The sequence below is a fragment of the Nocardia sp. NPDC004415 genome (genome assembly GCF_053602435.1).
Genome location: NZ_JBSGDP010000025.1, coordinates 1 through 57671 on the forward strand (window position 1 = coordinate 1; position 57671 = coordinate 57671).

At 70.6% G+C, this 57671-nt stretch carries 24 protein-coding genes and 1 tRNA gene (1 of these 25 running past the window's edge); 15 read left to right on the top strand and 10 right to left on the bottom strand.

The window, feature by feature from the left end:
* Positions 1–21 precede the first annotated feature (21 nt).
* Positions 22–1104, bottom strand: a complete 1083-nt coding sequence (locus tag ACWEMY_RS14400; protein WP_452390394.1) for a hypothetical protein — start codon at positions 1102–1104, stop codon at positions 22–24.
* A gap of 83 nt (positions 1105–1187) precedes the next feature.
* On the opposite strand from ACWEMY_RS14400, the gene ACWEMY_RS14405 reads away from it, so the two are divergent.
* Positions 1188–2099: a DUF5677 domain-containing protein gene (locus ACWEMY_RS14405; RefSeq protein WP_452390395.1), complete on the top strand. Its 912-nt coding sequence runs from the start codon at positions 1188–1190 to the stop codon at positions 2097–2099.
* Between the two features lie 53 nt (positions 2100–2152).
* Here the strand turns inward: ACWEMY_RS14405 and ACWEMY_RS14410 are convergent, their stop codons facing one another.
* The 3 genes from ACWEMY_RS14410 to ACWEMY_RS14420 form a co-directional block, all read right to left on the bottom strand.
* Positions 2153–2830, bottom strand: a complete 678-nt coding sequence (locus ACWEMY_RS14410; protein WP_452390396.1) for a phosphotransferase — start codon at positions 2828–2830, stop codon at positions 2153–2155.
* A 310-nt stretch (positions 2831–3140) separates the two neighbouring features.
* The gene (locus ACWEMY_RS14415) at positions 3141–3362 is read right to left on the bottom strand and encodes a hypothetical protein (protein ID WP_452390397.1); all 222 of its coding nucleotides are present in this window, start codon (positions 3360–3362) and stop codon (positions 3141–3143) included.
* Between the two features lie 304 nt (positions 3363–3666).
* A tRNA-Arg gene (locus tag ACWEMY_RS14420) sits at positions 3667–3742 on the bottom strand.
* A gap of 286 nt (positions 3743–4028) precedes the next feature.
* Between ACWEMY_RS14420 and ACWEMY_RS14425 the strand changes: the two genes are divergently transcribed.
* Entirely contained in the window at positions 4029–4583 is a 555-nt protein-coding gene (locus ACWEMY_RS14425; protein ID WP_452390398.1) for a hypothetical protein, read from the top strand.
* A gap of 10 nt (positions 4584–4593) precedes the next feature.
* Here the strand turns inward: ACWEMY_RS14425 and ACWEMY_RS14430 are convergent, their stop codons facing one another.
* A complete protein-coding gene (locus ACWEMY_RS14430; protein ID WP_375934050.1) occupies positions 4594–5367 on the bottom strand; it encodes a DUF1542 domain-containing protein in 774 nt (257 codons plus the stop codon).
* 98 nt (positions 5368–5465) lie between these two features.
* Positions 5466–6605, bottom strand: a complete 1140-nt coding sequence (locus ACWEMY_RS14435; RefSeq protein ID WP_452390399.1) for an acyl-CoA dehydrogenase family protein — start codon at positions 6603–6605, stop codon at positions 5466–5468.
* 72 nt (positions 6606–6677) lie between these two features.
* Between ACWEMY_RS14435 and ACWEMY_RS14440 the strand changes: the two genes are divergently transcribed.
* The 3 genes from ACWEMY_RS14440 to ACWEMY_RS14450 all read left to right on the top strand — a co-directional run bounded on the left by ACWEMY_RS14440 (position 6678) and on the right by ACWEMY_RS14450 (position 9459).
* Positions 6678–7277, top strand: coding sequence for a TetR family transcriptional regulator (locus ACWEMY_RS14440; RefSeq protein ID WP_452390400.1), 600 nt, complete (start codon positions 6678–6680; stop codon positions 7275–7277).
* A 50-nt stretch (positions 7278–7327) separates the two neighbouring features.
* Positions 7328–7708, top strand: coding sequence for an ArsR/SmtB family transcription factor (locus tag ACWEMY_RS14445; RefSeq protein WP_375934065.1), 381 nt, complete (start codon positions 7328–7330; stop codon positions 7706–7708).
* Between the two features lie 113 nt (positions 7709–7821).
* Complete coding sequence (locus tag ACWEMY_RS14450) at positions 7822–9459, top strand: long-chain fatty acid--CoA ligase (protein ID WP_452390401.1); 1638 nt, start codon at positions 7822–7824, stop codon at positions 9457–9459.
* A 118-nt stretch (positions 9460–9577) separates the two neighbouring features.
* On the opposite strand, the gene ACWEMY_RS14455 is transcribed toward ACWEMY_RS14450, so the two are convergent.
* Positions 9578–9970 carry an SCO5389 family protein gene (locus ACWEMY_RS14455; protein ID WP_278264599.1) on the bottom strand — a complete coding sequence of 131 codons (393 nt, stop codon included), beginning with the start codon at positions 9968–9970 and terminating at the stop codon, positions 9578–9580.
* Positions 9971–10044: 74 nt separating this feature from the next.
* The gene (locus tag ACWEMY_RS14460) at positions 10045–11076 is read right to left on the bottom strand and encodes a nitronate monooxygenase (RefSeq protein ID WP_452390402.1); all 1032 of its coding nucleotides are present in this window, start codon (positions 11074–11076) and stop codon (positions 10045–10047) included.
* Positions 11077–11377: 301 nt separating this feature from the next.
* Between ACWEMY_RS14460 and ACWEMY_RS14465 the strand changes: the two genes are divergently transcribed.
* The 7 genes from ACWEMY_RS14465 (at position 11378) to ACWEMY_RS14495 (ending at position 52644) form a co-directional block, all read left to right on the top strand.
* Positions 11378–12199: a M23 family metallopeptidase gene (locus ACWEMY_RS14465; protein ID WP_375934074.1), complete on the top strand. Its 822-nt coding sequence runs from the start codon at positions 11378–11380 to the stop codon at positions 12197–12199.
* Positions 12200–12439: 240 nt separating this feature from the next.
* Positions 12440–19768, top strand: coding sequence for an amino acid adenylation domain-containing protein (locus ACWEMY_RS14470; RefSeq protein WP_452390403.1), 7329 nt, complete (start codon positions 12440–12442; stop codon positions 19766–19768).
* A 75-nt stretch (positions 19769–19843) separates the two neighbouring features.
* Entirely contained in the window at positions 19844–25648 is a 5805-nt protein-coding gene (locus tag ACWEMY_RS14475; protein WP_452390404.1) for an amino acid adenylation domain-containing protein, read from the top strand.
* Positions 25649–25808: 160 nt separating this feature from the next.
* Entirely contained in the window at positions 25809–33227 is a 7419-nt protein-coding gene (locus tag ACWEMY_RS14480; RefSeq protein ID WP_452390405.1) for an amino acid adenylation domain-containing protein, read from the top strand.
* Between the two features lie 58 nt (positions 33228–33285).
* A complete protein-coding gene (locus tag ACWEMY_RS14485; protein ID WP_452390406.1) occupies positions 33286–50043 on the top strand; it encodes an amino acid adenylation domain-containing protein in 16758 nt (5585 codons plus the stop codon).
* A 171-nt stretch (positions 50044–50214) separates the two neighbouring features.
* Entirely contained in the window at positions 50215–51237 is a 1023-nt protein-coding gene (locus ACWEMY_RS14490; RefSeq protein ID WP_452390419.1) for an alpha/beta hydrolase, read from the top strand.
* 171 nt (positions 51238–51408) lie between these two features.
* Positions 51409–52644 carry a TetR/AcrR family transcriptional regulator gene (locus ACWEMY_RS14495; protein WP_452390407.1) on the top strand — a complete coding sequence of 412 codons (1236 nt, stop codon included), beginning with the start codon at positions 51409–51411 and terminating at the stop codon, positions 52642–52644.
* Positions 52645–52653: 9 nt separating this feature from the next.
* Here the strand turns inward: ACWEMY_RS14495 and ACWEMY_RS14500 are convergent, their stop codons facing one another.
* The gene (locus ACWEMY_RS14500) at positions 52654–54165 is read right to left on the bottom strand and encodes an aldehyde dehydrogenase family protein (RefSeq protein WP_375934092.1); all 1512 of its coding nucleotides are present in this window, start codon (positions 54163–54165) and stop codon (positions 52654–52656) included.
* Positions 54166–54467: 302 nt separating this feature from the next.
* Between ACWEMY_RS14500 and ACWEMY_RS14505 the strand changes: the two genes are divergently transcribed.
* Genes ACWEMY_RS14505 through ACWEMY_RS14515 form a run of 3 tightly spaced genes read left to right on the top strand, consistent with a single transcriptional unit; the run spans position 54468 to position 57102 of the window.
* Positions 54468–55472 carry an ATP-binding cassette domain-containing protein gene (locus tag ACWEMY_RS14505; protein ID WP_375934095.1) on the top strand — a complete coding sequence of 335 codons (1005 nt, stop codon included), beginning with the start codon at positions 54468–54470 and terminating at the stop codon, positions 55470–55472.
* Entirely contained in the window at positions 55469–56278 is an 810-nt protein-coding gene (locus ACWEMY_RS14510; protein WP_375934098.1) for an ABC transporter permease, read from the top strand. The genes ACWEMY_RS14505 and ACWEMY_RS14510 overlap by 4 nt, the downstream gene beginning before the upstream one ends.
* Positions 56275–57102 carry an ABC transporter permease gene (locus ACWEMY_RS14515; protein WP_375934101.1) on the top strand — a complete coding sequence of 276 codons (828 nt, stop codon included), beginning with the start codon at positions 56275–56277 and terminating at the stop codon, positions 57100–57102. The genes ACWEMY_RS14510 and ACWEMY_RS14515 overlap by 4 nt, the downstream gene beginning before the upstream one ends.
* Before the next feature lie 55 nt (positions 57103–57157).
* Here ACWEMY_RS14515 and ACWEMY_RS14520 read toward each other — a convergent pair whose 3' ends face one another.
* Positions 57158–57671 carry the 3' portion of a lycopene cyclase family protein gene (locus tag ACWEMY_RS14520; RefSeq protein ID WP_452390408.1) on the bottom strand. The gene runs 665 nt beyond the window's last position, so only the last 514 of its 1179 coding nucleotides appear in the window; the start codon falls outside the window, past its right edge; the stop codon is at positions 57158–57160.

A 57671-nucleotide genomic window follows, 5' to 3' on the forward strand; every position in this document is an offset into this window, starting at 1 on the left:
GGAACGTCGCACCGACATCCACTACGGATTCCTGAATCTTGGTGCGGCACTGATCTGTTGGCGACGACTCAGCAACCGAACCCGATAGGGGCTCTTAGCTTTCCAGTCGTCTCTTCCCGGTTCGGGTTCTGTAACGTCGCCTCCTAGCAGCTCAAGCACTGCCTTTACTTCCAGTTCAAGTGCGCGACCTGTACCGAGAAAAAGCTGATCCTTCGATTGTCCCTGCTCCTCCTTTTGTTGGAGCGTCGACAACTTCGCACGGGCCGTCTCAACACGCTTTTGCTGCTTTACGACGGCATCGCGAAGCGCGACCTGATCCTTTGTGGAGTACTTACCTGCCCAAACTGGACGAGTCTCGACAGCTGTGGCTTTTATCTTTTCTATTGCTTCAAGCAAGTCTTCCTGGATTTCAACAGACTCGTCCTTCCAAAGCGCTCTTCCGGTTTCTTCATCCCTACCGTCTTTCAACTGAAATACGGGCAATAGAAGAAGTAGCCCAGCGTCTTCGGTCTTCAAAACAGAACTGACTGCGTGGCTGGTACCAGTCACAGTCGCGACCGGACGTCCAGGCGGGTTTGACATAAACGCTTCATACTTGAGGAATCTTTTGTACTTCCGCAAGAACGATGGGATCGCGCCTTCGCCGTTGATAGTGAGCCGACTGCCAGCAGCAAGTGTGAGCTGCGGATCGCGGACGGGAAGTGCATTCCAAATATCTTCTTTGACAACCAGGCTCGTTACTTTTTGGTTGCGCCCTGTTCCCGAATAAGTCTTTTTGCCGGTCGCGGCATAGCACTCCTGCGGAGGTCGCACAATGACAACCAGTGTCCGACCCATCTTAAGAAACTCGGCGAATTCCGATCTGCGACGTGAGATGTCCGCTTTGAGGCCGACTGACTTATGATCAGATATTCGCGGAAGATTTTGGAAGTGCGCTACGCCACCGTAGCCTGAATCACGGTAAGAGCGTAGCGTCTCCGCAGGATCCCAGATCACGACATCATAGTCGAAGACGGTGACGTCGCTGCCAAATGATGCGCGCATGCAGTCGTCACTGTCGTCGTCACCGTAGACAGGATCGTAGTCAAGGGATAGCAGTCGCATGGCTCGCCAGTGTACGGCACTACAGCAGACTGTCGAACAATATAAGCTTTACTTCGCTCATGGACTCTGCCATGATTCGGGCCATGACCGACAGGGGAGAACTGGATTTGAGCAATGTAGTCGACTATCAGGTCGATTTCACTGCACTTGAATCGGCCAGTTCAGAAACCATATTCATGCGAGAGTCATTCGAGCTTCTGAAAGAAGCCGCGCAACTCCTTACCCTGGCCGCCGCAACGCTCGACGCTGATCAGCCGGAGGGATTCGACCGCGATGAGGCCATCCTCGTTGGCCATCTCGTACGCATGGTTAAGCTGATGCGATCAGTAATTCGCGGAGTTGCCGATGATCACGGGGGCGACCAGACTATGCAGCTGACGAGACAATTTCTCGACTCAGCGTCAATACTGAAGTACTTGCTCGCCGATGCAACTGATCTGACCAGACGCGAATCCTACGTGCTCGATAGTCTCATAGCAGAAAAAGAATTCCTGAAAAACGTGCGGCAGCAAATTGATGAGCGCGGTGGCGATAAGCTCAACATCGAAGAGAGAATCGAGCGATCGATCCATCTAACCTTCGACACCGCCGGGGTGCGCGAGGATGCAATTCCATCTCGCAAGCAGATCCGATGGCCCAATGCTGAGAACCGCATCCGATTGCTAGGCCCGACTGCATATTCGGCGTACCGTGCTGGTTCAGGCAGTATTCACGGCTCATGGCACGATCTGGAACGAAATCATCTTGAGGTCATAGATGGGAAGTTTCAGCTAGACTTTAATCCTGCACCAGACCGTCCACAACCGCTGTTCACGATGGCACTGATAGCTGCCATGATTGCGCAGGAGTACTTAGACAAATGCATCCCCACGGCAGGCGAAGCATTTAGCGATCGTCTTGAGTCGTATGTGACTAAGCTGGGCCGAGCTAACGATCTTCATGAAGAATACTTGACGCAGAGGTTTGCTGATGAACCTGGGAGCGATCCTGAATAGCCTGATTGTCTCGACATTCGCGAGCATAGGCCAATGCCGATATATTCGTCCAGTTACGTTGCCGCCCGCCAAAGCCGCGTATCGCTTGAATCCCGCAACGTAGCGATACGAAGCTCCAGCTGTGCTGCCGCCGCTGGTTCACGGGCAGCCCGTCGGATGAAGCCGGTCAACGTGTGCAGGTCGCGCATATCTTGCAGCACTGTGAACCCCGACCACTCCCGTGCATCCCAGCCGTAGGCGTCAGCGAACTCATCAAGTTCAGATTTTTCAACGCCATAGCGAACTCCCTGGAAGGTGTTGATGAGATCGAGTTCCCGTGGCGCCGAGGATATTTCGTCCCAATCGCCGAGGCGTACCTGATCACCATTCCAGAGCGTATTACCTGTGTAAGCGTCGCCATGAACCATACCGACGCCCAAGTGCGAGTCGAGCTGTTCGTACTGCGCGATCAGGGATTCGGACCGTTCGACAAGCCAGGCCCGATCCGCTTCGCGCAGGGCACCAGGTAGTGCCAGTGCCCGGCGCAGACCAGCGAGCGGCAGGTAGGACGGCAGGGCAAAGGGCGGAGCTGGCAATTGATGCAGCTGACGAAGCAGTGCCCCCAGCGCGCGAGCGGGCGGCTCCTCCCGATCATCCTGCGGGTAGTAGACCCAGAAATTGATCCCGTGACGTGGCAACGGGTTCAGGATGTGCTGACCTCGCACGCGGTTGGCGAGAAGCAGCGCGAGCACCCGCACTACCTGAAGTCGTCGGTGTTCTGGAGGCTGCGGCAATCGTCTGATCGTCACCATCGCCAAGAATCGCTACGGCACGGTGTACCCGTACTTCGTATGTGTCGGCCGACACCAGAAGTACACCACCTGTCAGCGCCAGGCTGTCCTGATCTCGCGTGTCGAGGAGTTTGTCGAGGCTGAGTACCGTGCCATCCAGCTCGCACCCGAACTCCGGGAACCGGTTGAATCGGTGATCCGGGATGAGCGGGCCTCGATCCGTACAGCGGCTGAACTGCAACAACGCGAAATGGCCACACAGAAGCAGCAGCTACTCGATCAACGCGCCCGACTGCTCCAAGCCCACTACGCCGGGGCATTGCCGCTGGATCTCCTCAAGGAGGAGCAAGATCGAATCGCCCGGCAGTTGTCGGAAGTGGAGAGCCGTCTGGAAACCAGCACGACGCACCTTGAAGATGTTGGACGAAATGTGCGCGTCGCGCTTGACTACGCCGTCAACTGCTACGGCGCGTATGTCGGAGCCACCGATCATGTGCGACGACTGTTCAACCAGGCGTTCTTCACCAAGATCTATGTCGAGCAGGACGATGTACGCGTGGAGCTAGCGGAGCCGTTCAAGTCGCTGCTGGAAACCGTCGCGATGGGGAGCGGCGAACCAGCGTTGGCTCAGAACACGTCCGACGGTGTCAGCGTCGAAGATGATCGGCGAGTGACGCCGGACGGGGTTGAACTGATGGAGGCTATCCGGCGGGAGGTTCCGATACCGTTTGCCCAGGCCAGCGCCCTAGAAACCACAAAACCCACGGCTTACGCCGTAGGTTTGAATGAAACAATTTTGGTGCCCTCGGCAGGATTCGAACCTGCGACACCCGCTTTAGGAGAGCGGTGCTCTATCCCCTGAGCTACGAAGGCGGGGGTCCCGGGGGGACGAGAGGGGAGTCTACCGGGTGGGGGTGGGGTGGTTACAACCTTGGTGGTGGGGCGACACGCCGGATGTGAAATGGGTGTGGGGTGGGGTACTCGGGGGATGGTGATCTAGCGTCGGTTTGTTTCCGCCCCGTGGGGCGATGGTGGGCATGCTGAGTGTTCTTCTTCCGAGGAGTACGTGGTCATGGCTGGTCGGGCGGGTTTTCGGGGTGTGCTGGTCGCGGTCGCGGCGTGTGGGGTGCTGGGTGGGTGTGCGGTCGAAGGGGGGTTGGTGGGGACGGCGGTGACGCGGGAGGCCGATCCGGCGGTGGTGGCTCGGGCGGCCGAGATCGAGGGGGCGGGGCCCGCGGTGCAGGCGGAGATGGTGGCGTTCTATCGGTCGGTGTGTGTGGTGCAGACGCGGTATCGCGCTGATCTGCAGGCGGCCGAGGCGGGTGGTGGGCAGTTGACGCCGGTGCGGTATCGGGACGCGGCGGCGGCCATGCTGACGGCGCGGGCCACGGCTGCCGACACCGCGCGTCGTGGGGTCGCGGAGTTGCCCATTCCGGAGCTGTTCCCGGAGGAATGGCGGTCGGCGCAGGCCGAATTGATCCTGCTGTTCGACGGGTTGCACCTGGCCGACCGGTCCAGAGCCACTGAGATGGCCGCGGTCGACCCGGACGATCCGGAGCATTTGAAAACCGCCGCTCGCGATTTGATCGCGGCGTCCGCGGAGCAGATCGCGAATCAGAATCCGCGCGTGCGGCTCGTCGCCGACCGCCTGCCCGCCTCCGATCAGGTGCGGCGGGAGACCGCGGAACTGGCCGAATGTCAGACCAGGAGCTGACCGGGCGCGCTCAGGCGAATCCGCCGTCGAAGCCCCCATCGAATCCGGTGTCGGTGCTGCCACCCCAGCTGGGGTCGTCGAAACCGCTCGGGTCGTCGAATCCGGTGGGGTCGACGCCCGGGTCGCCCTGGTCGAGCGCGGCTTCCCCGGCCCCGTCCTCGAAGGCCTGCGCGTCGTAACCGACCCCGGGCATTCCGGCGAACAGTGAGGTGAACAGCAGGGCCGAGCCCGCGCCCCAGGCGCCCGCGATCAGCGCGGGCCGCCACCAGGGCTCGGAGTACCAGCCTGCGGGGACGGGACGACCGGCGACGCGACCGCCCGGGTAGTAGTTCGGAGTGCCGGGGGAGGCGGCGGGTGAGGCGGCGATGCGGCGGCCGTCGTGTTCGATGACGCGGGGTTTGTCGACGCGGCCCGCGATGTCCTGGCCGGGCAGCGGGGGGATGGGCGGGCCGGGGTCCATGTTCATGGCGGTGCGGGCGGCGGCGATGTAGTAGAGGCCCTCGACGGCGGACTGTTTGGCCAGCACGGCCTGGGCGGCGGAGGTGGCGCGGTCGATCTGGCCGCCCGCGGCGTTGTAGCGCTCGGAGGCGTCGGCCAGGGCCTGACGGGCGGCTTCGTTGCGCGGGGTGAGCTGGTAGACCTGCCCGCCGAGGCGCTCGATGGTCACCCTGGCGTCGGCCTGGGCCTCCTCGAGTTCCCTCGCCGTGCGCCGGTTCTGCTCGGCGCGCAGATACAGCAGCAGACCCACACAGACGATCACGATCACGACCAGCCACCACAGCATCGCGCACCTCTTTCCGTCGAGGTCTCGAGATGCCATCGAGTTTACTGGCTGGTTGCCCGATCGCGCCGACCCGTGTTGATCAGCGCGTGGCGGGATAGCTAACCGGCGAGGTGGCGGGCGATCACCAGGCGCTGGATCTGATTGGTGCCTTCGAAGATCTGCATGACCTTCGCCTCGCGCATGTAGCGCTCCACGGGGAAGTCCTGGGTGTAGCCGTAGCCGCCGAAGACCTGCACGGCGTCGGTGGTCACCTTCATCGCCGCGTCGGTGGCGACCAGCTTGGCGACGCTGGCCTGGCGTGAGTACGGCAGTCCGGCGTCGCGGCGACGGGCCGCGTCGAGGTAGGTGGCGCGGGCGGTGTCGACGGCGGCGGCCATGTCGGCCAGGACGAAACCGAGGCCCTGGTGATCAATGATCTTGCGGCCGAACGCTTCTCGCTCCTTGGCGTAGGCGACGGCCTCGTCGAGGGCGCGCTGGGCCACGCCGGTGGCGACGGCGGCGATGCCGAGGCGGCCCGCGTCCAGGGCGCTGAAGGCGATCGAAAGACCCTGTCCCTCCGCGCCGATGCGGCGTTCGGTGGGGAGGAAGGCGTCGTCGTAGGCGGCGGTGGTGGTGGGGATGCCGCGCAGGCCCATCTTCTCCTCCGGCTTGCCGAAGCTCAGGCCCGCGGTGTCGGCGGGGACCAGGAAGCAGGAGATGCCGCGCGAGCCCTCGCCGGTGCGGGCGAACAGGGTGTAGAAGTCGGCGCGCCCGCCGTTGGTGATCCACGCCTTGGTTCCGGTGACGCGGTAGCCGCCGTCGACGGGGGTGGCGCGGCAGCGCAGGGCGGCCGCGTCGGACCCGGCGTGGGCCTCGGAAAGGCTGTAGGCGCCGACGGTTTCGCCGGAGAGCATGCCGGCCAGCCACTGCTGTTTCTGCTCGTCGGTGCCGTAGGTGAACAGGGGGTGGCAGCTCAGGCCGTGCACGCTCACCGCGACGGCGACGGCCGCCCAGCGGCTCGCCAGCTCCTCGAGTACCTGGAGGTAGACCTCGTAGGGCTGCGCGCCGCCGCCGAACTCCTCCGGATACGGCAGGCTCAGCAACCCGGCCGCGCCGAGCGCCGGGAACACACCTTCGGGGAAGACGCCGGTCTTCTCGCTCTCCGCGACCCGAGGTTCGAGGACCTTGTCGGCGATGTCGCGGGTCAGCTCGATCAGCTCGCGCGCTTCGTCGGTGGGCAGCATCCGGTCTACAGCCATGCTCGTCACAGTACGTGTCACACGGAATTGCGTGCAAGGCAGCACGGAATTTCCGGGCCGTATACTGGTCTGATGCCCGCGCTGCCACCGAACAAGCATCAGGAGAAGAGTCTGCGCACGCGGACGCTGCTGCTCGACGCCGCGATCGAGAGCCTGGCCGAGGTCGGCTACGCGGGCGCCTCGATCGCCGACATCACCGCCCGCGCCGGGGTGACCCGCGGTGCCCAGCTGCACCAGTTCCACACGCGGGCCCAGCTTTTCGCGCAGACCATCGGCCATCTCACCGACCGGCAGCGGGAAGCCATGCAGCGCAAGGCCAAAGCGCTCGCCGGGGAGAGCTCCGCCGGTGCGGTGCTGGTGCAGCTGGTCACCGCCACTTTCGCGGGACAACTGGGCCGCGCCGCGGTCGAGCTCTACGTCGGTATCGCCAACGACGCCGCGCTGCGCCGCGAGATGCTGCGCGTCCAGCACGATCTCACGGTCGAACTCCTCGACCGCTGCGCCGGACTGATCGCCCCCGACATCGCCCGTGAACGCCTGGAGAGCACCTTCTGGCTCACCATCAACCTCGTGCGCGGCGCGACCCTCGACGAGATGGTCGGCCGCGACCGGGCGCGCCGCAAGCAGGTGCTCGCCGACTGGACCACCTTGGCCGAGACCGCCCTGCGCTGATCAGCCGAGCGGCTGGACGAGGCGGGTCGACGGTTCTCTACTATCTGCGCATGACCGCAGACAAGCGCCCGCCGCTGGACGAGGACCAGGTCGGCCTGGTCGTCGAGGTGTTCCGGATGCTGGCCGACGCGACGCGGGTGCAGGTGTTGTGGGCGCTGGCCGATGAGGAACTGTCGGTGACCGAGCTGGCCACCAGGGTGGGGAAGGCCGGGCCCTCGGTGTCGCAGCATCTGGCGAAGTTGCGGATGGCGCGGCTGGTGCGGACCCGGCGGGAGGGGACCACGATCTACTACAGCCTCGACAACGACCATGTGCGCAGGCTGGTGGTCGACGCGGTGCACAACGCCGAGCACGCGGGTCCGGGCGTCCCGGCGCATCATCGCGGGCCCGGAGCCCAGCCGCCGCACGACCCGCCGCCGACTTCGCGGTGACCCTACAGACCTGCAGGAATGTTGCCGGAGGAAACAATCTCCCGACGCATACTTTTCGGTAGCATCCGGTGTGACGTGGCTCATGCCACGGCAGGGACCGAAGGAGCACCACAATGCTGAGCACCATGCAGAACGACCAGCTGTCGCTGGCCACACTGCTGAAGTACGCCGCCACTTTCCAGGGCGATTCGATCGTGTCCACCTGGACCGGCGACGGCGTGCGGACCATGACCTACCGCGAGCTGGGCGCCGATTCGGCGCGCCTGGCCAATGCGCTGCGTGGGCTCGGCATCGGCGAGGGCGACCGCGTCGGCACCTTCATGTGGAACAACAACGAGCACATGACCGCCTACATCGCGGTGCCCGCCATGGGCGCGGTGCTGCACGCGCTCAACATCCGGCTGTTCCCCGAGCAGCTGGTGTTCGTGGCCAATCACGCCGAGGACCAGGTGGTGCTCGTCGACGGCACGCTGCTGCCGCTGTTCGCGCAGTACCTGCCGAACCTGAAGACCGTGAAGCACGTGATCGTCGTCAACGGCGACGCCGCCGCGCTCACCGCGCCCGAGGGTGTGCGGGTGCACGCCTACCGCGAGCTGCTCGACGCCCAGTCCGCCGAGTTCGACTTCCCGGTGATCGACGAGCGCTCGGCCGCCGCCATGTGTTACACCTCGGGCACCACCGGTGACCCGAAGGGCGTCGTCTACTCGCACCGCTCCAACTGGCTGCACGCCATGCAGGTGAACTCGCCCAACGGCATGGGCTTCCAGGGTTCCGACTACGTGCTGGCCATCGTGCCGCTGTTCCACGCCAACGCGTGGGGCCTGCCGTACGCGGCGCTGATGTCGGGTGCCAACATCCTGATGCCGGACCGCTTCCTGCAGCCCGCGCCGCTGCTGGAGATGATGGCCGCCGAGAAGCCGACCTTCGCCGCCGCCGTGCCGACCATCTGGGGTGGCGTGCTGGCCGCGCTGGCCGCCCAGCCGCAGGACATCTCGCACCTGCGCACCGCCGTGGTCGGTGGTTCGGCGGTGCCGCCGTCGATGATGCGCGCGTTCGAGGAGAAGCACGGCGTGCGCATCCTGCACGCCTGGGGCATGACCGAGACCTCCCCGCTGGGCAGCGTCGCGCACGCGCCCGCCGGCGCCGAGGGCGAGGAGGCGTGGGCCTACCGCTACACGCAGGGTCGTTTCCCGGCCAATGTCGAGGCCCGCCTGGTCGGTGACGACGGCAAGGTCGTGCCCAACGACGGCGAATCGCTCGGCGAGCTCGAGGTGCGCGGTGCCTGGATCACCGGCTCCTACTACTCGCCCACCGGCGCCGAGATCGACCCGGACAAGTTCGACGACGGCTGGCTGCGCACCGGTGACGTCGGCAAGATCAGCCCCAACGGCTACCTCACCCTGGTCGACCGCTCCAAGGACGTGATCAAGTCCGGCGGTGAGTGGATCTCCTCGGTGGATCTGGAGAACGCGGTGATGGGCCATCCGTCCGTCGCCGAGGCCGCCGTGATCGGCGTGCCCGACGAGAAGTGGGACGAGCGCCCGCTGGTGGCCATCGTGCGGGCCGAGGGTTCGGCCACCGAGGCCGCCGAACTGCGCGACTTCCTGGCCGACAAGTTCGCCAAGTGGCAGCTGCCCGAGCGCTGGACCTTCATCGCGGAGGTGCCCAAGACCAGCGTCGGCAAGTTCGACAAGAAGCGGCTGCGGGCCCAGTACGCCGAGGGCGAACTGGACGTGGTGACCCTGGGCTGAGTCCCGGAGTAGGACCGACAGCGGGCGTGGAATTCGCTTCCACGCCCGCTGTCGTCGTATTCGGTTGTCGGATTCTGTTGTGCGATGCAGTTGTCGATATTCAGTTGTCGACCGAAAGTCAGCAGTTGCGCAGTTCGGGGCTCTGGTTGAGGAGCTGGGCGCGGGGGCTGATGTAGCGGGTGTAGGTCTCCCCGCCCACCGACGACAGCGGGAACGCCGCGACGCGGTGGCAGTTCTGGAAGGCCAGCTTCACGCCGAAGTGCCGCTCGAGCCCGCCGCGGATGGCGTCGGAGGCCAGGGCGCGCAACAGCTGACCGCGGGCGACCTCGTCCGGCGGGGGCACCACGTTGTCGGCGAATTCCGCGTCACCGTCCCGCAGTTCGCCGGCGACCCGGCTCACCACTTCCCAGGCGTAGGGCAGTGATGTGCGGACGCATTCGACGAATTCCGCGTCGTCGATATCGCCCTGTTCGGCGCGTTCGAGCAAGGCGGCGGGTACATCGAGGGACATGGCGCTCTCCTCCTGCTTGGGGCGGGGTGTGCCTGTCCGAGTCTAAACGAAATTCGTTGTCAATAACCCTGGATTCATTCCGAAAGTGCTTTTCGGAGAGCGCTTTTCGCGTCGGCGGCGAGGTCGCTGACCAGTTCGCTTGCCGATTGCCCGGTGCTGAGCGAATGGGCTTGGCCCGCCCACAGGTTCACCTCGTCGGGGTTGCCCGCGGCCCTGGCGGCGGCCCGCAGCGGGGCTGTGGCGTAGTGGATTTCGGGGTAGGCGGCGGGCGCGTCGGCGGAGTGCTCGACGAGGAAGCGGTTGCGGATTCCGCGGGCGCGGCGTCCGGTGAAGGCGCGGGTCAGCATGGTGGGTTCGGCCGAGCCGATCGCGGCCCGGTGTACCGCGTTGGTGCCCGCCTCGGCGCAGCGCAGCAGGGCGGTGCCGATCTGGGCCGCCCGCGCCCCCGCGGCGAGCACGGCGGCCACGCCCGCGCCGGTGGCGATGCCGCCCGCGGCGACGAGCGGGCGGTCGGTGACGGCGGTGAGCAGTTGCAGCAGGGGCAGCAGGGCGAGCGGGTCGACGGGGTCGTCGGCCGGGACATCGTGGAAGCCGGCCCGGTGGCCGCCCGCCTCGGCGCCCTGGGCGATCAGGGCGTCGGCGCCCGCGTCGACGGCGATCAGCGCCTCCGCGGGGGAGGTGACGGTTACCCAGACCTCGGTGCCGACGGCGTGCAGGCGGTCGACCTCCTCGGCGCCGGGACAGCCGAAGGTGGTCGAGACCACCGCGACCGGGTCGGCCACCAGCAGGTCGAGCTTCTCGGCCCAGGCGTCGGTGTCGTGGGTCGGGCTGCCCAGGGGGAACCGCGCGCCGAGTTCGGCGAGGTAGCCGGCGTAGTCGGCGGGTTCGGTGACCGGGCCGGGCGCGAAGAGGTTGACGCCGAACGGCGCGGCGGTGGCGGCACGGGTGGCCGCGATCTGCTCGGCCAGCGCCTGCGCGGTGAGGTAGCCGGCGGCGACCTGGCCGAAGCCGCCCGCGGCCGAGACCGCGGCGGTCAGCTCCGCGGTGGTGGGGCCGCCCGCCATGGGCGCGGCGACGATGGGGACACGCAAGCTCTCGAGCACCATGGGTCAGAGTCTGCTCGCCCCGGCGCGTGTCCAGCCCCCTGGCGCCCGGTGTGAGCCGCCGGACACGACTTCGGTCACTGTGCGATACGTCATCTACCTGCGTCTATTCCCCGGAAGGTTGCGGAATGATCACGGCCGAGTAGAGTTCCCGTCACAACGGATGCCGAACCGTTACAGACAGTTCGGCACCGGGTACCTCTTCGGAGGCTCCCGGACCGGCCCCGCCGGTGACGTTTTCCTTGTAGTCGGACGCTAGGACGAAACGTTGTCGCAGCACCGGGTTGGCCCCGAATCGATCTCCGTGCAGGCTCTGCTGGGTGACGGAGCGGCCGGGCGCCCCAGCAGGCACCGTGCCGAGCCCTCGCGGACCGACCGGGTGCGCGTGGCCGCCAGCGCCGCGGTCGCCACCGGCGCCCTGGTCGGCATCGCCGCCCAGATCGCCCCCACCATCGCCTACGCCGCCCCGCTGCTGCCCAGCCACGACGACGTGCAGGATTCCGTCGTCCCAGAGTCGGCCCGCCAGGACGTGAACCTGGTCGCCGCGCAGGAAGTCTCCGCGCACACCGAGGCCCCCACTCAGGTCGACGCCGTCGCCGCCCCGATCGCCGCCCCCGTGGCCGCGCCGTTCGGCATCGGCAACCTGCCGCCCGAGATCGCGGGCCCGCTCAGCCAGGTCGAGGACATCCTCCAGGGCATCCAGCACCAGGTCGCGCCGTCGCAGAGCGTGCGCCCGGTCGCGGGCCCGATCAGCTCCGGCTACGGCTCCCGCTGGGGCGCCATGCACTACGGCCTCGACTTCGCCGACCAGATCGGCGCGCCCATCCACTCCGTGTCCAACGGCACCGTCATCGAGGCGGGCCCGGCCTCGGGCTTCGGCCTGTGGGTGCGGGTGCTCCAGGACGACGGCACCACCGCGGTCTACGGCCACGTCAACGAGATGCTGGTCAGCGAGGGTCAGCGGGTCAACGCGGGCGATGTCATCGCGACCGTCGGCAACCGCGGCCAGTCCACCGGCCCGCACCTGCACCTGGAGATCTGGGACCAGGGCGGCGCCAAGATGGACCCGATGCCCTACCTCGCCTCCAAGGGTGTGCCGCTGGAGTGGGGTCCCTCCTCGCACTGAGTGAGCGTTTCGAGCGCGGATGACCCGCGTGGGCACAGTGGCGGTGGTTGGTATGACCCCCGTCACTTTGCTGTTGATCCGGCAACACCGTCCGGGGTCGGGCCGATACTCCTCAGGGCCCCGAGTGCTGGGGGCACCGGCGCGACCGGCAGGGCGATGTGACCGGTCGATATGATGGCTCGATCTGCACGGTGCGGTGTCGCCGCGCGTCCAGGCTCGATGAGAGGTGAATGAACCCGAATGGAAACTGCCCGTCGTTCTGCCCGCGGTAACCGCCGTCGCCGGTCGAGCAGTCCGACATTCGGGCAGTTGCTGACGGCAGCCGTCGAATCGGCCGCCGAGGCCGTCGCCCTGCGGTTCAACCCCACCGGTGAGCCCGCCGACCAGCGCGAACTCACCTACCGCGAACTCGACGAGCAGTCCTCCCAGCTCGCCCGCGAGCTGATCGGCCGCGGTGTCGGCCCCGGTGACATCGTCGCCGTCGCGATCACCCGCTCGGTGGAGTCGGTGCTGAGCGTGTGGGCGGTCGCCAAGACCGGCGCGGCCTACGTGCCGATCGACCCCGCCTACCCGGCCGATCGCATCGCCCACATCGTCACCGATTCGCGGGCCGTGCTCGGCCTCACCACCGCCGCGCATCGCGACAGCCTCGGTGACAGCACCGCCTGGCTCGAACTCGACGACCCCACCCTCGCCGCCGCCGTCGCGGCCCGCCCCGCGCACGCCATCTCCTACAGCGACCGGGTCCGCACCCTCGACGAGCGCCACCCCGCCTACCTCATCTACACCTCCGGCTCCACCGGCCTGCCCAAGGGCGTCGCGGTGACCCAGGCCGGACTGGCGACCATGGCCGCGATCGGCAGGCAGTACCGCATCGAGGCCGGCGCGCGGGTGACGCATCTGAGTTCGCCCAGCTTCGACTTCTCGCTGATGGAGATGCTGTTCACCTTCAGCGCGGGGGCGACCCTCGTGGTGGTGCCGCCGACGGTGTTCGGTGGTGTCGAGCTGGCCGATCTGGTTCGCCGCGAACAGGTTTCGCATCTGCTGATCACGCCGGGCGCGCTGGAGTCGGTGGACGTGAACGCGGTGGAGACCGTGCGCGTGGTCGTCACCGGTGGCGACAAGCTCGGCCCGGAACTGGTGGATCGCTGGGCGGCACAGGGTCGTTCGGTGTTCAACGCCTACGGGCCGACCGAGGCCACGGTCATGGTCACCACCGGCGAGATGGTCGCCGGAGAGCCGGTGACGCTGGGTTCGGTGATCTCCGGCGTGGCCGCGTTCGTGCTCGACGCGCGACTGCGGCCGGTGCCCGCCGGGGTGGTCGGCGAGCTGTATCTGGCGGGACCCGCACTGGCACAGGGATATCTGGACCGCCCGGGGCTCACGGCGGAGCGTTTCGTCGCCAATCCGTTCGGTGCCGACGCGGGCGCGCCCGGTGGCCGCCTCTACCGCACCGGTGACCTGGTGCGCCGCAACACCTCCGGTGATTTCGAATACCTGGGTCGCTCGGACTTCCAGGTCAAGATCCGTGGCCTGCGTATCGAATTGGGCGAGATCGACAACGCGCTCACCACCCACCCCGACGTGGATTTCGCCGCCACCCTGGGCCGCACGCTGGCCAGCGGCGCGACCTCGCTGGTGTCCTACGTGCTGCCCCGCGCGGGCGCCGCGGTGACCCCGGCCGAGCTCACCACCCACCTGGCCGGGCTGCTGCCCGCGTACATGGTGCCCGCGGCGGTCATGCTGCTCGACGAGATCCCGCTGACCCCGGTCGGCAAGCTGGACCGCAAAGCCCTGCCGGAGCCCACTTTCACCGCGCGCGCCTACCGCGCGCCCAGCACCCCGGTCGAGGAGATCGTGGCGCGGGTGTTCGCGGACCTGCTGGTCCCCGACGACAGCGAACAGGTCGGCGCGGACGACGATTTCTTCGAGCTGGGCGGCAACTCGCTGCTGGCCGCGCAGGCGGTGGCCCGCATCGGTACCGCGCTCGAGACCCGGGTGCCGGTCCAGCTGGTGTTCGAGGCCTCGACGGTCGCGACGCTGGCGGCCAGGGTCGAATCGCATATCGGGGTGGGCACCGGTCATCCGCTGACGGCGCAGGTGCGCCCGGAACAGATCCCGCTGTCCTACGCGCAGCAGCGGATGTGGTTCCTCAACCGGTTCGATCCGGCCAGTGGCGCCAACAACATTCCGCTGCCGGTGCGCCTGTCGGGCGTGCTCGACCTGGCCGCCATGCGTGCCGCGGTCACCGATCTCGTCGCCCGTCACGAGGTGCTGCGCACCATCTATCCGGTATATGGCGTCGCGACCGAGGGCCCTGCGTGGTCACGCTCCGCTACCGCCTCCGGGCCCGCCGACCGCAACGCGGTGGTCGACGGTGACGCCGTGCAGCTGGTGCTGCCGGTGCGCGACCCGCGCGCGGTCCCGCAGCTCGAAGTGGTCGACGCGACCGCCGACCAGCTGCCCGCGCTGATCGGCGCGCAGGCCGTGGCCGGTTTCGACGTGACGCAGGCACCGCCGGTGCGGCTGCGCCTGTTCCGCCTCGGTGCCCAGGAACACGTGCTGCTGTGCGTGGTCCACCACATCGCCGCCGACGGTTTCTCGATGGCGCCGCTGACCCGCGACCTCATCTCCGCCTACTCCGACCGCCTGCGTGGGCTCGCCCCCCGCTGGCACGACCTGCCGGTGCAGTACGCCGACTTCACCCTGTGGCAGCGCGAGACCCTGGGCGCCGAATCCGACCCGGATTCGCTGCTGGCCCAGCAGATCTCGTTCTGGCGTGACGAACTGGCCGGGCTGCCGGAACAATTGGACCTGCCCGCCGACCGGCCGCGCCCCGCCGCCATGACCAACCGCGGCGCGAGCTACGACTTCCGTATCCCCGCCGACGTGCACGCCGCGCTGGATCGCCTCTCGCGCGAACACAATTCGACGCTGTTCATGGTTGTCCACACCGCGCTGGCCGTGCTGCTGTCGCGGCTGTCGGGCACCACCGACATCGCCGTGGGCACGCCGGTGGCCGGGCGCGGTGAGGCCGTGCTCGACGACGTGATCGGCATGTTCGTCAACACGCTGGTGCTGCGCACCGAGGTCGACCCGGCCCGCAGCTTCGACGAGCTGCTCGGCACGGTCCGCACCACCGATGTGGCGGCCTTCGGCCACGCCGATGTGCCGTTCGAGCGCCTGGTCGAACTGCTCGATCCGGCCCGGTCCATGGCGCGGCACCCGCTGTTCCAGGTGATGCTCACCTTCCAGAACCTGGCCAATACCGAACTGCAGCTGCCCGGCCTCACCGTCGCCGGGGTCGATCTGGCCACGCCGTTCGCGAAGTTCGATCTGGAACTGACCATGGTGCCGCTGGAGACCGCCGGGGTCGCCGACGGCGTCTCGGCCGCGTTCACCTACGCCACCGACCTGTTCGACGAGGCCACCGTCGCCGGTTTCGCCGACCGGCTGGTGCGCCTGCTCACCCAGGTCGTCGCCGATCCGGCCCGCCCGGTCGGCGCGATCGAGCTGCTCGGGCCCGCCGAGCGCGAACGAATCCTGGTGCGCTGGAACGACACCGCGCACGAACTGCCCTCGGCGCTGCTGCTCGACGGCTACCGCGCGGCCGTGAGCGCGCACCCCGATGCCGTCGCGATCGCCTACGAGGACACCGAACTCACCTACCGCGAGTTCGACGAGCGGGTGAACCGGCTGGCCCGGCTGCTGGTGGGGCGCGGGGTCGGCGCGGAATCGCTGGTCGGCCTGGCCGTGCGGCGCTCGCTGGACCTGGTGGTCGGCATGTACGCCATCGTCACCGCCGGTGGCGCGTACGTACCGCTGGACCCGGACCACCCGGCCGAGCGCATCGCCCACATCCTCGACACCGCGCAGCCGGTGTGCGTGCTCACCACCACCGCCGACGCTGTCGAGGTGCCCGCCGGTACACCGGTGATCACCATGGATACCGCCGCTCTGGAAGACTTCTCCGCCGCGCCGCTGACCGCCGCCGAGCTGCTGCGCCCGGTGCTGCCGCGGCACCCGGCCTATGTCATCTTCACCTCGGGCTCGACCGGCCGTCCCAAGGGCGTCGCGGTCTCGCACGCGGCCATCGACAACCAGACCGCCTGGATGCTCGCGGAGTACCCGCTGGGCCCGGGCGATGTGTACCTGCAGAAGACCGCCACCACCTTCGACGTGTCGCTGTGGGGCTACTTCATGCCGCTGCGCACCGGCGCCAAGCTGGTGGTGGCCACCCACGACGGACACCGCGACCCGGCCTACATCGCCGAAACCATTGCCGCCCAGAGCGTCACGGTGACGGATTTCGTGCCGTCGATGCTCACCGTGTTCGCCGCGCACACCGCCGCGGGTTCGATCCCCACGCTGCGGGACGTGTTCGCCATCGGCGAGGCGCTGCCGCCGGAGACGGTCGAGGCGCTGCGGGCGGTGTCCACCGCGCAGGTGCACAACCTGTACGGCCCCACCGAGGCGGCCGTGTCGGTGACCTACTGGCCCGCCGGTGCGACCGATCGCGGTTCGGTGCCGATCGGTGTGCCGCAGTGGAACACTCAAGTCTACGTGCTGGACGCGCGGCTGCGCCCGGTTCCGTCCGGGGTGGTCGGCGAGCTGTATCTCGCCGGTGACCAGCTCGCGCGCGGATATGTCGCCCGGCCGGATCTCACCTCGGATCGGTTCGTGGCCAACCCCTTCGAGCCCGGCGCGCGCATGTACCGCACCGGTGACCTCGTCGTCTGGCGCACCCCGGCCGACGACACGCACGTGCTGGAATACCTGGGCCGCACCGACTTCCAGGTGAAGTTCCGCGGTCAGCGCATCGAGCTCGGCGAGATCGAGACCGCACTGCTGGCCCAGCCCGAGGTCAGCCAGGCCGTCGCGATCGTCGCCGATTCGGCGGCCGGTGAGCAGCTGGTCGCCTATGTGGTGCCCAAGCCGGGTGCCGAGATCGAGCAGGCGCCGCTGCTGGCGGCCATCGGGGAATCGCTGCCCAAGTACATGATTCCGGCCGCGCTGGTGTCGCTGGCCGAGTTCCCGCTCAACACCAGCGGCAAGCTCGACCGCAAGGCCCTGCCCGCTCCGACCTTCACCGCGGGCGAGTTCCGCGCCCCCGCCACTCCCGCCGAGGAGATCGTGGCGGGCGTGTTCGCCGAACTGCTCGGCATGGGCCGCGTCGGCGCCGACGACGACTACTTCGCGCTCGGCGGCAACTCGCTCATGGCCACCCGCGCCATCGCCCGGATCAACGAGGCACTCGACGCCGACATCACCATCCGCGACCTGTTCGAGGCGCCCACGGTGACGGCCCTGGCTGCCCGGATCGGCGCGGCCGCCGGTGCCGCCCGGCCCGCGCTGGTGGCTGCCGAACGGCCGCAACGGATTCCGCTGTCGCTGGCCCAGCAGCGCATGTGGGTGCTCAACCAGCTCGACCCGGCCTCCGGCTCCTACAACATCCCCTTCGCGCTGCGCCTGACCGGCGAACTCGATGTCGCCGCCCTCGACGCGGCGGTGCTCGATGTGCTCGGCAGGCACGAGTCGCTGCGCACGCGGTTCCCGGCCGTCGACGGCAACCCGGTGCAGGAGATCCGCACGGTCGCCGAGGTGCTGCCCGACGGGCTCGCGGTGGAGACCACCACCGAGGTGCTGACCAGGGTCGCCGAGCTGGCCGAGGCCGGTTTCGACGTGACGAAGGACGTGCCGCTGCGGGTACGGCTGCTCACCGACGGCTCGGCCGCCGACTGGCTGCTGGTGTTCGTGGTGCACCACATCTCCGCCGACGGCGCCTCACTGGCACCGCTGGCCCGCGACCTGATGACCGCCTACGTGGCCCGCGCCAGGCAGCAGGCCCCGGCCTGGACCCCGCTGCCGGTGCAGTACGCCGATTTCGCGCTGTGGCAGCGCGAGGTGGTCGGCGCCGACGACGAGCCCGGCTCGGGCGCGGCCGCACAGCTCGACTACTGGCGCGAGCAGCTGGCCGGCCTGCCGCCGCTGCTGGAACTGCCGCAGGACCGGCCGCGTCCTGCGGTCCCGACGCTGCGCGGCGCCACCACCGAACTACGGCTGCCCGCCGAGGTGCACGCGCGGCTGAATCAGCTTGCCCGCGAACACAAGTCGTCGCTGTTCATGGTCGTGCACGCGGCGCTGGCCGTGCTGCTGGCCCGGCTCTCCGGCACCTCCGACATCGCCATCGGCACGGCGGTCGCCGGTCGTGGCGAGCGCGCGCTCGACGAGCTGGTCGGCATGTTCGTCAACACGCTGACCCTGCGCACGCCGCTGGACCCGGCCGGGTCCTTCGACGAGGCCGTCGACCTGGCCCGCGACACCGACCTGGGCGCCTTCGCCCACGCCGACCTGCCGTTCGAGCGGGTCGTCGAGGTCGTCGCGCCGGGCAAGGGCAGCGCGCACAACCCGCTGTTCCAGGTGGCGCTGACCTTCAGCAACAACGAGGCCGCCGCGCTGGAACTGCCTGGCCTCACCGTGACGGCGCTGGAGACCGCGGTGGCGGCCAAGTTCGATCTGCAGGTCGACGTGGAACCGCGCTTCACCGCGGCCGGCGAGCCCGACGAGCTGGTGACGCTGTTCAACTACGCCACCGACCTGTTCGACGAGGCCACCGTGCGCACGCTCGGCACGCGCTTCGCCCGCATCCTGACCGCGGTCGCCGCCGACCCGCAGCTGTGTATCGGCGATATCGACATCCTCGACGAGCAGGAACGCGCCCGGCTGCTCGGTGGACCCGAACAGGCCGCCGCCGCGAGCGCGCCGACCGGTGGCACCACCCTCGCCCAGGCGTTCGCCGCGGCGGCCGAGGACGATCCGGACGGCCCGGCGCTGGTGTGGGGCGAGCAATCGCTGACCTTCGAGCAGCTCGACACCCGCTCCTCGCGGCTGGCCCGGCTGCTGATCGGCCGTGGCTTCGGGCCAGGAACCGGTGTGGCGCTGGATCTTCCGCGTGGCGTGGACTGGGCGGTCGCCGTCTGGGCCGTGCTCAAGTCCGGTGCGGCCGTGGTGCCGGTGCCGGATGGGCGGGCCATCGGTGAGCCGTGCGCCAAGATCGGCATCACCCTGGGTAGCGCGCCCGGCGGGGAGATCGACTGGGTGGTCCTCGACGACGCGGCGGTGCGGACCGAACTGTCCACCCAGTCCGCGCGACCGGTGACCTACGCCGATCGCACCAGGGCGCTGCGCGGCGGCGACCCGGCCTTCGTCGGCGCCGACGGCGTGCGCAGCTACGACGAACTCGCCACCGCCGGTGCGCGGGTGCGCGCCGACGCCGAGCTGACCTACGAGTCGCGCACCTTCGGCAACGGCGCCGCCGACAGCTTCGCCGCCCTGGTGGAGCCGGTCGCGGCCGGTGTGGCCGGTGCGTCGATGGTGCTGGCGAGTTCGGCGGCACTCGCGGAGGAATGGGTGAGCCACCTGTTCGGTGACCGCGCCGCGCTGGAGGCGATCGACACCACGGACCTCGAGGACCTGCGGGCCGTGATCGCCGACGACGCGGCCCCGGCCGACCCCGGCCCGGCCGAGGTGGTCCTGGTACTCGGAGAACTGCGCGCGCCGGTCGCCTGATCCTGCCCGCGCGCAACAAGTTTCGGTGATGGGTGAGGTGGAACAGCAATGACACGACCGGCACGGACCCGACCGGTGCGCACGCGGCGGCCCCGGGTGACCACCCTGGCGCAGGTGCTCGCCACCGCTGTGGAGACCGCTCCCGACGCCACCGCCGTCGTCCTCGCCGACGCCACCCGCACCATCGACAGCCGCACCTACGCCGAACTCGACGAGCGGTCCACCCGGATCGCGCGCCTGCTCATCGCGCGCGGCATCGGCGCGGGCGACCTGGTGGCCCTGGGCATCTCGCGTTCGATCGAGTCGGTGCTGGCGGTCTGGGCGGTCACCAAGACGGGTGCCGGTTTCGTGCCAGTAGACCCGAACTATCCGCCGGATCGCGTGTCGCACATGGTGACCGACTCCGGCGCCGTGTTCGGTCTGACTGTTACCGCCGTCGCCGACCGGCTGCCCACCGAGGTCGACTGGCTGGCCATCGACGGTGCGCGGGCCGAGGCGCTGCTCGATGAGGTCTCCGGCGAACCGATCACCAATGCCGACCGGTTGCGTCCGGTGCGCGCGGAGGATCTGGCCTACATCATCTACACGTCCGGCTCCACCGGCCTGCCCAAGGGTGTCGCGGTGAGCCAGGCCGGGCTGGCACCGTTCTGCGCGGAACAGCGCAGGCTCTACAGCGTCGAAGCCGATTCGCGCACCCTGCATTTCGCCTCGCCGTCGTTCGACGCGTCGCTGCTGGAACTGCTGCTGGCGGTCGGCGCGGCCGCGACCATGGTGATCGTCGACCCGAGCGTATTCGGCGGCGACGACCTGGCCGCGCTGCTGCGCCGCGAACGGGTGAGCCACGCGTTCATCACCCCCGCCGCGCTGGCCTCGATCGATCCGGCCGGACTCGACGACTTCCGGGTGGTAGCCGTCGGCGGTGAGGCGTGTCCGCCGGATCTGTTGCGGCGCTGGGCCGTTCCGCTGGCCGACGGGACCCTGCGGGAGTTCCACAATGTCTACGGGCCGACCGAGACCACCATCGTCACGAATATCAGTGTGCCGCTGAAGCCCGGCGACCCGCTGACCATCGGCGGGCCGATCGGTGGCGTCGCCGAATACGTCCTCGACGACCGGCTCGGGCCCGTGCCGCCCGGCGTCACCGGCGAGCTCTACATCACCGGCGCCCAGCTGACCCGCGGCTACCACGCCCGCCCCGGCCTGACCTCGTCGCGCTATGTCGCCAACCCGTTCGACCCGGCCGGTTCCCGGCTCTACCGCACCGGTGACCTCGTGCGCTGGACCGCCGACGGCGCACTGGAATACGTGGGCCGCAACGACTTCCAGGTGAAGATCCGTGGTTTCCGGATCGAGCTCGGCGAGATCGACGCGGTGCTGTCGAGTCACGAGAGCTTGGACTTCGCCGCCACCGTGGGACACGAACTCGACAGCGGCGCCACGATTCTCGTCTCCTACGTGCATGCCGCGCCGGGTGCCACCGTCGACCCGGCCGCACTCGTCGCAGTCGCGGAACGCAGCCTGCCCGCGCACATGGTGCCCACGGTGATCATGCCGCTGGACACCATCCCGCTGACCCCGGTCGGCAAGCTGGACCGGCGGGCGCTGCCCGAACCGGTGCTCGAGCACGCCGAGTTCCGGGCGCCGACCACACCGGTGGAGCAGATCGTCGCCGGGACCTTCGCGCAGGTGCTCGACCTGGCCGAGGACGCGACGCTGGGCCTCGACGACGACTTCTTCGCCCTCGGCGGCAACTCCCTGCTGGCCACCCAGGTCGCCGCGCGCCTCGGCGCCGCGCTCGACACCGACTTCCCGGTCCGGCTGCTGTTCGAGGTGCCGTCGGTGGGCGCGCTGGCCCAGCGGCTCACCGAGACCGCCGGAGCCGGGGCGCGGCCCGCGCTGGTGGCGGCGCAACGGCCGGAGCGCGTCCCGCTCTCGCTGGCCCAGCAGCGGATGTGGTTCCTCAACCAGTTCGATCCCGGCTCGGTGGCCTACAACATCCCGATGGCCGTGCGGCTCGACGGGGCGATCGATGTCGAGGCGCTGCGGGCCGCGGTGGGCGATCTGGTCGCCCGGCACGAGACGCTGCGCACCATCTACCCCGAGACCGACGACGGGCCGGTGCAGCAGGTGCTGGCCGCCTCCGACGCCACGCCGCGGCTCGAGGTGCGGCGGATCACCGCCGACCAGCTCACCGCCGCCACCCACGAACTCGGCTCGTCCGGGTTCGATGTGCGCGGCCAGGTGCCGGTGCGGGTGGCGCTGTTCCAGCTCAGCGACGACGAATCGGTGCTGGCCGTGGTCGTGCACCACATCGCCGGTGACGGTTCCTCGCTGACCCCGCTGACCCGCGACCTCATGCTCGCCTACGGCGCCCGCGCGGCCGGTGCCGCGCCGGACTGGGCACCGCTGCCCGTGCAGTACGCCGACTACGCGCTGTGGCAGCGCGCGCTGCTCGGCAGCGAAGACGATCCGGACTCGCTGGCCTCGGCGCAGCTGGCCTACTGGCGCGAGGCGCTGGCCGGGCTGCCCGACCAGCTGGACCTGCCCGCCGACCGGCCGCGCCCGGCCGTACAGTCCTTCGCGGGCGGGCGCGTGCCCGTCGAGATCGACGCCGAGACCCATCGCGCGCTGGTGGCGCTGGCCCGGGAACAGGGCGCCACGCTGTTCATGGTGGTGCACACCGCGCTCGCGGTGACCCTGGCCCGGCTGGCGGGCACCGACGATCTCGCCATCGGCACCCCGATCGCCGGGCGCGGTGAGGCCGCGCTCGACGACCTGATCGGCATGTTCGTCAACACCCTCGTCTTCCGCACCACCCTCACTCCCGGTGAGCCCTTCGCCGACCTGCTGGCCCGCCAGCGCGATATCGACCTACAGGTCTTCGCCCACGCCGACCTGCCCTTCGAGCGGCTGGTCGAGGCGATCAACCCGGCCCGCTCCACGGCCCGGCACCCGCTGTTCCAGGTGGGGATGTCCTTCCAGAACCTCACCCGCACCGGCCTCGAACTGGGGCAGGCGGCGGTCGAGGCGGTCGACGTCGACCTGGCAGTCTCGCAGTTCGACCTGCACGCCATCGTCGCCGACCACTACGACGCCGACGGCATCGCCCAGGGCATCAGCGGTGTGTTCACCTACGCCACCGACCTTTTCGACGAGGCCACCGCCCAGAGCTACGCCGACCGCTTCGCCCGGGTGCTGGCCGCCGTCGCCACCGCACCCGAGCGCCCCGTCGACGAACTCGAACTGCTCTCGGATACCGAGCGCGAGCGAATCCTGCACGGCTGGAACGCGACTGATCACCCCGTCGCTCCGGCCACCCTGGCCGACCTCTTCGCGGACACCGCCGCCACCCAACCGACCCGGGTCGCCGTGGTCGATCCCGACGGCACCGAATTCACCTACGGCGACTTCGCCGACCGGGTGAACCGGCTGGCCCGGCACCTGATCGCCCAGGGCGTCGGCGTGGAAGACCGCGTCGCCCTGGCCATCCGGCGATCGACCGATCTGGTCGTCGCCATGTACGCGGTGACCCAGGCGGGCGCGGCCTATGTGCCGATCGACCCCGACCAGCCCGCCGACCGCATCGCCCACATCCTCGACACCGCCGCGCCGGTCCGCGTCCTGACGACCACACGCGACGGATTCGGTGCAGACCCGGCCGTGGCGGGTGCCGCGCCTGTGGTCGTCATCGATGCGGTCGAGCCGGCCGGGATCGCGGGCACGCCGATCGCCGCGCACGAGCGGCGGGGTGTGCTGCGGCCGGAGAACACGGCCTACGTGATCTTCACGTCCGGCTCGACCGGCAAGCCCAAGGGTGTCGCCGTGTCGCACGGCGCGATCGTCAACCAACTGCGGTGGAAGACAGACCGTTTCGGTCTCGGTCGCGACGACTCGGTGCTGTTGAAGACCGCCGCGACCTTCGATCTCTCGGTGTGGGAGTTCTGGTCGGCGACGGTGTGTGGTGGACGGCTCGTCATCGCGGCGCCCGACGGGCATCGCGACCCGGCGTATCTGGTGCGGACGCTGGCCCGGCAGGCGGTCACCACGCTGCATGTCGTGCCGTCCATGCTCGATGCCCTGCTCACCGAAGCCGGTGGCGCCCTGCCGGATTCGCTGCGTCGCGTGCTCGCCATCGGCGAGGCGCTGCCCGCCGCGACCGCCCAGCGGTTCCTCGACAGCAACACCGCCGCGCTGCACAATCTCTACGGCCCCACCGAAGCGGCGGTCTCCATCACCGATCACCGCGTCACCGCGAAGGACCGCACAACGGTTCCGATCGGCGCGCCCGAATGGAACAGTCGCGTCTATGTCCTCGACGCGCGTCTGCGTCCGGTGCCGGTCGGTGTCTCGGGCGAGCTCTATCTGGCGGGTGAGCAGCTGGCCCGCGGTTACTTCGCGCGTCCCGATCTCACCGCCGACCGCTTCGTCGCCGACCCGTTCGCCGCATCGGCCCGTATGTACCGCACCGGCGACCTGGTGGCCTGGACCGCCGACGGCGAACTGGAATACCGGGGCCGCACCGACTTCCAGGTGAAGATCCGTGGTTTCCGGATCGAGCTCGGCGAGATCGAAGCCGCGTTGCTGGCCGTACCGCGGGTCGCGCAGGCCGCCGTCATCGCGCAGACCGACGCGCGACTCGGTGACCGGTTGGTCGCCTACGTCGTGCCCGAATCCAGCGCCGGTCTGTCCGTGAGTACCGTGAAAGCGGCTGTGGCGCAGGTGCTCCCGTCTTACATGGTGCCCGCCGCGTTCGTCGTGCTGGGGCACCTGCCGCTCAACGCCAACGGCAAACTCGACCGCGCGGCACTGCCCGTGCCCGCGCTCGAACCCCGCAGCTACCGGGCGCCGGAGAGCGCGGACGAGATCGCCGTCGCCACGGTGTTCACCGAGGTCCTCGGCGCCGAACGGCCCGGCCTCGACGACGACTTCTTCGCCCTCGGCGGCAACTCCCTGCTGGCGACGCGCGTGGTGCACCTGCTGCGCGAGCGCACCGGCGCCGAACTCACCGTGGCCGCCTTCTTCGTCGACCCGACCGTGGCCGGGCTGGCCGCCCGCGTCGGCGACGAACACGCGGGTGCGCGCGACTTGGCCGCCGCACTCGCCGTGGTGCTGCCGATCCGCGCGGGCGGCGACCGCCCGCCACTGCTGTGCCTGCATCCCGTCTCGGGCCTGGCGTGGGCCTACGCGAGCCTCGAACCGCACCTGCCCGCCGACCAGCCCATCATCGGCATCCAGTCCCCGGCGCTGAGCGACCCCGATTTCCGGCCCGCCTCGGCCGGTGAACTGGTCGACCGGTACCTGGCCGAGATCCGTGGCGCGCAGCCCCACGGGCCCTACCATCTGCTCGGCTGGTCGCTGGGCGGTGTGCTCGCCCAGGCGGTCGCCACCCGGCTCCAGGCCGAGGGGGAAACGGTGGCCTCGCTGACCATGCTCGACAGCGTCCCCGGCGCCGACCTGACCGGCTTCCGGGACGAGCTGCGCCACGCCCTGATCGAGCTGGGAATCCCGGATCACCAACTGCCCGCCGCCGACCGGCTCACCGAGCTGAGCGACGAGGCCGTCGGCGCGCTGCACGCCACACTGGCCGCGGACCTCCCGATCTCGCGCGAGCAGTTCGTCGGCATGTATCGCGGCGCGTTGCACACGGTGGCGGCGGTGACCGAACTGTCGCCGACCCGATACGACGGTGATCTCACCTACTTCACCGCCCTGCGCGATCCGGCGGCGCTACGCGGCGGCGCCTCGCGCTGGCGGGCCCATATCAGTGGGGTCATCACCGATCATCCGGTGGACTCCGGTCATAACGAACTGCTCTCACCCGTGGCATCGGCCACGATCGGCCCGGTAACGGCGCAGGTCCTCGCCCTTTTCGAGCGGTAGTCGGATAGCGGCCCGTAACGGGTCGCCGGGGGATTACGATTTCGTTTCGAGAGAGTTGGTGTGTCGTGGCGCACACCTCGGCGACGGTCGGCGGTAGCAAGGTAGGTGTGGCTATGCTGTGTCCGAATCGGCCCGCCGGACGCGAGAGGTGTATTGGTCTGTGGAAAACTCCCGCCGCTCTGGCCGCACCGGTAGGCGTCGTCCTACCGGTACATTGTTCGGCCAGTTGCTCACGGCCGCCGTCGAATCCGCGGCCGGGTCGATAGCTGTTCGCTACAACCCCACCGGGATGCCCGGTGGTGAACGGGAACTCACTTATCGCGAGCTCGACGAACAATCCTCCCGGCTGGCCCGTGAGCTGATCGACCGTGGTGTCGGCGCCGGTGACGTGGTCGCCGTGGCGATCGCCCGTTCGATCGAATCGGTGCTCGCGGTCTGGGCCGTGGCCAAGACCGGTGCCGCCTATGTGCCGGTGGATCCGGCCTATCCCGGCGAGCGGATCGCGCACATCGTCGCCGACTCCGGTGCCGTGCTGGGGCTCACCACCGCCGCGCACCGCGCGCTGCTGGGCACCAGTCTGTACTGGATCGAACTCGACGATCCGGTGGTCGCCGAGCGCATCGCCGCGCGGCAGGCGCACGCGGTGAGCTACGCCGACCGGCTGCGGCCGATCGACGAGCGGCACCCGGCCTACGTCATCTACACCTCCGGGTCCACCGGCAAGCCCAAGGGCGTGGTGGTGACCCACACCGGCCTCGCCGCACTGGTCGCCGCCGAACGCGAGCACTACGGGGTCGAGCCGGATTCGCGTGTGCTGCATGTGTGCTCGCCGAACTTCGACGTCTCCGTGCTGGAGCTGCTGCTGGCTTTCGCGACCGGCGCCACCCTGGTGATCTCGCCGCCGCGGATCTTCGGCGGCTTCGAGCTGTCGGATCTGCTGCGCCGCGAACGGATCTCCCATCTGCTGATCACCCCGGGCGCGCTGGAGTCGGTCGATCCGGCCGGGCTGCCGGATCTGCGCGCGGTCGTCGTGGCCGGTGACCGGTTCGGTCCGGAACTGGTCGGCCGCTGGGCCACCGACGCGCGGGCCTTCTACAACGGCTACGGGCCGACCGAGGCCACCATCCTGGCCACCAGTACCCGCCCGCTGCGGGCGAACGCGCCGATCACCATCGGCACCGCGATCCCCGGCATGGGCCTCTACGTGCTCGACGCGCGGCTGCGGCCGGTGCCGGCGGGTGTCGTCGGCGAGCTGTATCTGTCCGGGCCCGCGCTCGCGCAGGGCTATCTGGGCAGGCCGGGGCTCACCGCGGAACGTTTCGTCGCCTCGCCGTTCGGCGCGGGCAGGCTGTATCGCACCGGCGATCTGGTGCGCAGGCTCGAGCCGGAAGGCAGCCTGGAATACCTGGGCCGCACCGACTTCCAGGTGAAGGTGCGCGGGTTCCGGATCGAGCTGGGCGAGATCGACAACGCGCTCACCGCGCACCCCGATCTCGACTACGCGGTGACCCTCGGCAAGGCCATGCCCTCGGGGGCGACCGGGCTGGTGTCGTATGTGCTGCCGCGCGTCGGCCACTCCGTCGACACCGGCGCGCTCGCGGAGTTCCTCGCCGAATCGCTGCCTGCGTACATGGTTCCGGCCGTCATCATGGTGCTCGACGCGCTGCCGCTGACCTCGGTGGGCAAGCTCGATCGCGCCGCGTTGCCGACGCCGGTGTTCACCGTGCGTGGCTTCCGCGCGCCCGCGACGCCCGCCGAACAGGTGGTCGCCGATGTGTTCGCCGCGCTGTTGCTGCGCGACGGCGCGGGGCGGGTCGGTGCCGACGACGATTTCTTCGAACTCGGCGGCGACTCGCTGCTGGCCGCGCAGGCGGTGGCCCGGATCGGGGCCGCGCTCGACGTGCGGGTGCCGGTGCAGGCGGTGTTCGAGGCGCCGACGGTCGCCGGACTGGCCACCAGGGCCGAGCAGCAGCGGGCCTCGGCCCGGGCACTCGCGCTCACCCCGCGCCCGCGCCCGGCGGTGGTGCCGCTGTCCTACGCGCAGCAGCGGATGTGGTTCCTCAACCGCTTCGATCCCGCCTCGGCGGTGGACAACATCCCGGTCGCCGTGCGCCTGTCCGGGCGCATCGACCTGCCCGCGCTGCAGGCCGCCGTCGCCGACCTGGTGACCCGGCACGAGGTGCTGCGCACCGTCTACCCGGTGTACGACGGCGTCCCCACCGACACCGTGCTCGACGGCGAGGGCCACCAGGTGGTGCTGGCCGCGGGCGATCCGGCCGCCGCGCCGGAGTTCGAGGTCGTCGAGGTCGCGGAGAGCGAGGTCACCGAGGCCATCGCCGCCGCGGCGCTGACGGGGTTCGACGTCACCGCGCGGCCGCCGGTGCGGGTGCGGGTGCTGGTACTTTCTGCGTCGCGTCCGGCGGGCCCGGAGGCGGTAGCGGAGCGTGACCACGCAGGGCACTCGGACGCGGCGCCATCGAGCGCTGCGACCGAGCACGTGGTGGTGTGCGTGGTGCACCATATCGCCGCCGACGGGTTCTCCTTCGCGCCGCTGACGCGCGATCTGCTCACCGCCTACGCCGAGCGCCGCGGCGGGGGCGCGCCGCAGTGGCCGCCGCTGCCGGTGCAGTACGCCGACTACACGCTGTGGCAGCGCGAGCTGCTCGGCGCCGAGCACGACCCGAGGGCGCTGCTGGCCGCCCAGGTGGCCTTCTGGCGCTCGACGCTGGCGGACCTGCCCGAGCAGCTCGACCTGCCGGCCGACCGCCCGCGGCCCGCCGTGGCCAGCCGCCGCGGCGCCACGATGAACATCCAGGTGCCCGCCTCGGTGCACGCCGGGCTGGCCGCGCTGGCCCGCGAACACAACGCCACGCTGTTCATGGTGGTGCACACGGCGCTGGCGCTGCTGCTGGCCCGGCTCTCCGGCACCCGCGACATCGCCATCGGCACGCCGGTGGCCGGGCGCGGCGAGCAGGCGCTCGACGAGCTGATCGGCATGTTCGTCAACACGCTGGTGCTGCGCACCGAGGTACACCCCGGCACCCGCTTCACCGATCTGCTCACCGAGGTCAGGGCCGGTGACCTGGCCGCCTTCGGCCACGCCGACGTGCCCTTCGAGCGCCTGGTCGAACTGCTGGAACCGGTGCGCTCGACCGCCCGGCACCCGCTGTTCCAGGTGATGCTCACCTTCCAGAACCTGGCCCGCACCGACCTGGCACTGCCCGGTCTGGCGGTGTCCGGCGCGGACTTCACGGTGCCGCTGGCCAAGTTCGACCTGCAGGTGGAGCTGGCCGAGCACATCGGCGCCGACGGTGCCCCACAGGGCATGGCGGTCTCGTTCGTCTACGCCACCGATCTGTTCGACCGCGCCACCGTGGCCGATTTCGCCGACCGCTGGTCACGGGTGCTCGCCGCCGTGGTCGCCGACCCGGCCGCCCCCGTCGGCGACATCGACGTGTTCGCGCCCGGTGAGCGCGAACTGGTACTGCGCGAAGGGGATTCGCCGGGCATGGCGGTGCCCGAGGTCACGCTGGCCGATTTGATCACCGCGCAGGCCCAGCAGCGGCCCGACGCCGTCGCCGTGCGCGCGGGGGAGTACTCGCTGAGTTTCGCCGAACTGCTCGGCCGGGCCTCGGCGCTCGCACGGGCCCTCATCGCCCACGGCGCGGGCCCGGAAACCCTGGTGGCCGTGGCCGTTCCGCGCACCGAGGAACTTCCGGTGGCGCTGCTGTCGGTGCTGCTCGCGGGCGCGGGATATCTGCCGATCGACGCGAGCTACCCGGCCCAGCGCCTCGAGTACATCCTCGCCGACGCGAAACCGACTGTGCTGCTGACCACCTCGTCCGAGCTGGACCGGGTGCCCGCCGCCGGGCTGCCGGTGGTGCTGCTCGACGAGCGGTCGGCGCATTCCACCGCGCCGGTGCGTCCGCAGGAGCGGCGCGCGCCGCTGCGGCCGGACCACCTCGCCTACGTCATCTACACCTCCGGGTCCACCGGCCTGCCCAAGGGCGTGGCGGTGAGTCACCGGAATGTGCTGGAACTGTTCGCCAACACCCAATTGCTGTTCACCTTCGACGAATCCGACGTGTGGACGGTGTTCCACTCGGTCGCCTTCGACTTCTCCATCTGGGAGCTGTGGTGCGCGCTGGCCGGTGGCTCGTCGGTGGTGGTGGTCGACCATCTCACCTCGCGCTCGCCGATCGAGTTCCGTGAGCTGCTGGCCCGCGAACGGGTGACGGTGCTGAGCCAGACCCCCACCGCGTTCGCCCAGCTCGACGAGGCCGACCGGGCCGCCCAGGCCGCCGGTGCCGCGCCGCTGGCGCTGCGCTATGTGATCTTCGGTGGCGAGGCGCTGGACCCGCGCAAGCTCAACCGCTGGTACGACCGCTACGGATTCGGGCCGGGCGCACCGCAATTGGTGAACATGTACGGCATCACCGAGACCACCGTGCACGTCTCGCACATGGCCATCACCCCGCGCCCCGCCGACGCCGACGGCGCGCCGGTGGAGCTGCCCGGCAGCCTGATCGGCCGGTCGCTGCCCGGACTGTCGGTGGCCGTGCTCGACGACCGGCTGCGGCCGGTGCCCTTCGGCGTGGCCGGGGAGCTCTACATCGCGGGCAACCAGGTCACCCGCGGCTACCTCGGCAAGCCGGGACTCACCGCCACCCGGTTCGTGGCCGACCCGTTCGGCCCGCCCGGTGCCCGCCGCTACCGCTCCGGCGACCTCGGTCGCTGGATCGGCTTCCGCGGCACCCCGACCCTCGAGTACGGCGGCCGCGGCGACCAGCAGGTGCAGCTGCGCGGCTTCCGGATCGAGCCCGGCGAGATCGAGGCCGCGCTGCTCGGTGTGCCCGGCGTCGGCCAGGCCGCCGTGGTGGTGCGCGCCGACGAACACGCGGGGGACCGGCTGATCGGCTATGTCGTCCCGGCGGCCGGTGCCGCCCTCGATCCGGTCGCGGTGCGCGGTGCCGTCGCCGATTTTCTCACCGGCTACATGGTTCCCGACGCCGTGGTGGTGGTCGCCGGGCTGCCGATGACCGCCAACGGCAAGCTCGACAAGGCCGCGCTGCCCGCGCCGGAGTTCACCGCCGCCACCGTCTTCCGGGCGCCGACCACACCGATCGAGCTGAGCATCGCCGAGGTCTTCGCGACGTTGCTGGGCGTGCCCGAAGTGGGCCTGGACGACAACTTCTTCGACCGTGGCGGCAACTCGCTGCTGGCGACCAGGGCCATCGCCCGGATCGACCAGGCCCTCGGCGCCGACCTGGTGGTCCGCGACCTGTTCGAGTCGCCCACGGTGGCCACGCTGGCGAGCCGGGTGCGTCCGGGCGCGGTCGCCGCCCCGCGCCCGCCGCTGCTCCCGGCGCAGGAGCGTGGCCGTGTCCCGCTCTCGCCCGCCCAGCAGCGGATGTGGCTGCTCAACCGGATCGACCCGGATTCCCCGGCCTACAACATCCCGCTGGTGCTGCGCCTGCGCGGCGCGCTGGACACCTCCGCCCTGCGCTACGCCGTGGCCGACCTGCTCGAACGGCACGAGGCGCTGCGCACCCGCTTCCCGGCCGACGGCCCCGACGCCGTGCCGTACCAGGAGATCCTGCCGGTCAGCGCGGTGCTGCCCAACGGTCTGCCGGTGGAGGAGTGCGACGATCCGCGCGAGCGCGTGATGCGGTTGCTCGCAGGCGGTTTCGATGTGGCCGAACGGGTTCCGTTGCGCGCCGGGCTGTTCACCGCGCCCGACGACGACCCGCTGGCCGAGGAAGAACACGTGCTGGCCGTGGTGGTGCAGCACATCATCGCCGACGGTGCCTCGCTGGCACCGCTGGCCCGCGACCTGGTGATCGCCTACCGCGCCAGGGTCGAGGGTCGCTCGCCCAGCTGGGCGCCGCTGCCGGTGCAGTACGCCGACTACGCGCTGTGGCAGCGCGCGGTCCTCGGCGACGAATCCGACGAGGAGTCCACCGCCACAAGGCAACTGGATTTCTGGCGGCGCACCCTGGCCGGGCAGTCCGGCACCGTCGAACTGCCGCACGACCATCCCCGGCCCCCGCACGCCTCGCTGCGCGGCGCCGACGTGACCACCACGCTGCCCGCCGACGTGCACGTGCGGCTCACCGATATCGCCCGCGCGCACAATGCCTCGCTGTTCATGGTGGTGCACGCGGCACTGGCCGTGCTGCTGGCCCGGCTCTCGGGCAGTGCCGATGTGACGATCGGTACGCCGATCGCCGGTCGTGGCGAACCGGAACTCGACGACCTGGTCGGCATGTTCGTCAATACGCTGGCCCTGCGCACCGAGGTCTCACCGCAGCGCGGGTTCGACGAATTGGTCACCGCCGCACGCGAAGTCGACTTGGCCGCCTTCGCCCACGCCGACCTGCCGTTCGAGCGGATCGTCGAGGAGGTGGCGCCCACCGGCACCGTCTCGCACAATCCGCTGTTCCAGGTGGTGCTCTCGTTCCACAACAACGAGGCGCCGGTGCTGCGGCTGCCCGGGCTCACCATCGAGGCGATGGACCTGGCCGCGCGCCCGGCCAAGTTCGACCTGCAGGTGAACGTGGAACCGCGGCTCACCCAGCAGGGCGAACCTGACGAGGTGAACATCGTGTTCACCTACGCCACCGACCTTTTCGACGAACCGACGGTGACGATGTTCGCCCACGGGCTCACCGAGATCGTCAACGCGGTGGCCGCCGATCCCCGGGTGCGCATCGGCGACATCGACCTGCGCGACGCCCAGCAGCGCGAACGCGAACTCACCGCCGCGGCGTACGCGCCGGTGCCCTCGGCCAACGGCGCCGCCCTGGCCCAGGAACTGGCCTCGGCCGTCGAGGAGGACCCGGAGGCACCCGCCCTCGACCTGGGCGGCACCGAGCTGCCCTACTACGAATTCGACGCCCGCTCTTCGCAACTGGCCCGCTCGCTCATCGCGCGCGGTGCGGGCCCCGGCACCGGTGTCGCGGTGCGGCTGGACCGGGGTGTGCAGGCGGCGATCGCGACCTGGGCGGTGCTCAAGGCCGGCGCGGCGGTGGTCCCGCTGGCCCGGCTCGACGCCCAGCTGCCACACGGCCTGGAGGTGAAACTCGGTCTGACGCTGGACATCTATGATGTTCCCGACGGCCTGGACTGGTACGACCTGGCCGACCCGGCGCTCGAGGCCGAACTGGCCGCCGAGTCGCCGCGCCCGATCGGCTACGCGCACCGCACCCGTGCGCTGCGTGGCGACGATGTGGCCTTCGTCGGCGGCGGCCGCACGCTCAGCTACGACGAGCTGGCCGGGGCCGCCGAACGGGTGGGCCAGCGCACCGGGCTGAACTTCGAGTCGCGGACCCGGGCCGCGGGGCGGCCGGATTCGGTGGCCGCGGTGCTGGAGATCGTGGCCGCGGGTATCGCGGGCGCGACGGTGGTGCTCTCGCCCGACGACGGCGAGGACGAGGTGAGTCACGTGTTCACCGAGGCGGCGGTCGCGGTGGCCGCACCCGGGGATGGCGCGGGCGCGACGATCGTGGCGCTGGGTGAGATGATCGGCGACGCCGGAGTGCCGCAGCAGCGGCGCGCGGTGATCGGCATGGATGGATAGGTGGAAAGCGCATGACCGGGCAGCGGCTAGTCCTCACGCTCGAACGGAGGGGACTGGCGTGACCCGGGCGTCTCGGGCGTCCGGTGCCCGTGCCCGGCAGCGCGGAAAGTCGCTGCCGCAACTGCTGTCCGTCGCGGTGGAATCCAATCCGGGCGGTCTCGCGCTGACCTGGGACGACGGCGTGTCCGAGCCGGTGCGCTTGACCTACGCCGAACTCGACGAGCGCGCCAACCGGCTGGCCCGGCTGCTGATCGCGCGCGGTATCGGCCCGGAGGACGTGGTCGCCGTCGGGCTGCCGCGCTCGCCTGCCTCGGTGCTGGCCATGTGGGCGATCACCAAGGCCGGTGCGGCCTTCCTGCCGGTCGACCCCAACTATCCGCGCGCCCGCGTCGAGCACATGCTCGCCGATTCCGGCGCGGTGGCCGGGCTGTCGAGCAGCGCCGAGCTGGACCGGCTGCCCGCGGGCCTGGACTGGCTGTGCCTGGACGACCCCGCCGTGCGCGGCGCGGTCGAGGAGCAGCCCGGCGACCCGGTGACCTTCGCCGATCGCGTGCGCCCGCTGCGCCTGACCCACCCCGCCTACGTGGTGTACACCTCCGGCTCCACCGGTCTGCCCAAGGGCGTCGCGGTGACCCACGCCGGTCTGGCGGGCTACTGCGCCGAGCAGCGCACCCACTACGGTGTCGAACCGACCTCGCGCACCCTGCATTTCGCCTCGCCCTCGTTCGACGGCGCCGTGCTGGAACTGCTGATGGCCGTGAGCGCCGCGGCCACCATGGTGATCGTGCCCGCCGGCATCCTCGGCGGCCACGAACTGGCCGAGGTGCTGCGCCGCGACGCGGTGACGCACATGTTCATCACCACCGCCGCGCTGGCCGGGCTCGACCCGGCCGGTCTGGACGATCTCGCGATGGTGACCACCGGCGGCGAAGCCTGCCCGCCGGACCTGATCCGCCGCTGGGCCACCGGTACCCGCCGCTTCCACGACTGCTACGGCCCGACCGAGACCACCATCGTCACCAATATCAGCGCGCCGCTGGTGGTCGGTGACACCATGAACTTCGGCGCGCCCCTGCGCGGGGTCACCGAGTACGTGCTCGACGAGCGCCTGGTGCGGGTGCCCGACGGCATGATCGGCGAGCTCTACATCGCGGGCAACGGCCTGGCCCGCGGCTACTACCACCAGCCCGCGCTGACCGCCGCGCGTTTCGTCACCGATCCGTTCGACCCCGCGGGTGGCCGCATGTACCGCACCGGCGACCTGGTGCGGCGCCGCCCCGACGGCGCCGTGGAGTTCGTCGGCCGCAACGACTTCCAGGTGAAGGTGCGCGGGTTCCGGATCGAGCTCGGCGAGATCGACACGGTGCTCACCGCGCACGACAGCGTCGACTTCGCCGTCACCGTCGGGCACGAACTCGACAACGGCACCACGATTCTCGCTGCTTACGTGCACGCCACACCGGGTGCCCGCATCGACCTCGACGAGTTGTTCGCGCACGCCAGGGCCGGGCTGCCCGCGCACATGGTCCCGACCGCGCTGACCGAGCTCGACGTCATCCCGCTGACCCCCGTCGGCAAGCTCGACCGGGCCGCGCTGCCCGCACCGGCGTTGCGCGCCAAGGAGTTCCGCGCGCCGTCGGGGGCGATGGAGGAACTCGTCGCCCAGGTCTTCACCGAACTGCTCACCCCGGAGCGCCCGGTCGGCGCCGACGACGACTTCTTCGCCCTGGGTGGCAACTCGCTGCTTGCCACCCAGGCGGCCGCCCGGCTCGGCGCGAAGCTGTCGGGGCGGGTGCCCGCCGGTCACGTCTTCGAAAGTCCCACGGTCGCCGGGCTCGCCGTGCTGCTGGAACCGCTCAAGGGCGCCGGAGGGCACGAGGCACCGACCCGTCGTGAACGGCCCGAGCTGATCCCGCTCTCGCCCGCCCAGCGGCGGATGTGGTTCCTCAACCAGTTCGATCCCGCCTCCACCGCCGAGACCATCCCGTTCGCGCTGCGCCTGGCCGGACCGTTCGACGCGCGCGCCCTGCACGCCGCCCTGTCGGATCTGGTGCGCCGCCACGAATCCCTGCGCACCTGGTACCCGGCTGTCGACGGCGTGGGTCACCAGGTGATCCTCCCGATCGAGGAGGCCGTGCCCGATGTGCTGGTCGACTCGCTGACCGAGGATGAATTGCCGCTGTGGCTGGCCGAATTCGCGGCCACCGGCTTCGATGTGGCGGCCGGGGTGCCGCTGCGGGTGGCGCTGGCCCAGCTCGGCCCGCGCGATCACGTCCTCGCCGTGGCCCTGCACCACATCACCGCCGACGGCGCCTCCATCGCGCCGCTGCTGCGCGATCTGCTCGGCGCCTACCTGGCCCGGCGCAACCGTTCGCGGCCCAGGGAACAGCCGCTGCCGGTGCAGTACGCCGACTACACGCTCTGGCACCGGGAACTGCTCGGTGACGAGGACGATCCCGGCTCGCTCGCCGCCGCCCAGATCGCCTACTGGCGCGGTGCGCTGGCCGGGCTGCCGGACCGCCTCGACCTACCCACCGACCGCCCGCGCCCGCCGGTGTTCACCGGCCGCGGCGCCGAATACGGCTTCCAGATCCCCGCCGAGGTACACACCGCGCTCGCCGCCCTGGCCCAGCGCAGCGGCGCCTCGGAATTCATGGTCGTGCACGCGGCCTTCGCGGTGCTGCTCAGCCGCATCGCGCACACCGACGACATCGCCATCGGCACCCCGGTCGCCGGGCGCGGCGCCCGCGAACTCGACGACCTGATCGGCATGTTCGTCAACACCCTGGTGCTGCGTTCGCAGATCGACCAGCGCGCGAGCTTCGCCGAACTGCTGCGCGCCACCAAACAGACCGATCTGGCCGCCTTCGCCCACGCCGACCTGCCTTTCGAGCGGCTGGTCGAACTGCTCGACCCGGTCCGCTCGCAGGCCCACCACCCGCTGTTCCAGGTGGCGCTGTTCTTCCAGAACCTCGACCTGCCGAACCTGCGGCTACCCGGCCTGGACGCGGCCCCGGTCGAATTCGGCGGCACCGTAGCGCGTTTCGACCTGCAACTGACCATCGTGCCCGGCACCGACCCGGCCGAACCGATGGCCGCGTCGTTCACCTACGCCACCGACCTGTTCGACGCCGAGACCATCGCCTCGACCGCTGCCCGCTTCACCCACCTGCTCGGCGCGGTCGCCGCGGCACCCGATACCGCGATCGCCGAGATCGGCCTGATCACCGAGCGGGAGCGCGAACTCACGCTGACGGCCTGGAACGGCACCGCCCACCCGGTGGCGCCGGAACTGATGCTCGACGCCTACCACCGCGCGGTCAGGGCCTACCCCGAGGCGACCGCCCTGGTCTACGAGGGCGTCGAACTGTCCTACCGGCAGTTCGACGAGCGGGTCAACGCGCTGGCCCGGCTGCTGATCGGCGCGGGCGTCGGCCCGGAAGCGCTGGTCGGCCTGGCCATCCGGCGCTCGCCGGAGCTGGTCATCGGCATGTACGCGGTGCTCACCGCCGGTGGCGCGTACGTGCCGCTGGACCCCGACCACCCGGCCGACCGCCTCGCCTACATCCTCGACACCGCCCGCCCCGCCGCCGTGCTGAGCACCCGCGCCGACGCCATCGCGGTGCCCGACGACATCGAACTGCTGCTGCTCGACGAGCTCGACACCCGCGCGGTGCCGATCGACGCCGTGCGCCCGGAGGAACTGCGCGCCCCGCTGCGCCCCGAGCACCCGGCCTACGTCATCTTCACCTCCGGCTCGACCGGCAAGCCCAAGGGCGTGGCCGTCACCCACGCCGCCATCCACAACCAGCTGGTGTGGATGCTGGCCAAGTACCCGCTGGTCCTGGGTGATGTGTACCTGCAGAAGACCGCCACCACCTTCGACGTGTCGCTGTGGGGCTATTTCATGCCGCTGCGCGTCGGCGCCACGCTGGTGCTGGCCACCCCGGACGGGCATCGCGACCCGGCCTACCTGATCGAGCTGATCGGGCGGCACAACGTGACCGTCACCGACTTCGTGCCCTCCATGCTGACCGTCTTCGCCGCGGAAGCGGCCCCGGGCAGCCTGGGTTCGCTGCGCGAGGTGTTCGTGATCGGCGAGGCGCTGCCGCCGGAGACCGTCGACGCCATGGCCGAGGTGAGCCCCGCGCGGCTGCACAATCTGTACGGCCCCACCGAAGCCGCCGTCTCGGTGACCTACTGGCCCGCCCGCTCCGGTCAGCGCTCGGTGCCGATCGGCCTGCCGCAGTGGAACACTCGCGTCTACGTGCTGGACTCACGGCTGCGGCCGGTGCCACCGGGGATCGCGGGAGAGCTCTATCTCGCGGGCGACCAGCTCGCGCGCGGATATGTCGCTCGCCCGGGTCTCACCGCCGACCGGTTCGTCGCCGACCCCTTCGGCACCGGCGAACGTCTCTACCGCACCGGCGATCTGGTGGTCTGGCGCGAGCCGACGGCCACCGCGCCGCACCGGCTGGACTACCTGGGCCGCATCGACTTCCAGGTGAAGTTCCGTGGGCAGCGCATCGAGCTAGGTGAGATCGAAACCGCGCTGCTGACACACGAATCCGTCAACCAGGCGGTGGCGCTGGTCGCCACGACCGAGCTGGGTGATCAGCTCGTCGCCTACGTCGTGCCCGCGCCCGGCCACGCCACCGATCCCGACCGGTTGCAGGCGGTGGTCGCGAAAACCCTGCCCGCCTACATGGTTCCGGCCTCGATCACGGTGCTCGACGCGTTGCCGCTCAATGCCTCCGGCAAGCTGGACCGCAAGGCGCTGCCCGCACCGCACTTCCGCACCCGCGCCTTCCGGGCGCCGTCGACCCCGGCCGAACGGCTGGTCGCCGAGCAGTTCGGCGCGGTGCTCGGCCGCCCCGAGATCGGCGCCGACGACGACTTCTTCGCCCTCGGCGGCAACTCGCTGATCGCCACCAGGCTGATCGCCCGGCTCGGCGCCGCCACCGGCGGACGTGTCGCGGTGCGCACCCTGTTCGAGAACCCGACCGTGGCCGCGCTGGCCGCCGTCCTCGACCTCGACGCCGAGCCGGTCGCCACCAGCGGCCTCGGCACCATCGACCGGCCCGCCGAGCTGCCGCTCTCGCCCGCCCAGCGGCGCATGTGGTTCCTCAACCGCTTCGACCAGGGCATGGGCGGTGACGGTGCCGCCGCCTACAACCTGCCGTTCGCGCTGCGCCTGACCGGCCGTCTGGACGTGGAGGCACTGGGGACCGCGCTGCGCGATGTGCTGGCCCGCCACGAGGTGCTGCGCACCGTATACCCGGATACCGGGCACGGCCCGATCCAGCGGGTGCTGCCCGTCGAGGCCGTCGATCTCGACGTCACTCCGCGCCGCGGCGATGTCGCGGAGCTGGTCGAGCAGGTCGCCGCGCTGGCCGCCACCGCCTTCGATGTCACCACCGAGGTCCCGCTGCGGGTGCGCCTGCTCGACATCACCGAGCCCGGCCCCGACGCGCCCACCGACTACGTGCTCGCCGTGGTGGTGCACCACATCGCCGCCGACGCGTCCTCGATGCCGCCGCTGGTGCGCGATGTGACCACCGCCTACCTCGCCCGGGCCGCCGGGCGCGCCCCGGAGTGGGCCGAGCTGCCGGTGCAGTACGCCGACTACGCGCTGTGGCAGCTCGACCGCCTCGGCACCGAGGAGGACACCGATTCCGCGGCCGCCCAGCAGATCGCGTTCTGGCGTGACGAACTGGCAGGACTTCCCGACCTGCTCGAACTCCCGGCCGACCGGCCCCGCCCCGCCGTCGCCTCGCTGGCAGGCGCGCGGGTGCCGGTACGCGTCGACGCCGACACCCACGCCGGGCTCGCCCGGATCGCCCGCGACAGCGGCGCCACGGTGTTCATGGTGCTGCACACCGCCTTCGCCGTGCTGCTGGCCCGCCTCTCCGGAACCTCCGAGGTCGCCGTCGGCACCCCGGTCGCCGGACGCGGCGAACGCGAACTCGACGAGCTCATCGGCATGTTCGTCAACACGGTCGTGCTGCGCACCGGCTACGACGGCGCCGCCACCTTCACCGAGCTGCTGGCGGCCCAGCGCACCCGCGATCTGGCCGCCTTCGCCGCCGCCGATGTGCCGTTCGAGCGCCTGGTCGAGGTGCTCGATCCGCCGCGCTCGACCGCGCGGCATCCGCTGTTCCAGGTGGGTCTGTCCTTCCAGAACGTCGACCGGGCCGCGCTGGAACTGCCCGGCCTGCGGATCGCGCCGGTCGCGGCGGAGCTGGCGGTCTCGCAGTTCGACCTGCACCTGATCGTCGGTGACGGCTACACCGCCGACGGCACCCCCACCGGCATCGAGGGCTTCTTCACCTACGCCACCGAACTGTTCGACGCCGCCACGGTGGCGGCCTTCGCCGAACGGCTCACGCTGCTGCTCGCGGCCGTGGTGCGCGATCCCTCGGTGGTCGTCGGCGCGGTGGAGTTGCGGACCGCCACCGAGATCGCGGGCGAGATCGTCAGCGGGGCGGCCGATCTGGCCGTACCCGGTGGCACGCTCGCCGATCTGCCGACGCAGGCGAACCCCACCGCCGTCGCGCTGGTCGCCGACCTGCCGGAAGGCCGCGTCGAACTCACCTACGCCGAGTTCGACGCGCGGGTCAACCGGCTCGCCCGCCACCTCATCTCCCTGGGCGTGGGGCCGGAATCGCTGGTGGCACTCGCACTTCCCCGCTCGGTCGAGCTGGTCGTCGCCATGTACGCGGTGGTCAGGGCCGGTGGCGCGTATGTGCCGATCGATCCCGACCAGCCCGCCGACCGCACCGACTACATTCTCGGCACCGCGGCCCCGATCTGCGTGCTCACCAAGGGTTTCCGCACCGATGTCGCGCCGGTGGTGCACGTGGACCATCCGGTCGTCGGGTCGCAGGACCCGGGACCGGTCACCGATGCCGACCGGCGTGCCCCGCTGCGGCCGGAGAACACCGCCTACGTCCTGTTCACCTCCGGCTCGACCGGGCGGCCCAAGGGCGTCGCGGTCTCGCACGGCGCGGTGGTCAACCAGTTGCAGTGGCTGCGTGGCGAATTCGGCACCGACGCGTCCGATGTGTTCCTGCTCAAGACGCCTGCCACCTTCGACCTGTCGGTGTGGGAGTTCTGGTCGGCCGCCGTCTGCGGTGGCACCCTGGTGCTGGCCGCGCCGGACGGGCACCGCGACCCGGGTTACCTCGACACGCTCATCGCCGAGACCGGTGTCACCACGCTGACCGCCGTCCCCTCCCTGCTGGACGCGCTGGCCGGGTACTGGGAGGCGGCCCCGCGCCCCCTCTCGCGCATCCTCGCCATCGGCGAGACGCTGCCCGCCGCAGTGGCCCAGCGGCTGCTGAATGCCCTGCCCGGCACCAGGATCGACAATCTCTACGGGCCCACCGAGGCCGCCGTGTCGATCACCGATCACCGGGTGAGCGCGGCCGACGTGCTGACCGTGCCGATCGGCACTCCCGAATGGAACAGCCGCGTCTACGTTCTCGACGAGCGGCTGCTCCCGGTGCCGCCGGGAGTCAGGGGTGAGCTGTATCTCGGTGGCGTGCAACTGGCGCGGGGATACCTGCGCAAGGCCGCGCTGACGGCCGAACGGTTCGTCGCCGATCCGTTCGAGCCCGGCGCGCGCATGTACCGCACCGGTGACCTGGTGGCCCGGACCGCGGGCGGAGAGCTGATCTACTTCGGCCGCACCGATTTCCAGGTGAAGGTGCGCGGGTTCCGGGTGGAGCCGGGGGAGATCGAGGCCGCGCTGCTGTCGCTGCCCGGCGTCACCCAGGCCGCCGTGCTCGCCCGCACCGATGCCCACTTCGGTGACCGGCTGGTCGGCTATGTGGTCGGCGCGGACACCGATGTGGCACAGGTGAAGTCCGGTCTGCGGGACAAACTGCCCGCCTACCTGGTGCCCGACGCGTTCGTGGTGCTCGACGCGCTACCGCTCACCGCCAACGGCAAACTCGACCGGAACGCCCTGCCCGCACCGGTTTTCGAGACCGCCGCCTTCCGCGCGCCCGCCACCCCCACCGAACAGCTGATCGCCGGGGTCTACGGCGAGATCCTCGAACTCGACACGGTCGGCGCCGACGACGACTTCTTCGCCCTCGGCGGCAACTCCCTGCTCGCCACCCGCGCCGCCGCCCGCATCGGCACCGCGCTCGACCGCGCGATCGGCGTGCGCCTGCTGTTCGAGGCCCCCACCGTCGCCGAGCTGGCCCTGCGCGTACACCGCGCGGACGCGCTGGCCGCGCTGCCACCGGTCGCCGGGCCGCGCCCCGACCGGGTACCGCTCTCCCTGGCCCAGCACCGCATGTGGCTGCTCAACCGCCTCGACCCCGAGGCGACCGTCTACAACATCCCGGCCGCCATCCGCCTCACCGGTGACCTCGATCCGGTGGCGCTCGGCCTGGCCGTCGGTGACCTGTTCGCCCGGCACGAGGTGCTGCGGACCCGCTATCCCGAGGTCGGCGCGACCACCGTCGGCTCCGCGACGCCGGTCGACCCGGCTCGCGGTAGCGGACCCGTACAGGAGGTGCTGGCGCCGGACGCGGTGCCGATCGATCTGACGCCGGTGGCGGTGGCGGCCGACGAGCTGGCGGAGACGGTCCGGCGCATTGTCGGCATCGGCTTCGATGTCACCGCCGCACCGCCGGTCCGGGTGCGGTTGCTGCGCGTCACCGGACACGACGGTGCCGCCACGGCCCCGTCCGGTTCGGCAGCTGCCGAGGTGCTGCCGTCGGCGGACGAGCACGTGCTGGTCTTCGTCGCGCACCACATCGCCGCCGACGGATTCTCGATGGGCCCGCTGACGCGCGACCTCGTGCTGGCCTACACCGCGCGGACCGCGGGCGCCGAACCGGCGTGGGCACCGTTGCCGCTGCAATACGCGGATTACGCCGTGTGGCAACGGGACTCGCTCGGAGCCGAGGACGATCCGTCCTCCGTCGCCGCCCAGCAGCTGGCCTTCTGGACCACCGAGCTGGCAGGGCTGCCCGAGGAGATCGCGCTGCCCACCGATCGGCCACGCCCGCCGGTGCAGTCCTTCGCGGGCGCCACCAGCGAGTTCACCCTCGACGCCGGGCTGCACGCGGAGCTGTCGAAACTCGCCAGGGCCCAGGGTGTCACCGTGTTCATGGTGGTGCAGGCCGCGCTGGCGGTACTGCTGGCCCGCCTCGCCGACACCGACGACGTCGCGATCGGCACCCCGATCGCCGGGCGTGGCGCCAGGGAACTCGACGAGCTGGTCGGCATGTTCGTCAACACCCTGGTGCTGCGCAGCCACGTCGACGAAGGCGCGCCATTCACCGAGCTGCTCACCCGCACCCGCGAGACCGATCTGCGGGCCTTCGCGCACGCCGATGTCCCGTTCGAGCGGGTCGTCGACGCGGTGCAGCCCGCGCGGTCGGCGGGCAGACATCCGCTGTTCCAGGTGGCGCTGTCGTTCGAGAACCTCGCCCCGGTGGCGGTCGAGCTACCCGGTCTCGCGGTCGGCGCGCTCGACGCCCGCACCGGAGAGGCCAAGTTCGACCTGCTGCTCACCCTGCGTGAGCTCCCCGAACTCGGCGGTATCCGGGCCGAGTTCTCCTACGCGACAGACCTGTTCGACGCGGCGACCGTGCAGGGCCTCGCGGTGCGGTTCCAGCGCTTGCTGCGCGGGCTGGTCGGCGATCCCGATCGCGCGGTCGGTGACGTCGAACTGCTCGACCCCGCCGAGATCGCCCGGCAGACCGGCTTGCGCGGTCCGGCCGCCGAGCCGCCGCGCACCCTCGCCGCCCTCCTCGACGCCGCCGTCCAGGCCAACCCCACCGGCCTGGCACTGCGCGCCGACGGGCGCGGGTATCCCTACCGGGACCTCGACGCGGCCGCGAACCAGCTCGCCCGCGGACTGCTCGCGCGCGGCGCGGGCCCGGAAGTCGCGGTGGCCGTGGCCATCCGGCGCTCCGCCGAAGCCGTACTGGCGGTGTGGGCCATCGCGCGCACCGGCGCGGTGATCGTGCCGATCGATCCGGGCTATCCCGCCGAGCGGATCAGCCACATGGTGGCCGATTCCGGCGCGCGGTTCGGCATCACCGTCACCGCCGAACTAGCCGGTCTGCCGCCGCTGGCGGGCGACATCGGCTGGGTCGCGCTCGACGAACGCGCCTTCACCGCCGAGATCGCCGGATTCCCCGGTGTGCCGCTGCGCGAGATCGAACTGCGCGGGCAGCAGCGCACCGACCACGCCGCGTACATGATCTACACCTCCGGCTCCACCGGACTGCCCAAGGGCGTCGTGGTCACCCACGCCGGTATGGCCAATTTCTGCGCCGAGCAGAAGCAGCGCTACCAGCTCGGACCCGATTCGCGCGCACTGGCTTTCGCCTCGCCCTCGTTCGACGCCTCGATGCTGGAACTGCTGCTCGCCCTCGGTGGCGCGGGCACCCTGGTGATCGCGCCCGCCGGTTCGGTGGGCGGAACCGAACTGGCCGAACTGATCCGAGCCGAGGGCGTCACCCACGCCTTCCTCACCCCGACCGTGCTGTCCACCCTCGACCCCGAGGGCGTGCCCGGGCTGCGCGCGCTGGTCGTCGGCGGCGAACACGTGCCCGCCGAACTGGCCGCCCGCTGGAACACGCTGCCGCAGCGGCACTTCCACAATGGTTACGGTCCCACCGAGACCACCATCATGACCGCCATCAGCGACCCGCTGCGTCCGGGCGAGCCGGTGCACATGGGCGGTCCGATCCGGGGCGTGCGCGCGCTGGTGCTGGACTCGCGGCTGCGCCCGGTGCCCGAAGGTGTCACCGGTGAGCTCTACCTGGGCGGAATCCAGCTGGCTCGCGGCTACCACCAGCGCCCGGCCCTGACCGCCGCGCGCTTCGTCGCCGACCCGTATGTGACCCCCGCTTCCGCCGACGGTGCTCGGCTCTACCGCACGGGTGACCTCGTGCGACGCCGTGGTGACGTGCTGGAGTTCGTGGGGCGCAACGACTTCCAGGTGAAGATCCGTGGCCTGCGGATCGAGCTCGGCGAGATCGACGCGGTGCTGGCCGCCGCGCCGGGCGTCGCGTGGGCCACCACGATCGGCCGCGACAGCGGGTCCGGGTCGACCATGCTGGTCTCCTATGTGCTGCCCGAAGACGGTGCGCCGCGGGATCTTCCGGCCGAGCTGACCGCGCTTGCCGCGCAGGTGCTGCCGGACTACATGGTCCCCGCGGCGATCATCGTCCTCGACGAACTGCCGCTGACACCGGTCGGCAAGCTGGACCGGCGGGCGCTGCCCGATCCGGTCGTGGCGCGCCGCGAACACCGGCCGCCGCGCACCGCCGCCGAACGGGCCGTCGCCCGGGTGATCGGTGACGTGCTCGGCCACGACCGGGTGGGTCTGGACGACGACTTCTTCGCCCTCGGCGGCGACAGCATCACCGCCATCCAGGTGGTCTCGCGGGCCGGGGCCGCCGGAGTGGTGCTGCGGCCGCGCGATCTGTTCGACGCGCGCACCGTCGGTGCCCTGGCCGAACGCGCCGAGCTCACCGCCGAGGCGGGCGCCCTGCGGGCCGACCTGCCGCTGACCGCCACCGCCGCCCAGCTGGTCGAGGCGGGGGAGCGGGCCGTCGAACCGCGCGCGGTGCTGCTCACCGTGCCCGCGGAGTGTCCGGTGCAGGCCGTCGCCGATGCCGCGGCGTCGGTGATGAACCAGCACCCGATGCTGTGGGCGTTGCTCGACCGCACCGGGGACACCCCGGCCCTGCGCATCCCACCGCAGGACGAGCGCACCGGCGGCGCCTTCCGCAGGCTCGACGCCGAGGACGGCGAGTCCACGCTGCCGGTCGACGATGTGGTGGCCGCGGCCGCCGCCGCGCTCGACCCCGACGAGGGCCGCAATATCCACTTCGTGCTCACCGGCGTCGGCGACGGCCCCGCCACCCTCGTGGTGGTCGCCAATGCCCTGGTGCTGGACGAGAATTCGTGGCGCACCGTGATCGACCAGCTGACCTCGGCGTGGAGCCGGGGCAGGCACGCGGCACCGGGCGCGCCCGATGCCGGGCTCGGCGATCTGGTCCGCAGGCTGGCCGAGTACCCGTCGACCGCCGCGGCACGCGCCGAGCGCGAGTACTGGCATCGCGTGATCCGTTCCCGCGCCGCCGAATCCGTGGATCTGCGGCAGCGCAACCGCGTCTCGCTCACCATCACGGGCGAGGGGTCCGCGGCCGTGGGCCGGGTGGCCGAGGCCTATCGCGCGAGCGTCGACGAAGTGCTGGTCACCGCCGCCGCGCTGGCCATACAGACCGCCGCCGACTCGGTCGCGGTCCGGGTGCTCGGCAACGTGGTCCGGTTGCGCGCCGATCAGCGCAAGCTGGGCCGGGCCGACGCGGAGAACGTGGTCGGTGGCTTCACCACCGACTTCCCGCTGCCGCTGCGCCTGGACGGCGTCGACCTCGCCGACGCCCTCGTCGGCGGACCGGCCGCGGGCCGCGCACTGGCCCAGATCAAGGAACTGCGCCGCACGGTTCCCGCGCACGGCGCCGGCTTCGGGCTGCTGCGCTACCTCGACATCGAAGCCGCCGACAGCGTGCGCGCGCTCGACCGGGGCCGCTTCGCGGTGCGCTACCGCGACCTGCGCCCGGCCACCGTGCACACCGATCTCGCCGCCGACGACCTGGCCCTCGTGCTCACCGTCGACGCGGGCCCCGACGGCATGGTCGCCCGCTTCGACTACGCCACCTCGGTGCTCACCGCCGAGGCGGTCAAGACCTTCGCCGAGCATTGGATCCGCGCCCTCGGCGGTCTCGCCGAACACGGATTGCGGCCCGGCGCGGGCGGATTCACGCCGTCGGACTTCCCGCTGGTCCAGCTCGGGCAGACCGAACTCGGCCGCCTGGTGCGTCGCTACCCGCGTCTGAGCGATGTGTGGCCGGTGACGCCGCTGCAATCGGGGATGCTGTTCCACGCGCTGCTCGCGGAGAACTCGGTGGACCCCTACATCACCCAGTTCGTCCTCGATCTCGACCCGGCCGTGGACGCCGACCGCCTGCGTGAGGCGGCCCAGGCCGTGCTCGACCGGCACGACAACCTGCGCGTGGCCTTCGCCACCGACGCGGCGGGCACCCCGTTGCAGATCGTGCTCGACGACCTCACGGTGCCGTGGCGCGTCGTGGACGCCGACGAGGACGCCTACCCGCGGATCGTGGCCGCCGACCTGGCCACCCATTTCGACATGGCCACCGCGCCGCTGCTGCGCTTCACCCTGGTGCGCACACCCACCGGCGCGCACCTGCTGGTGACCAGCCACCACATCCTCATCGACGGCTGGTCGACCCCGCTGCTGCTGCAGGAACTGCTCACCGCCTACGCCGTCGGCGGGCGCAGCAGGCGCCTGCCCAAGGTCGCGCCCTACCGCGACTACCTGGTCTGGCTGGCCGATCAGGACCTCGAGGCCGCCCGCCAGGCCTGGCGCACCGCGCTGACCGGCCTGGCCGAACCGACCCCGCTGGCCCCGGTGGACCAGGGCCGCGAGATCGCCACCGGCACCGGCGAGACCGGCTTCGCGCTCTCACCCGCCGACACCGCCGCCCTCGGCGCGCTGGCGGCCGAGCTCGGCGTCACGGTGAACACCGTGGTGCAGGCGGCCTGGGGGCTGCTCATCGCCCGGCTCGTCGACCGTGACGATGTGGTCTTCGGCGCCACCGTCTCCGGCAGGCCCGCCGTGCTCGACGGCGTGGAACGCATGGTCGGCCTGTTCCTCAACGCCATCCCGGTGCGGGTGCGGCTGCGGCCCGGCGACACCGTCGCCGCACTGCTGCGCGCCCTCCAGGACGAGCAGGCCGCCCTGTTCGACCACCACTACCTCAGCCTGGGGGAGATCCAGGAGATCGCGGGCATCGAGGCGCTGTTCGACTCGCTGGTGGTCTTCGAGTCGTTCCCCGTGGACCGGGCCGCGCTCGCGCAGGCGGCCACCGGCTCGGCCGCGGTCACCGGCATGGACGCCACCAACGGCACCCACTACCCGCTCACCGTGCAGGTGGTGGCCGACGGGCAGCTGCGCGTCTCGGTGAAATACCTGCGCGACGTCTTCGCCGCCGACACCGCCACCGCACTGGCCCAGCGCCTGTCGATGGTGCTGGCCCGGTTCCTGGCCGACCCGGGCGCGCGGATCGCCGAGATCGACGTGCTGCTCGCCGAGGAACGCGCGACCCTGGCGTCGGTCAATGCCACCGACGCGCCGGAACTGCTCGACGAGGCGACCCTGCTCACGCTGTTCGACGCGCAGGTGGCCCGCACCCCGCACGCCACCGCGCTGATCGACGGCGAGCAGACCTACACCTACGCCGAATTCGACGCGCGCGCACGGGCGCTCGCCGCCGAGTTGCGGGCGCGCGGTGCCCGGCCGGAGACGCTGGTCGCCGTGGCCATGCGACGCGGGGTCGACTTGGTGACCGCGATCTACGCGGTCCTGCGCACCGGCGCGGCCTACGTTCCGGTCGACCCGGATCATCCGGCCGAACGCACCGAGCGGGTACTGGCCTCGGCCGAGCCCGTGTGTGTGCTGACCACCAGCGGTACCGGATTCGTCACCGGCGCGGCGGTTCCCGTCGTCACCATCGACACGCTGGACGCCGGAGCGGCCACCGGCGGCTTCGCAGCCGCGCGGCCGGACGCTCTCGCCTACGTCATCCACACCTCCGGCTCGACCGGCAAGCCCAAGGGCGTGATGCTGACCCACCGGCAGCTGGTCAACCAGTTCCGCTGGGCACAGCGCACCTACCCGCACGGGCCCGGTGACGTGGTGCTGCACAAGACGCCGGTCACCTTCGACATCTCCACCTGGGAACTGCTGTGGCCGTTGCAGACCGGCGCGACGGTGGTCGTCGCCGAACCGGACGGGCACCGTGACCCGGAGTACCTCGCGCGAGTGATCGCCGAACGGGCCGTCACCACGGTGCATTTCGTGCCGTCGATGCTCGACGCCTTCCTGGCCGACGGTGGCGTCACCGAACTTCCGGCGCTGCGCCGGGTGTTCGCCGCCGGTGAGGCGCTGTCGGCCTCGACCGCGCACCGGTTCGGTCAGGTGCTGCCGGGTGTGGACCTGGTCAACTGGTACGGGCCCGCCGAAGCCACCGTGGTCACCGCCGCCGACGCGGGAACCGCTGTGGGCGTGAGTGTTCCGATCGGTGCCCTGGTCGCCAACACCCGCGCGCACGTGCTCGACCGGCAGCTGCGCCCGGTGCCGCCCGGCATCGCGGGCGAGCTGTATCTGGAAGGGGTGCAGCTGGCGCGCGGCTATCTGGCCGCGCCCGCGCTCACCGCCGAACGGTTCGTCGCCCGGCCCGGTGGCGGACGGCTCTACCGCACCGGCGACATGGTCCGCTGGGTCGGCGGCGAACTGGAATACCTGGGCCGCAGCGACTTCCAGGTGAAGCTGCGCGGTCAGCGCATCGAGCTCGGCGAGATCGAAGCCGTGCTGCGCGATCACCCGGCCGTGCGCCACGCGGCCGTCGCCCTGGTGCACGGGCCGACCGGTGACCGCCTGGTCGGGTACGTGGTGCCCGTCGCGGCCGAGCCCGTCGCGGCCACGAAGCCCGCGGGCTACGCGCTCGACCCCGCCGCCACGATCGACGAGGCGGCGGTGCTCGCGCACGCCAGGGCCGCCCTGCCCGCCTACATGGTGCCCGCCACGTTGCAGGTGCTGAAGTCGTTGCCGCTCAACGCCAGTGGCAAACTCGATCGCAAGGCGCTGCCGGTGCCCGCCTTCACCACCCGGCCCTACCGCCCGCCGACCACGCCGCTGCAACGCGCCGTCGCCGAGGTCTACGCCGAGGTGCTCGGCGCGGGCAAGGTCGGCCTCGACGACGACTTCTTCGAACTCGGCGGCAACTCGCTGATCGCCACCAAGGCCATCAGCAGGCTGCGCACCCGGGTCGGCGCCGAGGTGCGGGTGCAGTGGTTCTTCACCGACGCCACCGTGGCCGCGCTGGCCGACCGGATCGACGCCACCCAGACGGGCACCGGCGACTACGACCAGGAATCCGACGACGCGCTCGGCGTGCTGCTGCCCATCCGCAACCGGGTGCCGCACGGCACCGAGGCGGGCGGACCGCTGTTCTGCGTGCACCCGATGTACGGGCTGTCCTGGTGCTATGCCGGACTCGCCCAGTACATCCCGTCGCGGCGCCCGATCTTCGGCCTGCAGTCACCGGCCCTGAGCGAGGCAGGCTATCTGCCCGGCACGCTGGCCGAGATGGCCCGGCGCTACGTCGCCGAGATCCGCGCCGAACAACCGCACGGGCCCTACCGGCTCATGGGCTGGTCGCTGGGTGGTGTGCTCGCGCACGCCGTGGCCACCGAACTGCAGGCGTCGGGGGAGCGGGTCTCGCTGCTGGCCATGCTCGACTCGCACCCGGACATCGACGTGCCCGATTTCCACACCGCGGTGCGCGACGCGCTCGCCGAACTCGGCGTGGACATCAGCGCGGCGCTACCGGTCTCCGGCGTGCGCGAACTCAACGAGGACGCGCTGGCCGCCCTGCACGCGATCATCCCGGCCAATATGGCCGTGCTGACCCCGGAACGGGTGCGCCGGATCTATCGCAGCGCGGTGCGCTCGGCCGAACTGATCGCCGAACACCGGCCCGCGGTGTTCCGGGGCAGGCTCGAGTACTTCAGCGCGCTGGGTCACGAGGCGGCCGCCGGGAATTGGGCCCCGTATGTCGACGGCGAGATCCGCGATCGGCCGGTCGCGGTGGTGCATGATCAGATGACCTCGCCCCAGGCGCTGGCCGAGATCGGCCCACGCCTGGCCGAGCTGCTCGACGCCGGTGACCGGGAGTCCGGGGCCCGGTGACAGCACTGTGGCCGGTGAGGCATGATGTGACCGCACTGTTGTCGTGGTTACCACTGTTGTATCGAATGCATAACCCGTATCTTGGGCACGCAGCAAACGAATTCGAGACGAAGCGAAGGTGCGAAATTGATGCGTCGGCAGACCCGGCGTCGTGGCTCCCGCGCCGCGGCGATGATCGCGGCAACGGCAGTGCTGGCCGGACTGATGTCCGGCCTCGGCGTGAGTCCCGCCTCGGCTGACCCGATCATCGATTCCCAGAGCCTGCTGGCCAACCCGGTCGCCCCGGACGGCTCCAAGATCGTCAAGGCCGAGGTGAAGGACTCGCGCAGCCTGCGGTTGCACGTGTACTCGGCGGCCATGGACCAGAACGTCATCGTCGACGTGCAGCGCCCGGCCGACGCGTCCGTGCCGCGCCCCACCCTGTACCTGCTCAACGGTGCGGGCGGCGGCGAGGATTCGGCGTCCTGGGTCGCCAAGACCGATGCGCTCGAGTTCCTCGGCGACAAGAACGTCAACGTCATCCAGCCGATCGGTGGCGCCTGGAGCTACTACACCGACTGGATCGCCGACGACCCGGTGGTCGGCCGCAACAAGTGGAAGACCTTCTTCACCGAGGAGCTGCCCCCGCTGATCGACGGCGCGCTGGGCACCAACGGCGTCAACGCCATCGCGGGCCTGTCCACCTCGGGCACCACCGTGCTCGCGCTGCCGATCGCCAAGCCCGGCCTGTACAAGGCCGTCGCGGCCTACAGCGGGTGCGCGCAGACCTCCGATCCGGTCGGCTCGGAGTTCGTCAAGCTCACCGTCGAGACCTGGGGCGGCGGCGACACCATGAACATGTGGGGTCCGCAGGGCTCGGAGGAGTGGGTGAAGAACGACCCGTACGTCAACGCCGAGGGGCTGCGCGGGCTCGATCTCTACATCTCCACCGGCAACGGCCTGCCCGGCCCGTACGACACCCTCGACGGTCCGTACGCGCTGCCCGGGGCCTACGGCCTGGCCAACCAGATCGTCATCGGTGGCGTGATCGAGGCGGGCACCAACTACTGCACGCACAACCTGGCCAACCGGCTCAACGAGCTGGGTATCCCGGCGACCTTCAACTTCCGTCCCAACGGCACCCACTCCTGGGGCTACTGGAAGGACGAGCTGAAGCTGTCGTGGCCGACCCTGGCCCGCGGCCTGGGGCTGTAGCCCACACGCTCGACGAACCGCCCCGCCTGCCCGGCGGGGCGGTTTTCGTTTGACCGACCTGCCTCTCGGCGTTTGCGAATTGTGGTTAACTTAGGTTGACTGGTCCGGCGCTGCCCCGCCGCAGCGCCCGAGTAGTCGATGACCCCGGTACGCGGAACGGAAAGTGAGTGCATGGTCGCCGATCGCAGTGAGGCCGAACGCGCCTGCGAGCCGACCACCGCACCGGCGCGGGTCGTGCGCCGCAGGCCCAAGGACCGCAAGATGCAGATCATGCGGGCCGCCGCGCGCGCCTTCAGTGCCCGCGGGTACTACCCGGTGGGGGTGGACGAGATCGCCGCCGAGGTCGGCATCTCCGGACCCGCCCTGTACCGGCACTTCGCCAACAAGTACGCCCTGCTCGTGGCCGCCGCGGAGGCGGGCGCGCGTGGCCTGCGCGACGGCGCGGCCGCCGCCGACGACCCCGCGCTGCCGCCCGAGGCCCGCCTCGACGCGCTGCTCACCGCCGTCGCCGAGCAGAACATCGACTTCCGGCGCGAGGCCGGGCTCTACCGCTGGGAACGCCGCTACCTCGAGCGCGAGGACCGGGTGCGCATCCGCGCGTTCTACCGGGAACTGGAGGCGATGGTCGCCACGCCCATCGCCGAGCTGCGCCCGGAGGCCACCCCCGAGGACGTCACCCTGCTGGCAGTCGGCGCGCTGAGCGCCCTGGCCAGCATCGCCGCGCACCGCACCACCCTCTCGCACGGGCGGATACTGGCCCTGCAACTCGATATGGCCTGGTCGATCGTGCGCGCCGAGCTGCCGCCCGCGCCCGCCGCCGCCGAACCCGACCGGCAGAACCGCGGGCTGCCGGTGACCTCGAAACGTGAACAGCTGCTCACCGAGGCGATCCGGATCTTCGGCCGCAACGGCTACCACGAGTCCGGGATCGAGGAGATCGGCGCCGCCGTCGGCATCAACGCCTCCAGCGTCTACCGGCACTTCGACAGCAAGGCCGACCTGCTCGCCGCCGCCTTCCACCGCACCGGCGACCGGCTCGCCGTCGCCATCGGCGAGGCACTGGCCGAATCCGAGAGCCGCGCCGACGCCGCCCGTCGCATCGCCGACCGCTACGCCCGGCTCACCTTCGCGACCCCGGAGATCATGCCGGTCTACTACGCCGAGTTCAGCAACCTGCCGCAGGCCGAACAGCACCGGCTGCGCGCCATCCAGCGCCAGAACGTCCTGGAATGGGCCAACCTGCTCGACGGTGACCCGATCGAGGCACGCTTCCGGGTGCACGCTGCGATCGGGCAGATCATCGATGTCGGCCGGCTGCTGCGCTTCGACTCGCGGCCCGAACAGCTGGCCCGCCTGGCCGCGCTGACCGGCGCAGTCCTGATCGGCAACCCCACCGATCAGGACTGAGCCGGAGTCTCAGCGGCCGTGCCGTAACCGGAAGAACGCCTTCGCGGTGCGCAGATGGCGCGGGTGACGGTCGAAGGTGGACAGCCGGACCGGCGCCCGATAACGCCTGCGGGCGATGGCCATGGTGCGGCTGTACTCGTAGAGGCCCTGCTGGCCGTGGCTGTGGCCCTGGCCGTACTCACCGACACCGCCGAAGGGCAGGGCCGGGATACCGGTGAAGGCGGTGGACGAATTCACCGTCACGACGCCGACTTTGAGCTGCTCGGCGATGAATTCGGCGCTGGCGATATCGAGGGTGAACACGGTGACGGCGATGCCGTTGCCCGCCGCGTTCACCCGGGTGACGGCGTCGGCCAGATCGGCCACCCGGTTGACCACCAGCACCGGGCCGATGCCCTCGCCGGTGATGGCGATGCTCTCCTCGGGCACCTCGGCCAGCACGATCGGCTCCACATACGGGTCGCGGAAGGACTCCAGCCCGCCCAGCACCGCGTGCCCGCCGCGGGCGATGGCGTCGCGCACCTGGGTGCGGACCACGTCGACCTGGGCGGCGTTGATCATCGGGCCGTAGGCGGCGCGATTGTCGGCGCCGGGCCGCAGCCGGGCCGCGCGCTCGGCCACCCTGGCCAGGAAGTCGTCGAACACCGAGTCGGCGACATAACAGCGCTGGATGCCGGTGGCGTTCTGACCGGCGTTGGCCATCGCGCCGAACACCGCGGCCTCGGCCGCCGCGTCGAGGACCGCGTCGACGTGCACGATCATGCTGCCCTTGCCGCTGTGCTCCACCACCACCGGTGTGAGGGTGCGCGCGCACTGGGCGATCACCTCGCGCCCGCCCGCCTCCGGGCCGGCGTAGGCGATCTTGTCGACCTCGGCCCGGCACAGGGTGGTCGCGGTGCGCTCGTCACCGGTGACGACCTGCAGGACGGGATGGTCGGGGGCGATGTCGGTCCAGCTCTGGGCCAGCCAGACGCCGACGCCGGTGGTGAGCTCGTGCGGCTTGAACACCACGGTGTTGCCCGCGGCCATGGCGTAGGCGATGGCGCCCATCGGTGTGAAGACCGGGTTGTTCCAGGCACCGAGCACCCCGACCACGCCCAGCGGCAGATAGCCGACCGAGGCGTGCTGATTGCGGGTGAACCAGCCCGAGGCCAGGCGCTTGCGGCCCAGCGTGCGCTCGGCGTTGCGGGCGGCCCAGTCCAGATTCTCCACCGCCAGCATCACCTCGAGCGCCGCGTCGGCCTCGGGCTTGCCGGTCTCGCTGCGCAGCACCTCGACCAGGGCGTGCGCGTTGCGGGCGATGTGGCGGCGCCACTTCAGCAGCAGGCGTCTGCGGTCACCGAAACCCAGTTCGGCCCACCAGTTCTGGGTGGCGCGGGCGGTGCGGACCGCGCGGGTGACCTCGGCGGCGCTGGTGACGGGATACTGCGTGAGTTGTTCGCCGGTGCGTGGGTCGAACGACGTCAGCACGTCGGTTCGGCCCGCGGGCGCGGTGGCGCCCGCCGGTGCTGACTCGATCATTGTCACCTCTCACGGCGGATCGAACACGCCCGTCGGAACGGGCCGGTGAGACGAGTGTTTCCCCGATGGTCAGCGTATGGCCGCCCGGGCGGCCCGACAAGGTCGCCGCACTGCCCTTGCACTGCCCTCGTGAGCAAGGCCACACAGGTGTGGAAAACAGACGAGTCAGACCGAGACGGGACCGGCGGAAGCGCCGGACCGGTAACATCGCGCCGAACGGTATGGATCACCTACCGAGACGAAAAATTCCGTGTGCGCGTTTCCAGAAGAGTCTCGCGCGCCCGGCCGATGGTGGAGAGTTGATGCCGAGTTCGAACTCAGTGGATTCGCCCGCAGGTGGCCTCGCGCAGCGGCGCGACGAGCCCGCGGTGCTGGTATCCGACGTGCGCAAGTCCTTCGGTGACGTGCACGCCCTGCAAGGCATCAGTTTCCAGGCCGAACGCGCCAGCGTGCTCGGCATCCTCGGGCCCAACGGCGCGGGCAAGACCACCACGGTCAAGATCCTGTCCACCCTGCTCAGCCCCGACTCCGGCACCGCCGTGGTCGCCGGGCACGACGTGCGCACCGACGCCGCGGGGGTGCGCCGCGCGATCATGATGACCGGCCAGTACGCCGCCCTCGACGAGAACCTCACCGGCCGGGAGAACCTCGAGCTGTTCGGCAGGCTGATGGGCCTGACCAAGTCGGCCGCCCGCAAGCGCGCCGAGGTGCTGCTCGAGGAATTCGACCTGGTCAGCGCCGGGAAGCGCGCGGTGCGCAACTACTCCGGCGGTATGCGCCGGCGCGTCGACATCGCCTGTGGTCTGGTGGTGCGGCCCGAGGTGGTGTTCCTCGACGAGCCGACCACCGGCCTCGACCCGCGCAGCCGCCAGGGCGTGTGGGACCTGGTCACGGCGCTGAAGAACCAGGGCATCACGGTGCTGCTCACCACGCAGTACCTCGAAGAGGCCGACGTGCTCAGCGACAACATCATCGTCATCGACAAGGGCACGGTCATCGCCGAGGGCACCGCCGACCAGCTCAAGGCCAAGACCGGCGGCAGCTTCTGCGAGATCGTCCCGCTGGACCCGAGCAAACTGGCCGCGACCGTGCAGGCGCTGGGCGATCTGGTCCCGGCCGCCGTGGCCGCCGAGATCTCCGGCGCCGACAAGCTCTCGGTACCCGCCCCCGACGGGGCGGCCACCCTGGCCGAGGCACTGCGCAGGCTCGACACCGCGGGCATCGACCTGGCCGACATCGCGCTGCGCAGGCCCTCGCTCGACGACGTGTTCCTCTCGATCACCGGTCATTCGGGCGGGCATCAGTGAGTGCCCCCGCCGCCGCGGCGGACACCCTGTTCGCCGATCTCCCCGAGGCGCACCCGAGCAGCTTCGCGCAGTGGCGCGCGCTGACCGGACGCATCGTGCGCACCATGGTCACCAAGGGCGAGCTGATCGTCGCGGTGCTGTTCCCGCTGGTGATCACCGTCGCGTTCTATCTGCCGCTGCGCTATGTGATGAAGGTGCAGGGCATCGACTACGCGCAGTACGTGATGCCGATCATCGTGCTGCAGACCATGGCCATGACCATGATGTCGAATGCCCAGCTGGCCGCGTTCGAGGCGCTCACCGGCCTGAGCACCCGGTTGCAGACCATGCCGATCGGGTCGCTGGTGCCGCTGCTCTCGCGGATCAGCGCGGGCCTGGTGCGCTCGGTGGTCTCGCTGATCGCCACCGTCGGCTACGGCTACCTGATCGGGTTCCGGTTCACCGGCGGCTGGTTGCAGGCGCTGGCCTTCGTCGGCTTCGCCCTGGCGGTCGGCGTGGTGCTGACGCTGGGCGCCGACGCGCTGGGCAGTCTCACCAAGAACCCCGAGGCACTGAGCCAGGCGCTCACCCTGCCGATCCTGATCTTCGGCATGCTCTCCACCGGCTTCGTGCCCGAGCAGGCCTTCCCCACCTGGGCGCGGGCCTTCGCGCGCAACCAGCCGATCTCCCAGGCCGCGCAGACCCTCAGCGACATGGCCGCCGGTGATCTGAGCTGGGCGGGCACCTGGGTCTCGCTGGTGTGGCTCGGCGGGCTGGCCATCTTCTTCCTCCCACTGGCTGTGTGGGCGAGTGTGAGGCGATCATGACGACAACCCTGACCGCGGCCCAGCTGCCGGAGGTCCACGCCAAGCCCGAGGGCGCGGTGTCGGTGTGGGCCACCCACAGCGTCATCCAGGCCAAGCGCCTGCTGATGGTGTGGCTGCGCGACCCGTCGACCACCATCCAGACCATCGCCTACCCGGCGGTGACCCTGCTGATGTTCCGCATCGTGCTCGGCGACTACATCACCGCCTACGGCGGCATGCCCGCCATCTACGGCCAGGCCGCGCTGCTCACGCTGGTCGCCGCCATGACCGGCGCGGTCGTGAGCGCGCTGGGCTTCAAGCGCGAGAAGGCCGCCGGCCTGCTCAGCCGCTTCTACACCATGCCGCTCAACAAGGCCTCGCTGCTCACCGGCAGGCTGCTGGCCGAGGTGCTGCGCATCCTGATCACCACGGTGATCGTGCTGCTCGTCGCGGTGCCGCTGGGTTTCCTGTTCATGGAGAACCCGCTGACCAATATCGCGCTGATCAGCGTCCCGGTGCTGTTCGGGCTCGGCTTCGCGGTGATGGTGACCGCGCTGGCCACCATCACCGAGGGCGTGATGCTGGTGAGCCTGATCGGCATCGTCAACACCCTGCTGATGTTCTTCAACACCGGGTTCGTGCCGATCATCGCCTACCCGACCTGGTTGCAGACCATCGTCGCCAACCAGCCGATGAGCTGCGCGATCGACGCCATGATCGGGCTGTCCTACGGCGGCCCGGTGGCCGAGCCGCTGCTGAAGACGCTGGCGTGGACGGTCGGGATGATCGCGGTATTCGCCTACCCGGCCATCGCGGGCTACAAGAAGGCCGCGCAGACGGCATAGTCCCGGCACCACCAGCCGCGCCCCGGAGTCCACGTGACTGCGGGGCGTCGCTGTTTCAGCTGGCCTGCACCTCGGCGGGCGCGAACGGGTAGTCGACCCAGCGATCGCGGTTGGTCCAGCCGACCAGGTCGTAGCGCCAGCGGAACGGCCAGGTGTGGGCGACGGTGTTGAACAGCACCGCGCCCAGCGCCGCGTAGTCGTCGTGGGCCGAGAGCAGTGCCCGCTGACCGCGTTCGGACTCGGTGAAGAACGCCTCGAACATGGCGATCGACTGGGCGGTGGTGAGCCGGCCCAGACCGAACAGGCCGCGCATCCGCATCCAGTACACCGCCCGCGCCTGCCACGGCCACAGCGCCTCGACCGGGTCCTCGCCCTGCTGGACGGCCGTGACGGCGGTGTCGATCAGAGCCAGCGAATCGGCCACGCTGTAGCCGGTGCACGGGTGCATCATGCCGCCGCGCGAGCCGAACGGGACCGCGACGGCCGCGCCCTTCTTCGGCGGGGGCTGGTCGAGCGGGTAGTGGGCGGCCTCGCTGGGCTCGTCACCGCGCAGGACGACGCCGTGCGCG

What these genes read in the sequence shown, in the direction of transcription:
- ACWEMY_RS14460 (WP_452390402.1), bottom strand. Translation starts at nt 11,076, where the DNA reads ATGGTGCTCGAGAGCTTGCGTGTCCCCATCGTCGCCGCGCCCATGGCG.
- ACWEMY_RS14405 (WP_452390395.1), top strand. Translation starts at nt 1,188, where the DNA reads ATGACCGACAGGGGAGAACTGGATTTGAGCAATGTAGTCGACTATCAG.
- ACWEMY_RS14470 (WP_452390403.1), top strand. Translation starts at nt 12,440, where the DNA reads ATGGAAACTGCCCGTCGTTCTGCCCGCGGTAACCGCCGTCGCCGGTCG.
- ACWEMY_RS14495 (WP_452390407.1), top strand. Translation starts at nt 51,409, where the DNA reads ATGGTCGCCGATCGCAGTGAGGCCGAACGCGCCTGCGAGCCGACCACC.
- ACWEMY_RS14435 (WP_452390399.1), bottom strand. Translation starts at nt 6,605, where the DNA reads ATGGCTGTAGACCGGATGCTGCCCACCGACGAAGCGCGCGAGCTGATC.
- ACWEMY_RS14455 (WP_278264599.1), bottom strand. Translation starts at nt 9,970, where the DNA reads ATGTCCCTCGATGTACCCGCCGCCTTGCTCGAACGCGCCGAACAGGGC.
- ACWEMY_RS14400 (WP_452390394.1), bottom strand. Translation starts at nt 1,104, where the DNA reads ATGCGACTGCTATCCCTTGACTACGATCCTGTCTACGGTGACGACGAC.
- ACWEMY_RS14445 (WP_375934065.1), top strand. Translation starts at nt 7,328, where the DNA reads ATGACCGCAGACAAGCGCCCGCCGCTGGACGAGGACCAGGTCGGCCTG.
- ACWEMY_RS14505 (WP_375934095.1), top strand. Translation starts at nt 54,468, where the DNA reads ATGCCGAGTTCGAACTCAGTGGATTCGCCCGCAGGTGGCCTCGCGCAG.
- ACWEMY_RS14490 (WP_452390419.1), top strand. Translation starts at nt 50,215, where the DNA reads ATGATCGCGGCAACGGCAGTGCTGGCCGGACTGATGTCCGGCCTCGGC.
- ACWEMY_RS14515 (WP_375934101.1), top strand. Translation starts at nt 56,275, where the DNA reads ATGACGACAACCCTGACCGCGGCCCAGCTGCCGGAGGTCCACGCCAAG.
- ACWEMY_RS14450 (WP_452390401.1), top strand. Translation starts at nt 7,822, where the DNA reads ATGCTGAGCACCATGCAGAACGACCAGCTGTCGCTGGCCACACTGCTG.
- ACWEMY_RS14430 (WP_375934050.1), bottom strand. Translation starts at nt 5,367, where the DNA reads ATGCTGTGGTGGCTGGTCGTGATCGTGATCGTCTGTGTGGGTCTGCTG.
- ACWEMY_RS14440 (WP_452390400.1), top strand. Translation starts at nt 6,678, where the DNA reads ATGCCCGCGCTGCCACCGAACAAGCATCAGGAGAAGAGTCTGCGCACG.
- ACWEMY_RS14500 (WP_375934092.1), bottom strand. Translation starts at nt 54,165, where the DNA reads ATGATCGAGTCAGCACCGGCGGGCGCCACCGCGCCCGCGGGCCGAACC.
- ACWEMY_RS14415 (WP_452390397.1), bottom strand. Translation starts at nt 3,362, where the DNA reads ATGATCGGTGGCTCCGACATACGCGCCGTAGCAGTTGACGGCGTAGTC.